Origin of the sequence: Fodinicola feengrottensis, from assembly GCF_039530045.1 — a bacterium.
In the GTDB taxonomy this organism is placed as follows: domain Bacteria; phylum Actinomycetota; class Actinomycetes; order Mycobacteriales; family HKI-0501; genus Fodinicola; species Fodinicola feengrottensis.
Genome location: NZ_BAAANY010000003.1, coordinates 114663 through 172333, shown reverse-complemented (window position 1 = coordinate 172333; position 57671 = coordinate 114663). Strand labels below are relative to the sequence as shown.

43 protein-coding genes and 1 pseudogene (2 of these 44 cut by a window edge) are annotated in these 57671 nt (G+C 66.0%); 25 read left to right on the top strand and 19 right to left on the bottom strand.

Features of this window, described 5'->3' with window-relative positions:
- Positions 1 to 129, top strand: the 3' portion of a protein-coding gene (locus tag ABD301_RS05210) for a hypothetical protein (RefSeq protein WP_163569796.1). 168 nt of this gene lie to the left of the window's left edge; 129 of the gene's 297 nt are visible here — the last part of the coding sequence; its start codon lies off the left edge, out of view; its stop codon occupies positions 127 to 129.
- Here ABD301_RS05210 and ABD301_RS05205 read toward each other — a convergent pair.
- A complete protein-coding gene (locus ABD301_RS05205) occupies positions 122 to 886 on the bottom strand; it encodes a hypothetical protein (protein WP_344307644.1) in 765 nt (254 codons plus the stop codon). The genes ABD301_RS05210 and ABD301_RS05205 overlap by 8 nt on opposite strands.
- 140 nt (positions 887 to 1026) lie before the next feature.
- Between ABD301_RS05205 and ABD301_RS05200 the strand changes: the two genes are divergently transcribed.
- Positions 1027 to 1980, top strand: a complete 954-nt coding sequence (locus tag ABD301_RS05200) for a LysR family transcriptional regulator (protein WP_344307642.1) — start codon at positions 1027 to 1029, stop codon at positions 1978 to 1980.
- Positions 1981 to 2021: 41 nt separating this feature from the next.
- Here the strand turns inward: ABD301_RS05200 and snpA are convergent, their stop codons facing one another.
- The 3 genes from snpA to ABD301_RS05185 all read right to left on the bottom strand — a co-directional run bounded on the left by snpA (position 2022) and on the right by ABD301_RS05185 (position 3796).
- Positions 2022 to 2696, bottom strand: coding sequence for a snapalysin (gene snpA, locus ABD301_RS05195; RefSeq protein ID WP_344307640.1), 675 nt, complete (start codon positions 2694 to 2696; stop codon positions 2022 to 2024).
- A gap of 75 nt (positions 2697 to 2771) precedes the next feature.
- Positions 2772 to 3368 (bottom strand): class I SAM-dependent methyltransferase, encoded by a 597-nt coding sequence (locus tag ABD301_RS05190; RefSeq protein WP_344307638.1) that lies wholly within the window; start codon positions 3366 to 3368, stop codon positions 2772 to 2774.
- Positions 3365 to 3796 (bottom strand): hypothetical protein, encoded by a 432-nt coding sequence (locus ABD301_RS05185; protein WP_163569799.1) that lies wholly within the window; start codon positions 3794 to 3796, stop codon positions 3365 to 3367. Before ABD301_RS05185 ends, ABD301_RS05190 begins: the two co-directional genes overlap by 4 nt.
- Before the next feature lie 144 nt (positions 3797 to 3940).
- On the opposite strand from ABD301_RS05185, the gene ABD301_RS05180 reads away from it, so the two are divergent.
- Positions 3941 to 4219, top strand: a complete 279-nt coding sequence (locus tag ABD301_RS05180; RefSeq protein WP_163569800.1) for a DUF2277 domain-containing protein — start codon at positions 3941 to 3943, stop codon at positions 4217 to 4219.
- A 67-nt stretch (positions 4220 to 4286) separates the two neighbouring features.
- Here the strand turns inward: ABD301_RS05180 and ABD301_RS05175 are convergent, their stop codons facing one another.
- Entirely contained in the window at positions 4287 to 5744 is a 1458-nt protein-coding gene (locus ABD301_RS05175; protein ID WP_344307635.1) for an MFS transporter, read from the bottom strand.
- Between the two features lie 96 nt (positions 5745 to 5840).
- Between ABD301_RS05175 and ABD301_RS05170 the strand changes: the two genes are divergently transcribed.
- Positions 5841 to 8771 (top strand): ATP-binding protein, encoded by a 2931-nt coding sequence (locus tag ABD301_RS05170; protein WP_344307633.1) that lies wholly within the window; start codon positions 5841 to 5843, stop codon positions 8769 to 8771.
- Here ABD301_RS05170 and ABD301_RS05165 read toward each other — a convergent pair.
- Both ABD301_RS05165 and ABD301_RS05160 read right to left on the bottom strand, forming a co-directional pair.
- Positions 8758 to 9495: an enoyl-CoA hydratase/isomerase family protein gene (locus ABD301_RS05165; RefSeq protein ID WP_163569803.1), complete on the bottom strand. Its 738-nt coding sequence runs from the start codon at positions 9493 to 9495 to the stop codon at positions 8758 to 8760. The two genes, ABD301_RS05170 and ABD301_RS05165, sit on opposite strands and share 14 nt — an antisense overlap.
- 22 nt (positions 9496 to 9517) lie before the next feature.
- The gene (locus tag ABD301_RS05160) at positions 9518 to 10438 is read right to left on the bottom strand and encodes an oxidoreductase (protein WP_279581307.1); all 921 of its coding nucleotides are present in this window, start codon (positions 10436 to 10438) and stop codon (positions 9518 to 9520) included.
- Positions 10439 to 10549: 111 nt separating this feature from the next.
- On the opposite strand from ABD301_RS05160, the gene ABD301_RS05155 reads away from it, so the two are divergent.
- On the top strand, positions 10550 to 11143 hold the full coding sequence (locus tag ABD301_RS05155) for an acyl-CoA-like ligand-binding transcription factor (RefSeq protein ID WP_344307772.1): 594 nt from the start codon (positions 10550 to 10552) through the stop codon (positions 11141 to 11143).
- A gap of 55 nt (positions 11144 to 11198) precedes the next feature.
- A complete protein-coding gene (locus tag ABD301_RS05150) occupies positions 11199 to 12398 on the top strand; it encodes a GNAT family N-acetyltransferase (protein ID WP_344307631.1) in 1200 nt (399 codons plus the stop codon).
- On the opposite strand, the gene ABD301_RS05145 is transcribed toward ABD301_RS05150, so the two are convergent.
- Entirely contained in the window at positions 12395 to 13189 is a 795-nt protein-coding gene (locus ABD301_RS05145; protein ID WP_344307629.1) for an alpha/beta fold hydrolase, read from the bottom strand. The two genes, ABD301_RS05150 and ABD301_RS05145, sit on opposite strands and share 4 nt — an antisense overlap.
- A 243-nt stretch (positions 13190 to 13432) precedes the next feature.
- Between ABD301_RS05145 and ABD301_RS05140 the strand changes: the two genes are divergently transcribed.
- A complete protein-coding gene (locus ABD301_RS05140; protein WP_344307627.1) occupies positions 13433 to 14710 on the top strand; it encodes a ThuA domain-containing protein in 1278 nt (425 codons plus the stop codon).
- A 51-nt stretch (positions 14711 to 14761) separates the two neighbouring features.
- On the opposite strand, the gene ABD301_RS05135 is transcribed toward ABD301_RS05140, so the two are convergent.
- Complete coding sequence (locus ABD301_RS05135; protein ID WP_163569807.1) at positions 14762 to 15154, bottom strand: nuclear transport factor 2 family protein; 393 nt, start codon at positions 15152 to 15154, stop codon at positions 14762 to 14764.
- A gap of 97 nt (positions 15155 to 15251) precedes the next feature.
- On the opposite strand from ABD301_RS05135, the gene ABD301_RS05130 reads away from it, so the two are divergent.
- Together ABD301_RS05130 and ABD301_RS05125 are read left to right on the top strand one after the other, a co-directional pair.
- Complete coding sequence (locus ABD301_RS05130; protein ID WP_344307624.1) at positions 15252 to 17906, top strand: AAA family ATPase; 2655 nt, start codon at positions 15252 to 15254, stop codon at positions 17904 to 17906.
- A gap of 83 nt (positions 17907 to 17989) precedes the next feature.
- Entirely contained in the window at positions 17990 to 19069 is a 1080-nt protein-coding gene (locus tag ABD301_RS05125; protein WP_344307622.1) for a glycoside hydrolase family protein, read from the top strand.
- On the opposite strand, the gene ABD301_RS05120 is transcribed toward ABD301_RS05125, so the two are convergent.
- Complete coding sequence (locus ABD301_RS05120; RefSeq protein WP_344307620.1) at positions 19066 to 20055, bottom strand: LacI family DNA-binding transcriptional regulator; 990 nt, start codon at positions 20053 to 20055, stop codon at positions 19066 to 19068. The genes ABD301_RS05125 and ABD301_RS05120 overlap by 4 nt on opposite strands.
- 132 nt (positions 20056 to 20187) lie before the next feature.
- On the opposite strand from ABD301_RS05120, the gene ABD301_RS05115 reads away from it, so the two are divergent.
- The 5 genes from ABD301_RS05115 (at position 20188) to hemF (ending at position 25135) form a co-directional block, all read left to right on the top strand.
- Positions 20188 to 21087: a nucleoside hydrolase gene (locus ABD301_RS05115; protein WP_163569816.1), complete on the top strand. Its 900-nt coding sequence runs from the start codon at positions 20188 to 20190 to the stop codon at positions 21085 to 21087.
- A 161-nt stretch (positions 21088 to 21248) separates the two neighbouring features.
- Positions 21249 to 22088 (top strand): helix-turn-helix domain-containing protein, encoded by an 840-nt coding sequence (locus tag ABD301_RS05110; protein ID WP_344307617.1) that lies wholly within the window; start codon positions 21249 to 21251, stop codon positions 22086 to 22088.
- Positions 22089 to 22127: 39 nt separating this feature from the next.
- Complete coding sequence (locus ABD301_RS05105; protein WP_163569817.1) at positions 22128 to 23018, top strand: DMT family transporter; 891 nt, start codon at positions 22128 to 22130, stop codon at positions 23016 to 23018.
- A 116-nt stretch (positions 23019 to 23134) separates the two neighbouring features.
- On the top strand, positions 23135 to 24067 hold the full coding sequence (locus ABD301_RS05100; RefSeq protein ID WP_163569818.1) for an endonuclease/exonuclease/phosphatase family protein: 933 nt from the start codon (positions 23135 to 23137) through the stop codon (positions 24065 to 24067).
- 150 nt (positions 24068 to 24217) lie between these two features.
- Positions 24218 to 25135 carry an oxygen-dependent coproporphyrinogen oxidase gene (gene hemF, locus ABD301_RS05095; RefSeq protein ID WP_344307614.1) on the top strand — a complete coding sequence of 306 codons (918 nt, stop codon included), beginning with the start codon at positions 24218 to 24220 and terminating at the stop codon, positions 25133 to 25135.
- Here the strand turns inward: hemF and ABD301_RS05090 are convergent.
- Together ABD301_RS05090 and ABD301_RS05085 are read right to left on the bottom strand one after the other, a co-directional pair.
- Positions 25132 to 26442 carry a PucR family transcriptional regulator gene (locus tag ABD301_RS05090; RefSeq protein ID WP_344307612.1) on the bottom strand — a complete coding sequence of 437 codons (1311 nt, stop codon included), beginning with the start codon at positions 26440 to 26442 and terminating at the stop codon, positions 25132 to 25134. The genes hemF and ABD301_RS05090 overlap by 4 nt on opposite strands.
- Positions 26443 to 26513: 71 nt before the next feature.
- Positions 26514 to 27704, bottom strand: coding sequence for a PucR-like N-terminal domain-containing protein (locus tag ABD301_RS05085; protein WP_344307610.1), 1191 nt, complete (start codon positions 27702 to 27704; stop codon positions 26514 to 26516).
- A 261-nt stretch (positions 27705 to 27965) separates the two neighbouring features.
- Here ABD301_RS05085 and ABD301_RS05080 point away from each other — a divergent pair, with 261 nt between their 5' ends.
- Positions 27966 to 29651, top strand: a complete 1686-nt coding sequence (locus ABD301_RS05080) for a cation:proton antiporter (protein WP_344307608.1) — start codon at positions 27966 to 27968, stop codon at positions 29649 to 29651.
- Here ABD301_RS05080 and ABD301_RS05075 read toward each other — a convergent pair whose 3' ends face one another.
- Entirely contained in the window at positions 29652 to 30797 is a 1146-nt protein-coding gene (locus ABD301_RS05075) for a GNAT family N-acetyltransferase (RefSeq protein WP_163569821.1), read from the bottom strand.
- A gap of 212 nt (positions 30798 to 31009) precedes the next feature.
- On the opposite strand from ABD301_RS05075, the gene ABD301_RS05070 reads away from it, so the two are divergent.
- The 6 genes and pseudogenes from ABD301_RS05070 (at position 31010) to ABD301_RS05050 (ending at position 36920) form a co-directional block, all read left to right on the top strand.
- Positions 31010 to 31891: an ABC transporter ATP-binding protein gene (locus tag ABD301_RS05070; protein ID WP_279581311.1), complete on the top strand. Its 882-nt coding sequence runs from the start codon at positions 31010 to 31012 to the stop codon at positions 31889 to 31891.
- Positions 31888 to 32736 carry an ABC transporter permease gene (locus ABD301_RS05065; protein WP_344307604.1) on the top strand — a complete coding sequence of 283 codons (849 nt, stop codon included), beginning with the start codon at positions 31888 to 31890 and terminating at the stop codon, positions 32734 to 32736. The genes ABD301_RS05070 and ABD301_RS05065 overlap by 4 nt, the downstream gene beginning before the upstream one ends.
- Positions 32737 to 33516: 780 nt before the next feature.
- Positions 33517 to 34050, top strand: a pseudogene (locus tag ABD301_RS42295) (polymorphic toxin-type HINT domain-containing protein); the annotation flags it as partial.
- Positions 34007 to 34600, top strand: coding sequence for a suppressor of fused domain protein (locus ABD301_RS05060; RefSeq protein ID WP_344307602.1), 594 nt, complete (start codon positions 34007 to 34009; stop codon positions 34598 to 34600). The pseudogene ABD301_RS42295 and the gene ABD301_RS05060, both read left to right, overlap by 44 nt.
- Positions 34601 to 35871: 1271 nt before the next feature.
- On the top strand, positions 35872 to 36291 hold the full coding sequence (locus tag ABD301_RS05055; protein ID WP_163569824.1) for a hypothetical protein: 420 nt from the start codon (positions 35872 to 35874) through the stop codon (positions 36289 to 36291).
- Positions 36292 to 36530: 239 nt separating this feature from the next.
- Positions 36531 to 36920, top strand: coding sequence for a hypothetical protein (locus ABD301_RS05050; protein WP_163569825.1), 390 nt, complete (start codon positions 36531 to 36533; stop codon positions 36918 to 36920).
- A gap of 23 nt (positions 36921 to 36943) precedes the next feature.
- Here the strand turns inward: ABD301_RS05050 and ABD301_RS05045 are convergent, their stop codons facing one another.
- Positions 36944 to 38194, bottom strand: a complete 1251-nt coding sequence (locus ABD301_RS05045) for a DUF222 domain-containing protein (protein ID WP_344307599.1) — start codon at positions 38192 to 38194, stop codon at positions 36944 to 36946.
- A 288-nt stretch (positions 38195 to 38482) separates the two neighbouring features.
- On the opposite strand from ABD301_RS05045, the gene ABD301_RS05040 reads away from it, so the two are divergent.
- Positions 38483 to 38947, top strand: a complete 465-nt coding sequence (locus ABD301_RS05040; RefSeq protein WP_279581315.1) for a hypothetical protein — start codon at positions 38483 to 38485, stop codon at positions 38945 to 38947.
- Between the two features lie 80 nt (positions 38948 to 39027).
- Here the strand turns inward: ABD301_RS05040 and ABD301_RS05035 are convergent, their stop codons facing one another.
- On the bottom strand, positions 39028 to 39453 hold the full coding sequence (locus ABD301_RS05035) for a hypothetical protein (protein ID WP_344307597.1): 426 nt from the start codon (positions 39451 to 39453) through the stop codon (positions 39028 to 39030).
- Between the two features lie 101 nt (positions 39454 to 39554).
- Here ABD301_RS05035 and ABD301_RS05030 point away from each other — a divergent pair, with 101 nt between their 5' ends.
- Entirely contained in the window at positions 39555 to 40877 is a 1323-nt protein-coding gene (locus ABD301_RS05030) for an alpha/beta hydrolase (protein ID WP_344307595.1), read from the top strand.
- Positions 40878 to 40879: 2 nt separating this feature from the next.
- Here the strand turns inward: ABD301_RS05030 and valS are convergent, their stop codons facing one another.
- Together valS and ABD301_RS05020 are read right to left on the bottom strand one after the other, a co-directional pair.
- Positions 40880 to 43399, bottom strand: coding sequence for a valine--tRNA ligase (gene valS / locus ABD301_RS05025; RefSeq protein ID WP_344307593.1), 2520 nt, complete (start codon positions 43397 to 43399; stop codon positions 40880 to 40882).
- 59 nt (positions 43400 to 43458) lie between these two features.
- Positions 43459 to 47616, bottom strand: a complete 4158-nt coding sequence (locus tag ABD301_RS05020; protein WP_344307591.1) for an RICIN domain-containing protein — start codon at positions 47614 to 47616, stop codon at positions 43459 to 43461.
- A 268-nt stretch (positions 47617 to 47884) separates the two neighbouring features.
- On the opposite strand from ABD301_RS05020, the gene ABD301_RS05015 reads away from it, so the two are divergent.
- Positions 47885 to 54379, top strand: coding sequence for an RHS repeat domain-containing protein (locus ABD301_RS05015; RefSeq protein WP_344307589.1), 6495 nt, complete (start codon positions 47885 to 47887; stop codon positions 54377 to 54379).
- 185 nt (positions 54380 to 54564) lie between these two features.
- On the opposite strand, the gene ABD301_RS05010 is transcribed toward ABD301_RS05015, so the two are convergent.
- Positions 54565 to 55569, bottom strand: coding sequence for a hypothetical protein (locus ABD301_RS05010; RefSeq protein ID WP_344307587.1), 1005 nt, complete (start codon positions 55567 to 55569; stop codon positions 54565 to 54567).
- Positions 55570 to 55903: 334 nt separating this feature from the next.
- Positions 55904 to 56875: an asparaginase gene (locus ABD301_RS05005; RefSeq protein ID WP_344307585.1), complete on the bottom strand. Its 972-nt coding sequence runs from the start codon at positions 56873 to 56875 to the stop codon at positions 55904 to 55906.
- 227 nt (positions 56876 to 57102) lie between these two features.
- Between ABD301_RS05005 and ABD301_RS05000 the strand changes: the two genes are divergently transcribed.
- Positions 57103 to 57671: the 5' portion of a DUF732 domain-containing protein gene (locus tag ABD301_RS05000; protein WP_344307583.1), read on the top strand. It continues 46 nt past the right edge of the window; the window shows 569 of its 615 coding nt (coding positions 1-569); its start codon is at positions 57103 to 57105; the stop codon falls past the right edge of the window.

Genomic DNA, 57671 nt, shown 5'->3' with positions numbered 1-57671 from the left:
GGTTTCTTCTCTGGCCTCGTCACTCTCGTCTTGCTGGTGGTGTTCCTGGGCATCGCGGTCGTGGTGTTCCGTCAGGTGGCGCCGGAGACTTTCGGTGAGCTGCTGGGGTTGCTGCGACAGATCAGGTGAGACCGAGCACGACCAGGACCGCGGCCAGGGCGTAGCCGGCGATGCCGAGCCACACGACCTGGCCGCGGCGTCGCTCCGACCATCGGGTAAAGGTCAACAGCCAGGCCAAAACCGGCAGCACCAGCACCGCGTGCATGGTGACCGCGTGTTCGGGCTTGAGCGATCCACCGGTCGCGTACGCGAGTTGTTGTTGCCCCTCAAAGACAAGCAGCATGCCCTTCGCGATCATGGCCACTCCTACGGCCAAAGCCGCGTCGAGACAGAGTAGTCCGGCTCGTACGGCCAATCGCATGCTCGGTGCGGTGTCCGGCGCTGAGCGGAAGGACAGGATTGTCAGCGTCACGATGGTGACGACCAGCACCGCGCCGCCGACTGCGAGCGTACGGGCGACAATGCCGTCGAACGTGGTTTCCAGGTTGTAATGCGAAGGAACCCCGCGCCACGCCTGCATGGTCACCAGCGCGACCTCCAGTACGCAGGCCGCGCCGAAGAAACCCAACAACCAGGTGCGCAGCCGTACGCCCATTTTCACGTACGACGCCACCCAGGTGATGGTGATCAGCGTCAACCCGAAGGACAGTCCGAAAGTTGTCGGTTTGCGGAAGGACAGCGGGCCATCCCAGCTGTCACCGCTGATGACCAGCACCAGGAAATGCACGACGCCGGACGCGATCAGCAATCCGCCCACCGCGTAAGTGAGCCGCTCGGCGGTGCTGAGGCCAGCGGTCAGCGCGGCGATGCTTTTGGGACGAGTCATCACACCAGCATCGCCGCTGGCGGGGCCGCTGTCGTGCCGCCAGCGTGGTATCCGGACGTACGCACCTGGACGTAGGTGGAGTTCTATTCCGTGAAATTTACCTTCTGGTGGTGGGTCGATGGCGCCGTTATGGTGATTTGGTGCGATTGGAGGCGCGTCACCTGCGGGTGCTGTGTGCGATCGCGGACGCCGGAAGCCTGCGTAAGGCGGCTGTTCAGCTCGGCATGACACAGCCGGCGATCACCGCTGGGCTGCAGCGAATCGAGGCGGCGCTGGGCGGACCGGCGTTTCTGCGAAACGCGGACGGTTGCCGGCCGACCCCGCTCGGTCAGTTTCTGGTTGCCCGCGGCCGAAACTTACTGGCGGAAATGGATTCATTGTTGGAGGCCGCTGTCGGGTTGGCCGCCGATGGCGAACATCGCCAACTCCGCGTCGGGTGCACGCCCAGCCACGTGACGGCCGGTTGGTTGGAACGCCTACGATCGCTCGCACCGGAGACCGACGTGGTGCTGCACGTGGACAACTCGGCGCGAACGCTGATGGGATTGCTGGACCAACGCCAGCTCGACGTGGCATATCTGTACGAAAACGAGGGATGGTCGATGCCGCCGTCGACGCGGGTGGCCCGCCGGACGGTGATGGTCCGCGAGCCGCAGTCCGTCGCGATAGCGTCCGGGGATCCGTTGGCCGACGCGGAAAACGTGACGTTGACTGATCTCGCCGACTCCTCCTGGGTGATCAATTCCTCCGGCGACGACGAAGCCGCGCACATCCGCCGGGTGTGCGCGGCCGCCGGATTCACTCCCCGGCTGGTCAATATCGGCGATATTCCGACCAGTCGGGAGCTGATCGTACGAGGACACTGCATCGCCGTCTGTCAGCCAACTTCGGTGCCACGGGAGGATCTCGCCGTCCGGCGAATGGCCGGCGACCCGTTTGGTGTGCACCTTTTCCTGGCCTGGCGCCGGGACAGCGTATGGGAACCGCTGGTCCCGGCCGCGTTTGACTTCCTCGTCCAGGAATATGTCGAAGGTGCCGGCCGCAATCCCGAGTACGGCAAGTGGCTAAGTGACAACCCGGCCGCGACAGCGTAATCACCGGCATCGGGGTTGCCCGATGCCGGTGATTTTCTCCCTTAGCTGACCGGAGCGAGCTTGCTCAGGTTGGCGTTGCTCCAGATCGAGTCGACCTGGTTGCGCTCCTGCTGGTCCGGCTGGGTGTTGCGGCAGGACGGGCCGGGTCCGCCGCCGGACATCAGCTCGCTGCACGGACCGGAGTAGTCGTCCGGCAGGCCGAGCACGTGACCGGTCTCGTGGGCCACCACCCGCTGCGAGTAGTACTCCTGGTTCTGTTGGTAGTCCAGGAAAACATAGCCGTGGCCGGAGCCGTCGGTGTCGGCGTACGAACCGCGGGAGTCGTTGCCCTCGTAATAGGAGAAGTCCGCGTTCGCGCCGCCGGCGCTCAGGCGTACGTTGTGCACCGCGCCGTTCCAGATCTGCGCGCTACCGGCGATTTCCGACGCGAAGGTGGGTGCTTGCGACGCATCATAGACGACCGTCACGGCCGTCAGTTTTGGTGAGGCTGCCCGCTTTTTGGCGACCGAGCGCAGCACTGCCTGGAGAAACGCACGGTTCGCGGCGGCCTCCGCCGCCGATCCCGCGTAGGTGCCGCTGAAACCGGACACCGACGTGCCACCCGGCGCGACGAGTCCGTCGCTGGAGCCGGCCTGCGCGGGAGTCGCGAACATCGCCATCGCCATGGCGGTCGCGAGGCTCAGCAGTCCGAGAGCGATGGATTTCGGACGTCTCATGGGAGGGCTCCTCACCCTGGGCAAAGGGATACATCCGCATTATTAAGCGCTTTGCCGGCGATGGGGCTATCCCGATCAGCGATCATACGGAGTTATCGCTCTCGCGGAGGTAGCCGGCCTGTGATGGCAGGAGAGCGTTTTGGCGCCGGTGAATGCGAAGACGAGCCGGGTGTTTTGCACTCCCCACTTTCCTTTGACCTGTTGGAAGTCGCCCAGGGCTTTGCTCTTCATGATTTTCCGGTAGCCGAGATAGTTCACCCGCCACAGGAACAGCACGAGTTGTCCACCGGGTCGCAGCACCCGAGCGGCCTCGGCGAGCCCGGCGTCCGGGTTGTCGAATTCCTCCAAAGAATAGCTGTAGAACACCGTATCCACGCTGTCGCTGGAAAACGGCAGGCTCTCCCCTCGAGCGCAGACGGCTTCGAACCCGCCCCGCGCCTGCAGTTTCAGCACCGCGCCGGGGTCGGGATCCACCGCCGTCAGCTGTCCTTTGTCGCCCAGGTGCCGGGCCAGGTGATCGGTGTAGAAGCCGGCGCCGGCGCCGACTTCCACCACCGTCCCAAAAGGGGGAATCCAGCGTACGTCCCGAGTGGGCAGGTCACCGCCGAGAATGCGTCGAAGCCATCCCACGCTGATCAGTTGATAAGCCGCCGCCGGCGTGTGCCACCTCATCGCACACCTGCCAGCGAAGCCGGCTGGCCGACTGTACGCAGCGACCGTACGGAGAACCACATCGCGGCTCCCGCCAACGGCAACTCCAGCAGGAATGCCTCGGCGATGGCGATCACCAGATCGGATCCGGTGTTGGACGTACAAATGTCGAACCAGGAATCGGTGCACATCAGGCCAGCGGTCACGCACATCGCCGCGATTGCCCGGGAATCCCGCCGAAAAAGCAGAACAGCCGCGGTGCCGGCGCCGACCGCGATGGCCAGGTCCAGACCCACCCACGCGGTCGACCAGCGCTCGGCCAGCATGGTGGGTGGCAGGGTATTGGCCAGAAAGACAATCCAGGGAAGCAAAATAATCGCGACCGCGGCGGCGACGGTCGCGGCCACCGGAGAACGCCGGTCCTCACCGGTAAAAGGTGTCGTAGTCATGCATTTGAGCTTCCTGCGAAGAAGATCCGCAAACGATCAGGCGGCCCCACCGGCTGATGGTCGGGTTAACCCACCCCCGGACCCTCGGGTCACCCGTCTTTCGTTCGCTCTCGACCGGCGTTGATCAGGCGTTACGATCGAGGCATGTGTCGAAACATCACCACTTTGCGTGGGTTGGAACCGTCCGCGACCGACGACGAAATCGAGGCGGCCGCGCGGCAGTACGTCCGGAAGGTCAGCGGCGTGCAAACCGTCACCGATGCGACCCATGACGCGTTCGAGGCGGCGGTGGCGGAGGTGACCGCGGCGACCACCAAACTGCTGGCAGCGCTGCCGGCTCGCCGCCAGCCCCCGGCCACCGTGCCGCCGCTGCGCCGGCCCGAGGTGCAGGCCCGGATCGCGGCCCGGGCCGCCAAGGGCTGACCCGCGAGGCCCCAGGTAACGAAACGGCCCGGTTTTGTGAACCGTATCGTTACCTTCGGGGACCTGGTTAGGCTGCCGAGTTCGTCGGGCGGAAGGACACCGCGACGGCGACCGCGAGGATGGCGACGACGACGGCGCCGATCCAGCCGGCCGCGTGGAATCCGCTGGTGAAAGCCGCCCGTGCGGTGTCCAACACGTCGGCCGGTACGTTCGCCGCGACCGCCGCCGCCAACGACTCCCGTGCCCCGCCGGGCAGCGCCTGACCTCGGTAAACAGCATTGCTGACGCTGCCCAGAACGGCGATCCCGAGGGAGATACCCAGCTCGCTGGCGGTCTCCGACATCGACGCCACCGATCCGGCGCGCTCGGCAGTGGCGGCGGCAATGGTCTGGTCAGTGCCGAGCACCCAGGTCGGCGCGATGCCGAAGAAGACGATGACGATGCCGGTCAGCGCGACCGGCAGCCCGCCGGTGGCGGGGATGTGGGCGAGGACGACGAAACCGAGCAGCGACACCACCAGGCCGCCAGTGATCACGTACGCGGGCCGAAAACGGCGGGCGATGACCGGCGCCAGCAGCGAGCTGACGATCATCCCGAGGCTGTCCGGGACCAGCCAGAAACCCGCGTGCAGTGCTGACAGGCCGGCCACCAGCTGCAAGAACTGCGCGAACAAGTACGAGACGCCGCCGGCAGCCGCGCCGCCCAGGAGCAGGACGACGAGTCCCACCGCCACCGCCGGAGTGCGGAAGAGGCGTACGTCCATCAGCGGGTTCTTCGACCGCAACTGCCGTACGACGAAAGCCGCCCCGACGCCTAGCCCGAGCACCAGTGCCAACGCGGGCACCAGCCGCAGACCCGTGTTGGCGATCTCCTTAAGGCCGTAGATGACCGGCAGGATGGCTCCGAGCGACAGCAAAACGCTGATCAGGTCGATCCGGCCGGCCGTCGAGTCGCGCTGTTCGGGCAGCAGGATCGGAGCGGTGACCAGCAACAACGCCATGACTGGTACGCCCATCAGGAACACCGAACCCCACCAGAACACGCTCAGCAGCACGCCACCAACCAGCGGGCCGATGACCGTACCGACTAGCAGGCAGGTTGCCCACACGCTGATCGCGGTGCCGCGCTGGCGCTCGTTCCGGAACATCCCGCTGATCAGCGCGAGCGTGGACGGCATCAGGGTGGCGCCGGCGATCCCGAGCAACGCGCGGGCCGCGATCAGCATGTCGGCGCTGGTCGAGTACGCGGCGACCACCGAGAACAAGCCGAAGGCGGCGGCGCCGATCATCAGCAGCCGTCGGCGGCCGATCCGGTCACCGAGAGTGCCCATGGTGACCAGGAATCCGGCGATCGTGAAGCCGTAGACATCCATGATCCACAGCAGTTGCGTACTGCTCGCGTGCAGGTCTTTTTCCAGCAAGGGCAAGGCAAGGAACAGGACGCTGAAGTCCATTGCGGCGAGGATGGTGGGCAACGCGAGGACGGCGAGGCCGATCCATTCGCGGCGGGTCGCGCGCTCGGTCATGGTCGCGCTCCTTTCTGAAGGTGGTCTGTGGTGCGACCCTGCGCGTCGCCGCGCACGGTTCGCTGACGGTCGGCCGTGCGCGCGTACGGTGTGGCCATGCGTTTCGGCGTGCTCGGCCCGCTCGCGGTGTGGACCGTCGACGGCCTGCCGGTCCGGGTGCCGGAAGTGAAGGTCCGCGCGCTGCTCGCTGACCTGCTGGTGCACGCCGGTCATCCGGTGTCGGCGGACCGGCTGGCGGACGATTTGTGGGGCGACCGGCTGCCGGCGAATCCGGCCAACAGCTTGCAGACCAAGGTCTCGCAGTTGCGTCGCGCGCTCGCGCCGCACGGTCGGGAGCTGGTCGGCTATGAGCCGGCTGGGTATGTCCTGCGTACGAGCGCGGTGGATGTCCTGCGATTTCAGGAACTTCTCCGGCAGGCCGCCGAAAATGCCGACGTACGTGGGAAAGTCGCGCTGCTGACGGAAGCACTCGCGCTCTGGCGCGGGCCGGCGCTGGCCGATTTCGCCGATGAGGAGTTCGCGCGGCCGGCGATCGTACGCTGGCAGGAGCAGCGGCTGACCGCGTACGAGGACCGGGCGCAGGCCAGCCTGCTGTTGGCTGAGGCTGGGACGGTGGCGGACGAGCTGGCGCCGTGGGTGGCGGTGCATCCGTTTCGGGAGCTGCTGCGGGCGTTGCACCTGCGTGCGCTGGATGCCGTCGGTCGTCGGCGGGAGGCCCTGGACAGCTACCGTGAGCTGCGCAAACGGATGGTCGACGAGCTGGGGATCGAGCCGGGACCGGAGGTGGTCGCGGCGCATCAGGCGATCCTGGAACAGGCACCCGTACGCGTACGTACCAACCTGCCGGCGTCCGTCAGCGCACTCGTCGGGCGCGACGATGCGCGTGACACGGTGCGCCGGCTGCTGGAGACCAGCCGGCTGGTGACGCTCACCGGTCCCGGCGGAGTCGGGAAAACCGCGCTGGCCCTGGAAACCGCCCGGCAGCTGGAATTTCCGGACGGCTGCTGGTGGGTGGAGTGGGCCGCGGTGGAGCGGGACGCGCCGGAGGCGGTGCTGGTCGACGTGGTGTTGGCCGCGCTCGACATCCGCTCCGGCTCCCTCGACGACGTGCTGCGCTCGCGGCTTTTGGTGCTGGACAACTGCGAACACGTCATCGAGTCGGCCGCTCACCTGATCGCGCGACTACTGGCGGTCGCTCCGGACGTACGCGTGCTGGCGACTTCCCGGGAACCGCTGGGCATCGCCGGCGAGCGGGTCTGGGCGGTGCCGCCGTTGCCAGAGTCCAGCGCGATGGAGCTTTTTGTCGCCCGCGCGACCGCTGCCGCGCCAGAGTTTTCCTTGAATGCGGACGATGAACCGACGCTGGCAGCGATTTGTCAGCGGCTGGAAGGCATTGCGCTGGCGGTGGAGTTGGCCGCCACTCGGGTGCGGGCCCTGGGGGTCGCCGAGCTGGCCGCCCGGCTGGATCCGTTTCTCACCCTGGCCAACGGAAAACGGGACGTGCCGGCGCGGCAGCGGACGCTTCGGGCGGTGATCGACTGGAGTTGGGAGCTGCTCAGCGATCCTGAGCGGGCGGTGCTGCGGCGGTTGGCCGTCCACGCCGATGGGTGTGCGTTGTCGGCCGCTGAGGCGGTTTGTTCCGGTGAGGGGGTCGAAAACGGGGAAGTAGTCGACCTGCTGGCCCGGCTCATCGACCGCTCGCTGGTCGTGGTGGCTGGTGCCCGCTATCGCCTGTTGGAGTCCGTCGCCGCGTACGGACGCGAGCAGTTGGGCGCCGAAGCCGTGCGGACTTGCCAAAAACACCTCGCGTACTACCTGAGCCTCGCCGAGCGGGCGGCCCTTGAGCTGCGCGGGAGTCAGCAGCGGCAGTGGCTGTCGCGGTTGGACGTGGAGGCGGCGAACCTCCGGGCCGCGCTGGATTTCGCTGTCCAGCAAGGGGAAGTCGACACGGCGTTGCGGTTGGTCAACGCGCTGGCCTGGTACTGGTTCCTGCGTGGCCGGCTGGCCGAGGCCGTACGATCGCTGGCCGCCGCGCTCGCGCTGGCCGGGGATTCCCGGTATCGGGCCGAAACGGCGTGTTGGCACGTTGGCATCGCGATGCTGGCTGGACAACCCGTACCGGCCTCGCCGTCGATCGCGGATGACAGGGCGCGGTGGTTCTTCGGCTTCGTACGGTCGGATTTCGGCGATCCGGCTGACAGTGAGGCGCTGGTGGCCGAGGCGCTGGCCGCCTTCCAGGCGAGCGGTGATCGCTGGGGGATGGCCGCGGCTCTGAGTACGAGCGCGAAACTCGCGTCGATCCGGGGCGATTTCGTTGGCATGCGGGAGTATGGCGAGCAGAGTCTGGCGATTTTCGCTGAGTTGGGCGACTGTTGGGGACAGTTGCAAGCCACCGAGTGGCTGGGTGAGGTGGCCGAGATCCACGGCGAGTACGAGCTTGGCCGCAAGCTGGGTCGGGACGCGTTGGCGATGGCCGAGGATCTCGGGCTCTGGCCGCAGGCTGCCGACCGGCTGTCGTGGCTCGGCCGGATCGAGACGATGACCGGCGATTTCGTACGGGCACGGGAGCTGCACGAGCGAGCGCTGCGGCTGGCTCGGGAGCAGGGTTACCTGCCGGGGCAGGCCTTCGCCGAGATGAACCTGGGCTGTGCGGCCCGCCGGGAAGGCAAGTTCGACGAGGCTGAGCGGCTGCTGACCGGCGTGTTGAGCAAGCATCCCGATCCTGGGCCGGCGCGGGTGATTTCGCTTGCTGAGCTGGGTTTTATCGCCGAATCGCGCGGCGATGGCAGGGCCGCGCGTACGTTCCACCAAGACGGCCTGGCGGCCGCGCGGGCACTGCGCGACCGGCGGGCCATCGCGACCGCGCTGGAGGGCCTTGCTGGCGCGGAAGTGGTGGATGGGCGAGTCGAGGAGGCCGCACGGTTGCTCGCGTCAGCGGACGAACTGCGGCAGTCGCTGGGATTGCCGGTCGCGGATCGGTTCGACGCGGATCGGATCTCGACCGCGATCGCGATCAGCGGCGGCTGAGGTTTTCCATGAACGTAAGAAGAAGATCGTGCGTGGCCGGCGAGCTCCACTGAGCCAGCACCACCGGGTCGTCGACCGGCTGGACGGCCGCGATCCGGTCGAGCGCGGGGCGCTGCAGTTGTCGTTTGCTGAGCGCGTAAACCTCCGCTGGCACGGCGGCGAGCCGGCCGGCTCGGGCCAGCGCGGTCGGCAACAGGTCGGCCGGCGCCACCACCTCGTCGATTACGCCCATCGACTGGGCGGTCGCCGGGTCCAGCCGGTCCGCGGTGAGCACCAGCCGGGAGGTCACCGGACCGACGCCGTGCCGCATGATTTCCATCGGCACGGTGGGAAAAGGGACGCCAACGGCCAGCTCGGTGAGGCCGATCGTACCGGCCGACATCAGCCTTACGTCACACGCCACCGCGAGGACACAGCCGCCCGCCAGCGCGTGTCCGTTGACAGCGGCGACCACCGGTTTCGGGTGGCCGAACAACGCGGAGGCGGCGACGGTCAGCGCCGGCAGGAACTCCGCCACGTACGCGGCGCCGCCGTCCACGATCCGTTTGAGGTCGACACCAGCGGAAAAGCAGCGGCCGGCGCCGGTCAGCACGACCGCGCTCGCCTCGGCGACCGAAGCGAGCGCGAGGGGCAGCGCGGACAGCAACTCCAGGTCCAACGCGTTGACTGGGCCGTGGTCGAGCTGCAGAACGGCGATCCCGTCCTGTTCGGTGGTCTCGATCATCGGTCCATTGTGACCGGGTGCCTCAGCCCTGGTGGACCGGGAGGTCGAAGCGTACGCCGCTCAGCTCCTCCGACACGTCCCACAGCCGGCGCGCGGTCTCCAGATCCTTGGCGGACTCGACCGGCTGCACGACCTTCGGGTAGCCGCGGGACTCGCCGATGCCGTTAGGGCCGAAGAACTGGCCACTCTCGGCGTCCGGCGCGGTGGCCGCGTACAGCTGATTGAGCGCGCCCATTTCCATGCTCTGTGCGACCACCGTGCTGGCCAGCCGCATCAACTGCCTCGTCAGCCCGGTGGGGCCGGTGGAGGTGAGGTTGGTGGCGGCGAAGCCCGGGTGCGCGAGCAGGCTGCGGATCGGCAGGTCAGCGGCCCGGAGCCGGCGATCCAGCTCGAGCCCGAACTGCACGTTGGCGAACTTGGACTGCGCGTAGGCGTCGGTCGGCGTGTAGCTCTTTTCGCCTTGCAGATCGTCGAAGTGCAGCGAGCCGCGCCGATGCAGGCTGGAGCTGACGGTCACCACCCGGGCGTCCCGGCCGGCCCGGAGCCGGTCCAGGAGCAGGCCGGTGAGCGCGAAGTGGCCGAGGTGGTTGCCGCCGAACTGCGACTCGAAGCCCTGCTTGGTCAGCTCGCGCGGCGGCATCATCACGCCGGCGTTGTTGATGAGTACGTCGATCGGGCCGTCGAAGCCGGCCGCGAAGGCGCGTACTGAATCGAGGTCCGCGAGGTCCAGGTGGCGTACCTCCAGCTCGGCGGTCGGCTGGCCGGCGCGCAGTTTCTCCAGCGCTGCCTGGCCTTTTGCCTCATTCCGTACGGCCAGAACGACGTGCGCTCCGTGCTGGGCGAGGGCCTGCGTGGTGGCGTAGCCGAGGCCACTGTTGGCGCCGGTCACCACGAAGGTCCGGCCGGTCTGGTCGGGGATGTTGTCCGCGGTCCACTTGCTCATTGCCATCTCCTGCGGTGGGGTTCGTTAGACACAGCCTGACGCGAATGGCACTGAGTGTCAAGTTAGGCATGGTGTGGCGTACGCAGCACTGCGTGTAGAGTGAACCGGGTGATGGGAATTTCGCGCAGCATGGCCGAGCGCAAGCGGCAGCTCGTTCGTGACGAGCTGTCCGAGGCCGCGCTGCAGGCCTTTGCCTTCGGTGGCTTCCAAGAGACCACCATCGACCAGATCGCGGCCGCCGCCGGTGTCTCTCGACGTACGTTCTTCCGTTATTTCAAAACAAAAGAAGACGTGATTATCGAATTTCTCAGCGAGGTCGGGCAGTTGGTGCCGGACGCGCTGCGAGCCCGCCCGGCCAACGAGGCGCCGCCGGTCGCGCTGCGGGAAGCGTTCATGGCGATGGTCGAGGTTTATGCGGAGCATCCGGAAAAGGCCATCCGGCTGGCCAAACTCATCCTGGAAACACCCGCGCTGCGGGCTCGCTACCTCGATCGGCAGTTCGAGTGGCAGCAGGAGCTGACCACGGTCTTCGCCAGCCGCGCCGGTGTGGACGGCGACGCTGACCTGGGCCCGGACGTGACGGTCGCGGTCGGGGTCGCCGCCTTTAACACCGCCCTGCTGCGCTGGGTGCGCAGCGACGGTTCCGAGGAGTTGTCCGACCTGCTCGAACGGGCATTAACCCTTGCCGCGCCGGCGATCCGGTAGGTTGCTGCGCATTTACTCGGATGACGGACCCCTGCCCTCGGGTAACAATGGCGAGATGACCGTCGACGTAAAGTTCTTGTCCGAACCTGCCGAGCTGGAACGCGCCGGGCAGGTTTTCCGCACTTCCCTGGTCGGGGTGCGGTCGATGCCCGAAGGCACCGACACTGTTTCCCTTACCGAGCCCGGCCGGATGATCGGCGCCGTGGTCGACGGCGAAATCGTCGGCACGGTGAACTCGTACTCGGCACGGCTGCGAGTGCCCGGTGGCGAGCTGGTGCCGCACGCCGCCGTCACCCACGTGGGCATGCTGCCGACCCACACTCGGCGCGGGATCATCACCAAGCTGATGCGCCGCCAGCTCGCGGATTTCGCCGCGCGCGGAGAGATTATCGCGACTTTGCGGGCCTCCGAGGCGGTCATCTACGAGCGGTTCGGCTATGGCGTGGCCACCACCGCGGCTTCGTACGAGGTGACCTGCGCGCAGGCTCGGTTCCGCGACGGCGTGCCGGCCGGCGGTCAGATTCGGCTGCTCGACCCGACCACCAGTCGGCCGTTCGAGGAGGCTTTTTGCGCGGCCGCCGGCCTTTCCTGGACCGGCGCGATCGAGCGCTACCCGTACTGGTGGCGGCACCAGCAGGCCTGGCCGCAGCCGCTGAGCTATGTCGCGGTGCACGGCCCGGCCGGCGCTGAAGACGGCTATGTCCGGTATCGCCCGCTGGACGTAGACAATTGGTTCGACGGGCCGAAAATTCTCTTTGTCGGCGATCTGGTCGCCACCACCGACCAAGCTTGGGCGGGCCTGCTCCGCCATGTGCTGAGCGTCGATTTGGTCAAACAGGTGAATTTCAACTACCAGCCGATCGACAGCCCGCTGCCGGCGATGATGGTCGACACCCGCGCGGTGCGAACCGCCGCGATCGACGACGAGACGTGGCTGCGGCTGGTGGACGTGCAGGCCGCGCTGGTCCGCCGTACGTACGCCGGCGACGGCGTGGTCACGGTGGCGGTGACCGACGCGATTTTGCCGGAGAACTCCGGAACGTACGAGATCAGCGCGAAGGGTGCGGTGCGTACGGACGCGGTCGCCGACCTGTCATTGGACGTGGCGACGCTGGGCGCGCTCTATCTCAGCGGTCCGCGGTGGCGGCAATTGCAGGTGGCCGGCCGGGTGGTCGAGCACCGCGAGGGCGCGATCGCCGCGGCTGACGACCTCTTCCGTACCGACCGCCCGCCGTTCTGTGGGACGTATTTCTAAGCTGTCAAAGCGAATCTGGTGATGAGGCCGGCCACTTCCGCGGGCGCGAACGTGTTGGCGAGGTGTCGCTGCCCGGCGATGGTGGCCCGCTTCAGTCCGGCGATGCCATTCTCAATGACTTCCAGGCCCTCGAAATAGAGCTCGGCGGTGGTTTCGCCGCCGAGCACGAGCTGCGTCGGTACGCTGATTTTCGCCAGCACGTCATCGGGCGGCGGCATCGCGGCCGCGAAGGCCCGCCCCTCTCGGGGCAGCAGCCGGACGCCGTCGAGCGTGCGTTCCCACATGTGCGGGACAGTGCGCAGAGCCTGCAGTTCCTCGGCGGACACCTGGACGACCTCGGTCAGGAACTGCAGCAGCAACTGATCGAGGTCGTCAGCCGCCACCAAAACCTCGGCGTCGTCCCAAAAATCGACTCGCACCTTGCGCAGTCCCACTGGCGGCTCGTAAAGAGTGAGTGAGCGTACGGCGTCGGTCTGTGCCGCCGCATAAAGCGAGAGGCCGGCGCCGTACGAATGCCCGACGAGGTGCACCGGGGCGCCGGCCGCATCGATCACCGCGAGCACGTCCTCGATTTCGCGCTGGAAGGAATGGTCCGCGCGGTCGCCGCTCGCGCCGCGGCCGCGGCGTTCCACCGAGAGCACAGTGAAACTGGCCGCCAACTGGCGGGCGACCAGCAGCCAGGACGCGGCGTTGCCGCCGGCGCCGTGCACCAGCACGACCGGGTCGCCGGTGCCGGTGGCGGCGAAGGCGATCGGGGTGCCGTCGGCCGACCGGGCCTGCGCGAAACTCATCTGGTCCTCCTGGAAAGGGCTGCGTGGCGATTATCGTGCACCGTGACCGGTGATTGGTCCCCGCGAGTGAACCTTTGTCCGAATCGCTGCCCCAGTGCACCGTTCGCCTGCCTGAACGGGAAAAGCCCTTCTTGACACGTACGTGCGATCAGTCTTAAATCAAGACCCGAACTAAGGCCTGGGTCACAGCTCTCCTCGCTGCGCAGTCATGGACATTCGTTGCTTCGGTGATGGGAGTCGTTCATGAAAGACCGTACGAGACCAGCGAAACTGCGGATTCTGTTGGCGGTGTGCGTGCTGCTCCTGAGTCCACTGATCGGAGCCCACCCGGCCGCCGCGGCGCCGGCCTTCAAAGTGCTGGCGTTCTACAGCAATGTGGACGACCTGGCCCATGACAGCTACGTGAAAGAGGCCAACCTCTGGTTCCCGCGAGCCGGCAGTCAGTACAATTTCTCGTACGAGTCAACGACAAATTGGGACCGGTTGAACTCCCTCACGGCCGCTCAATATCAGGTCGTGCTCTTCCTCGACGACCTGCCGCACAGCGCCGCCGAACAGTCCGGCTTCCAGCGCTACATGCAGAACGGCGGCGCGTATTTCGGCTTCCATGTCAGCGCCTTCACCACCGACGCGGCCAGTTGGGACTGGTATCACAATCAGTTCCTGGGCAGTGGAAACTTCGTTTCCAACACCTGGTTTCCGACCACCGCGGTGTTGAAGGTGGAAGATCGCACCCAACCGGCAACCCGACGGCTGCCGGCCACCTTCGTGTCCGGGATCAGCGAATGGTACAGCTGGTCGAACGACTTGCGGACCAATCCCAACATCCGCATTCTCGCGTCCGTCGACCCGTCCAGCTTCCCGCTCGGCACTGACCCGAACCAGTCCTGGTATAGCGGCTATTACCCGATCATGTGGACGAACAAGAACTACAAAATGCTCTACGCTAATTTTGGTCACAACGCGATGAACTACTCGGCCAACGTCGGCACCTCGTCGACTTTCGCCGATCCCGTGCAGGACGAGTTCATCATCGACGGCCTGCTCTGGCTTGGCGGCGCCAGCCCGTCCGACGCACCGACCGACCAGATCGACCCGGCCGGCTGGTTCACTCTTGTCAACGGCGCCAACGGAAAATGCGTCGACGCCCGCGGTGCCGGCACCGCTAACGGCACGGTCATCCAGCAATACACCTGCAATCAGACGCAGGCGCAGCAATTCCAGTTCCAGACCGTCGGCGGGCCGTACCTGCGGGTCAACAACCGCGCCAATCCCGCCGAGTCGCTGGACGTGACCAGCCGGTCCACCAGTGACGGCGCCGGGATCCAACTCTGGTCGTACAGCAGCGGCACGAACCAGCAGTGGCAGCCAGTCTGGGAAGGTGGCGACACTTACCATTTTGTCAATGAAAACGCCACAAAATGCCTCACCGGATCATCCTCGGGCGATGGTACGCAGCTGACTCAGAGCACGTGTGTCGGTTCGTCGGCGCAGGCGTTCCACCTGACCCGCCAACCCTGATTACCTTTGTCAGCAACGCCCCGTGGCGCAAGCAACGGGGCGTTGCGGACTTTATCCGCGGCCGGGGATGGGCGGTGCGCCGGGCGTACCGGCGACAAAACTCATGTGTACGGTCGACAAAAGCCAGGAATCGCCTGATCGAACGAGGACGATGCTGGCTCGGAGGTCGCTCGGGACGGGGTGGCCGTTGAAGGTGCCGATGGCGTGTTGGCGGACGATGGCGACGGCGGTGTCCTCGTACGAGCGGACGACGACATCGGCGAAGTCATAACTTTCGTACGACATCTGGCCACTGGCGTGCCGGCCAAGCCAGTCCTCTTTGGACAGTGTGAAGCCCAACGGCCCGACGGCGGTGAAGTCGTCGGTCAGGAGCTGGCCGATGGCAGTGGTGTCGCCAGCGCATTCGGCGGCGGCCCAGGTGGTCAGGAATTCTTCGATCTTCATGGTCGTCCCTTTCTCGACAATCGATGTCCTGACCGTACGAACCAACGGCCGTCGGTCGCATCGGTGAGATCGCCAGTCGGCCGGTTACGCTCGGCGCATGCTGTACGGGCGAGACGCGGAGCGAGCGGCGATCGACGGGTTGCTCGACCAGGTGGCTGGCGGGGCCGGCGGTTGCCTGGTGTTGCGCGGTGAGCCGGGGATCGGCAAAACCGCGCTGCTCGGGTATGCGGCAGAGGCCGCGACGGGGATGTTTGTGCTGCGTACGGCCGGGGTCGAGCCGGAGTCGGACCTGGGCTATGCGACCTTGCACCGGTTGCTGCGACCACTGTTCGATCGGATCGACACGCTGCCTGGCCCACAGTCGCTGGCGCTGGGGGTGGTGTTCGGGCGGGCCAGTGGGCCGGCGCCGGATCGCTTCCTGGTCGCCCTCGCGACCCTGTCGCTGCTGTCCGAGGCGGCCGCCGAGCGGCCGGTGTTGTGCCTGGTCGACGACGCGCACTGGGCTGACGCGCCGACGGTGGCCGCGCTCGCCTTCGTGGCCCGGCGGCTCGCCGACGAGCCGGTCGCGATGCTGGTGGCGGCTCGCGGCGATGAGGGGCGGCCGGTCGACACAGCCGGTCTGATCGACTTGCCGGTGGTTGGTCTGGACCCGGCCGCAGCCGAGGCATTGCTTGCTGACCAGCACAAACAGCTCTCAGCAGGAGAGCGGGCCGAGCTGTTGCGGGCGACCGCGGGCAACCCGCTGGCGATCCGGGAGCTGCCGGCCGGCGGGGTGCGCGCCGGCGATCCGGTGCCGCTGGCGGCCGGGTTGCAGCGCGCTTTCCTTGACCGCGTACGTCGGCTGGACGCCGACGCGCAGCACTTCCTGTTGCTCGCGGCCGCCGACGGCGAGGGCAAGCTCGACACCATCGGGCGGGCCTTTCCCACCGCGGCGGCCGAGCTCGCCGACCTGGCCAGCTCGGACGGCCAGACGCTCACGTTCGAGCATCCGCTGGTCCGATCGGCGGTCTACTACGGCGCGAGTCCAGCTGAGCGGCGGGCCGCGCACCGGTCGCTCGCCGAGGTGCTGGACAGCCCGGCCGATGCCGATCGGCGGGCGTGGCATCTCGGCCGAGCAGCCGATGCCGCTGACGAAACGATCGCTGCTGAGCTGGAGCTTTCGGCCGTACGAGCGGCTGCCCGGGCCGGTTCGGCCGCGGCGGCGGCCGCGTGGGAGCGGGCCGCTGAGCTGAGCGAGACGCCGGCCGACCGGGCCCGCAGGTATGCCGGAGCCGCGGCCCGCCGGTGGGAGGGTGGCGACTCGGCCGGCGCCCGGTGGGCCCTGGATCGGGCCGAGCGGCTGGTGCCCACCGATCGTGACGTACGGCTGGACATCACCGGACTTCGCGCTCTTATGGAGTTGCGTACGGGTGTGCCGTCGGACGCGTTGGCACTGCTCTTGCCGGCGTTGCCGGATGTGCCGCGGACCGACCGGGAGCGGTCGCAATGGCTGCTGATGCTCTTTGGTGAGGCGAGTTTTCACGCCAACGCGGCGAAGGCGTGGTCCGAGATCGCCGAGATCGGCGAACTTCTGGCCGACGACACCGATGACGCCTTGCTGAGCCGGTTGTTCCGCGGTGTCTGCCGGATCCGGGAAGGCGCGGACCCGGGCCTGCTGCCCTCGGATCTGGCTTCACTGCGGGGAATTTCCGACCCGGTCAAGCTCACCTGGGCCGGTGGGATGACCTGGGGCCTGGGCGACCGCGACCTCGGCCGGCAGCTGCGTCGGCAGGCCGTCAGCCAGGCCCGCGCCGCCGGAGCAGCCGGGGTTTTGGCCTGGGCGCTGGGATTTGTCGTCGCCGACGAGCTGTCCCGTGGCCACTTCGGCAGCGCCGAGGCGTACGCGGAGGAGGGTTATCAGCTGGCGGTGGAGACTGGCCAGCCCAACAGCGCCTGCGACCATCAGGGCTCGTTGGCCCTCGTCGCGGCCCTGACCGGCCGGCAGGAGCGGACTCGCCAGCTCACCGACGAACTTTTGGCCCAGGCCGGGGCTCGTGGCCTCGCTGGCACGGCCGCGGCCGCGCGGCGGGCGTTGGCCCTGTTGGAACTCGCGGCCGGACGACCGGCGGCGGCGCTGGAACATGTCGACGTGCATGGTGGCCTCGCGCATCCCGGGATGCTGCTCTACGCCGTGCCGGAATTGGTGGAGGCGGCCGTCCGGTCCGGCCAGCCGGAGCGGGCTTTGGAGCCGTACGAACGATATCGCGGGTGGGCGCAGGCATCGGAGTCAGCCGAGCTGCGCGCCACGGCGGCCCGGTGTGCCGCTTTGTTGCAGACGGGTGAAAACGCTGAGCAGTCGTACCAACTGGCGCTGAAATGGCATGCCCAGCAGGAAAGTCCGCTGGAGTCGGCGCGGACCGAGCTGTTGTTCGGCGAGTTTCTCCGGCGGGAGCGTCGGCGCTCGCAGGCGCGGCCGCATTTGCAGGCCGCGGAGGAGATTTTCCACCAGCTCGGCGCGGTGGTCTGGGCCGGCCGGGCGGCCGAGGAACTCCGCGCCACTGGAGCCACCGTGGCGCGCCGCGGCGCCGGGCCAGTGCTGGAGCTGACACCGCAGGAGCGGCGGATCGTCGAGGCGGTACGCGAAGGAGCCAGCAACCGGGAAATCGCCGCGCAGCTGTTTTTGAGCCCGCGCACAGTCGACTACCATCTGCGCAAGGTTTTCCAGAAGGCCGGCATCACCTCGCGTGCTGAGTTGGTCCACCTGGAGTTCTAACGGCTGGCCAGAACCGGTCCGCTGGTTGCGCTCGTACGGGTGCGGGTTCCATCCTTTTTCTACACGTGTAGAGAGGTGGGGCCATGTTCAGACCCGTGCTGTTGGTTGTCGCGGTGGTGCTGGGGTCCGTGCTGGTCACGCCGGCCGTCGCCGACGCGAGCGTGACTTGGGACGGATCGTCGCTGCGGCAGGTTTACCAACCGACCGGCGCGCCGGACGCGCAAGGTCGCCGGCTCTATTACGGTTATGCCCCCTCGGCGATCGAGGACGGAAATACGCTTAGATTCTGGACGTGCCATAACAGTCAGTCCGGAGTCATTCGGGATCACATCTACTACACCAAAATCACCGCCGGGTCGACGGCCACGGACACCTCGGTGCTGGCCGGCAGCGCCAGCGGCTGGGATTCCTTCCATGTCTGTGATCCGTCGGTTATCCGGGTGAATGCGGTCTACAACGGCGTGAACTATCAGTATGCGATGTTCTATCTGGGCAACGATGTCGACGCCAGCGCACACAACCAGGTCGGCGTCGCGTACGCGAACTCGCTCGATGGTCCATGGGTGCGATATCCGCTGCCGCTCATCACTTTCAGTTCGTCGGACACCGGCCAGTGGGGCGCCGGCCAGCCCAGCGCGACCACCATCGATCCGGCCCAGGGCACCGCTTTGTTGTTCTGGACCGAGGGTTATGGATCCACCAAAACGTACCGCGCGATGGTTGACCTCGACGGTCCAGCCGGCCCGGTCGTCGGCAGCCAGCTGGAAGTCACCACGAGTGGCCTCGTCGGCACCGATGGAAGCCAGGATTGGCTCAACAACGCCGATTTCGCGTACGATCCGAGCCGTGATCGGTTCTATGTCGTACGCGAGCAACACCCGTATCCGACCGATAATCCCGACTACATCGGTAGCACCTTACAAGTGGTCAGCATCGCCGGCGCCAGTATCTGGAACGGCGGTGGCACCTGGCAGGTGGAAAACGCGATCGGGCCGGCTCTGACCGGTTTTGGTCGCAACCACAACGCCGGCATCCTCCGCTCGCCATACGGCACCGTGCCAGACCCGACTCGACTCAGCGTACTTTTCACTACGGCGTGCGGAAACTGCGGTGACTCGCTCTGGCAGTACAAGCTTTCCCGGATCGATGGAGCCCTTACTTAGCAGCCACAGGACGCGCGGGGAATGAGAGTGTACGGGACGACTTTGTGTTGTGCGGTAGGGGCGAGGAGCATGTCAAGCGCGGCAGTGGCGATCAAGTCCACCGGCTGGTGAATGACGGTCAGTGGAGGTGCGGTGAACTCGGCGGCTTGGGTGCCGTCGAAGGAGATCAGCGCCACCTCGTCTGGCACCCGCAAATCCAGCTGGGCGCAGGCGCGCAGCACACCGATCGACTGGATGTCGGAGCTGACGAAAAGGGCGCTGGGGCGATCCGGGCCGGACAGCAACTGTAGGCCTGCTTCCAGCCCGCCGAGGCGGGTGAAAGGTGCGACCGCTTGAACTCCCTGTCCGTCGCCGATCTCGTTCAGCGCATCGCGCCAGCCGGCCTGCCGGGCGCGCGATCCGGGCAACAGCGGCGGTCCGCCGATCAATCCGATCCGGCGATGACCGTGCGAGCGCAGGTGTTCCACCGCGGCTCTCGCGCCGCGATAGTTGTCGATCACCACGGTCGGCAGATCCACGCCTTTTTCCGGCTGGTCGATGACGACCAGTGGGATCTGGGCGTCTCGTACGATCGACAGCTCGGCGTGTCTGCGTACGCTGATCACCAGCAGACCGTCCACTTGGCGGTCGATGAACGAGTCCAGCTGGGCGGCCTCCCGGTCGGGGTCGTTGCTGGAGTTTCCGAGGATCAGCGCGAAACCGCGATCGAAGGCGGCATCCTCAATGGCCTTCGCGAACTCGCCGAAATAAGGGTTGCTGATATCCGGAAGGATCAGCCCAATCGCATTCGTTCGGCGCAGCCGCAGTGCTCGAGCGGCCGCATTGGGACGATAGTTGAGCTCTTGCATCGCGGCCAGCACCCGCTCGCGGGTCTGCGCGGACACCGGTCGCGGCCCGCCATTGACCACATAACTCACCACCGCGCCGCTGACCCCGGACAGCTCGGCGACGTTCTTGCGGGTGGCCGGTTTGGGATCGTCGGTCACCGAGAGCCTCCTGGAGAACTGGTTGCCGGAATTGTAGCGGTGCGATATAACGTCGTGCAACACGTGTAGACAAACGCTGTGGCACCGAAATTGGCCAACTTCCACAAAAGAACTGATTGAGAGGCTCATCCGATGGCACAGAGACTGATCCTGGACACCGACATCGGCTCGGACGTGGATGACGCGCTCGCGCTGGGGGTGATCCTCGGATCGCCCGAGGTGGAATTGCAGGCGGTGACAACCGTGTATGGCGACACCGGCGTGCGGGCCCGCTTGGCCTCACGATTGGTGAAGCTCGCCGGCCGCGCGGATTCCGGTCCGGTGATTATTCCGGGCGAGACGCAGACGTTGAGCGGGAGGCCGGTGTGGTGGGCCGGGCATGAGGGGAAGCTTTTCGACGACCTCGATATCGAAGAGGTCGAGACCGGAATTTCAGCCCCGGACTACCTCGTACAAGCGGTGGCCGAGAAGCCCGGTGAGATCGACATCCTGGCGATAGCGCCGTTGACGAACATCGCGCTGGCGCTGCGTCAGGATCCCGGGTTCGCGAAGAATGTCCGGCGCATTCACATGATGGGCGGCGACTTCGCGGCTTCGGGGCGGCGGGCCGAGCACAACATGAAGTGTGACGTGACCGCCGCTGTTGAGGTCTTTACTTCTGGGATTCCGATAACCGTGGTGGGTCTCGACATCACGACCACGCTTCAACTTGACGCATCAGCGGTGGCGGAGATCGCGGCGAGTGGACCGCTGGGTGGGGCGCTCGAGCGGGAGATTGGGCAGTGGTGGGCATTTCACGGCCACGAGTGGAATAATCCACATGACCCGATCGCCGCGTTGACGGTGATCTCGCCATCTCTCTTCGAGACTCGGCGCGCCGACGTGATGATTGCTCCAGAGGGCGATGAGGCCGGGGGCACTTGGGAGACCCCCAGTGATTCCGGGATCGTGGAAGTGGTGTCGTCGATGGATCGGGATGAGGTGGCTCGGGCTATTGTGCGGAGGATCGCCGTGAATGGTGCGGGTGGGTAGGAGTTCGGCTGGGGGCGCGCAAGCGCAAGGGATTTAAGGTCAAAAGCGGCGGTTGCCTCTGAGGAGAGGGAAAATCTCGGGGCGACGCTCTTGCCGAGTGCGGGACATTGTGCCGCAGTCGATGAGCCGGTGCTTGAGCGAGACCTGGAGTGAGGGAGCAGATGACGAACCTGCCCGGTGGCACGCTGGCCACGGAGCGTGCTGTGTGGACACGGGTCGACGGTGTTGGCGATGAGCCGCTTGACCTCTTTGAGGCGCGCATTGGTCGTGGGCATTTTGCTATGCATATTCACGACGAATACTCCATCGGCGCTTGCACCGAGGGTGTCGAGGTGATTCGTTATAAAGGCAGTCTGCATTACCTGGGGCCTGGGACGGTCGTCGTGGTGGAGCCTGGGGAGCCGCATACCGGCGGGCCGGCTGGGGAGGATGGCTTCGCGTACAACGTGATGTATCCGGCGGTCAGCCTGTTTCCGAGAGATCGCCCGTATTTTCCGAAGTTGGTGTTTGAGGATTCGGAGTTGGCGTTGCAGTTGCGGGCCGCGCATGGGTCGCTTTGTCGTGGTGATGATCCGCTGGAGGCGGAGTCGCGGTTGACGGCGGTGTTGGCCGCGCTCGTACGACGGCATGCTCGGCCGGATCGGCGGCCGGTGGCGGCAGTGGCGGGAAAGGCGACGGCACAGTTGGTGATGGCTCGGTTGGAGGATGAGATCGGGGCGCCGCCCACGCTTGCGGAAATTGCCGCGGATCTGGGGTTGTCGCGTTTTCAGGTGGTAAGGGGATTTCGCGAGTCGATGGGCATGCCGCCGTACGCTTGGCTGGCCCAGCGCCGGGTGGCCCGTGCCCGGGTGTTGCTCGCGGCTGGCCTGCGGCCGTCGGAGGTCGCGGGCATGGTGGGTTTCGCCGATCAGGCTCATATGACGCGATGGTTTCGGCGGGTTATTGGTGTGACGCCGGGCACATATCGCAACAGCGTTCAAGACAACGGTGGGCCGCGCTGACGATGCTGTGCCGGTGACTACTGGACAGGGCAGGGCGCGGTGAGCCGGCGCGGCTGGGTGATGTTCGTGGCGATGGGCCTCATCTGGGGCGTGCCGTATTTGCTGATCAAGCTCGCGGTCGCGGAAGTTTCGGCGCCGATGCTGGTGTTCGTACGTACGGCCGTGGGCGCGGCGGTGCTCGCGCCGCTGGCTCTTCGGGCCGGTGGCTGGGATTTGCTGCGCCGGCACTGGAAACCACTGGTGGCGTTCGCGCTGCTGGAAATCCTTGGACCGTGGTGGCTGCTCGCGGACGCCGAACGGACCCTGCCCAGCTCGACCACCGGACTGCTGATCGCGGCCGTACCGATCGTTGGCGCGGTGGTCTCGCGGCTGACCGGTGACGCTGAGCGACTGAGCAGGTCACGATGGGTGGGCCTGCTGCTCGGCCTCGCCGGGGTAGCCGTACTCGCCGCCCCTGACCTGCGTGCCGGCAGCGTGGTGCCGGTGCTGGAGGTGCTGTTGGTGGTGGTGGGGTATTCGACCGCGCCGCTTATCGCCGCGCGCAAGCTCAAGGACGTGCCGAGCCTGCCGATGACGGTCGCGTGCCTCACCGGGGCCGCGCTCGTGTACGCGCCAGCCGCAGTGGCGACTTGGCCAAAAGAGCTGCCCAGTGGCTACGCGCTCGGCGCGCTGGCCGGCCTCGCGGTGATCTGTACGGCGCTCGCTTTTGTCGTCTTCTTCGCGCTGATCCGCGAGGTCGGCCCGTCCCGCGCGATGGTTTTCACGTACTTCAACCCGGCCGTCGCGGTCCTCGCTGGCCTTCTGGTCCTCGGCGAACCGCTGACGCTCTCGGTCGGCGGCGCCTTCGCCCTGATCCTGGCCGGCTCGCTGCTCGCCACCGCCGGTACCCGCCAACCCCTGCAGCCACAACCGGAACCGAGCATCCCCTAACGCCGGAACTCGTCGCTGGGAAGGGAGGTCGGGGCGACCGGGTAGCCTGGAGTGGGTCAGCGCCGCGTCGCGGCGATCGCTCGCATGGAGGGGAGCAGCCGCACTCCGTGACGACGATGACGCCCGCGCGCAGGCGGCGGACCAGGTCGTATGCCGGTGACGGTGTGCTGCCGGTGCTCGCTGTCGCGGTGGCCGGGGTGCTGGTGGGACATCAGTTGATACCCGACAAGGCCGGCTTGTCGACGATTTTGGAGAGCATGCTGCCGTGGGTCGGCCTGGTCATTCCGCTGCTTGCGGTGATCGGGTTGCTGGCACGGGCACGAGCCGGGTTTGTCGCGTTGCTGGTGCCGGTGGTGGCGTGGGCGGTGCTGTTCGGGCCGGCGGTGCTGCCGAAGAACTCCGCTGGCAGCGCCGAACTCGCGGTGGTCAGCCAGAACATAGACGCGGGCAACCCGAATCCGTGTGCGGCGGTGACTGCTTTGGCGGCACAGCAGGCGGATGTGGTGGCCATCGAAGAGCTCACCGGCGACGCGTCCAGCTGTGCGGCGAACATCCTGAATCCGCGGTATTCGTACCGTACGAGCAGCAGCAGTGTCGCGGTGTGGAGCCGCTTTCCGTTGCGGCAAACCCAACCGTTGCAGCTTGGATTGGACTGGGCCCGAGCGCTGCGGACCGAGATCGTGACGCCTCAAGGAAATGTTGCCGTCTACGTGGTTCACCTGCCGTCGGCGCGGCCGGATGACACTGCCCAGCGCAATCGTGGGCTGACCGAATTGGCTGGCCTGCTGCATGATGACAGCGCGCAACGAGTGCTGGTCGTCGGTGACCTCAACACGGCGACCACGGACCGGGAGTTCGGAGTTTTCAGCGGATTCCAGGATACGCAGCAGGCCGCTGGTACCGGTTTTGGCTTCACCTGGCCGTCAGTTTTCCCGGTGACCCGGCCGGATCACATGCTTTTCCGCGGCATGAGTGCTTTGTCTGCCGGCACCCTGGCCGCGAACGGCAGCGATCACCTCGGTATCACTGCCTCGCTGCACCTGTCCTGAGCAGTTTTGGTTCCGCTAAAAGAAACGCGTGACCTCTGTCAGTGCGAAAATGGTGAGAAGTCCAGGGATAGTTGGCCGTTCGGCTGTGCTGCCACCCCGCGAGTCGACGCTAGCCTTTGCATCGGCCGAAAGACGGGGAGGCATACGGGGATGCAGGGCGATCCAGGTCGGCGCGCGGAGGTGGTCGAGCTGATGCGGGCCGGCCAACGGGCGTTCGTACGCGACCTCACCGAGCTCGACGACAGCGTCGAATTCTCGGTCCGGGACTGGGAAAGGCCGGGCGGCGGAGGTGGGCATGCGCGGGTGCTCGACGGCGGGGAGGTTTTCGAGCGCGCGGGCGTCAATGTCTCGGCGATGAACGGAGATCGGCTGCCGGCATCGCTGGCTACCCGGCGCGGCCTGGATCCCGAGACCGGGTTCTTCGCCACCGGCCTTTCGGTGGTGGTGCACCCGCGCAACCCGTTTGTGCCGTCCTTCCATGGAAATTTCCGATACTTCGAGACCGGCGCGGACACCTGGTGGTTCGGCGGCGGGATGGATCTGAGCCCGTCGTACGGGTTCACGCAGGACGCAATGGAGTTTCACCGTACCCTCCGGACGTACTGCGACGATTTCGACCTGGATCTCTATCCGGCGGCCAAAAAGACGTGTGACGACTACTTCCAGCTGGCCCACCGGGCGGAGATGCGTGGGATTGGCGGCATTTTCTTCGATGAGCTGCGTCCGGACGGACCGGACGGTTGGCGTCGTGGTCTTTCGTTCGTACGCGCCGGCATCGGGACGCTGGCCGCTGCCTATCTGCCCATCGTCAGGCGACGGATGATGCTGCCGTACGGTGACCGGCAGCGCGAATGGCAGCTGCACCGGCGGGGTCGCTATGTCGAGTTCAACCTTTTGTACGACCGGGGCACGAAATTCGGCCTGCAGGCCGGCGGCAACACCGAGGCCATCCTGATGTCGTTACCGCCGACCGCCGGCTGGTCGTTCGACTTCCAACCGGCGGTTGGCAGCGCGGAAGCCGACGCGACGACGTTCTACCAGGTGCGAGACTGGGCCGCAGGACACTAGGTTGGCGTGGATTCCAGTAGTCGCAGGGCCCGCAGTGACAGCTCGATGTCGAACCGGGTGTCCTGGTCGCGGAGCCGTTCGCCGAAGAGTTTTTCCAGCTGGTGTAGGCGATAGCGGACGGTCTGTGGGTGAACACCCAGCCGGGCGGCGATTTCCGGGGCGCCGCCGTGGGTTTGCAGCCAGGCCAACAGGGTTTCGGACAGCCGCGCGCGTTGCTTCTCGGTGAGCGCGGCCAGCGGTGCGAGTGCCCGGTCGGCGAGCGTACGCATCAGCAGCTCGTCGGAAAGCAGCCACAGCGCGGAAAGATGGTCCGCGCAGTCGGTCACCGCCTTGTCCGGCAGCAGGCCGCGTTGCACCGCCTGCTGGGCACGCTGGGCCAGCAGCCACGATTGACGGGCTTCCGCGACCGGTACGACCGGGCCGACGGCGGCCCGCCAGCGGGGCAGTTCGGTGCCCAGAAACGGTACGCACAGCCGCGGATCGGCGGCCACCAGCCGCGGACTGGCGCCTTCCAGATCGACCAGCACGGAGTCGTCGAAGGTGGGTACGGGGTGTTCGCCGGACTGGTCGTGGCATTTCAGCGCCACCACCGCCACCTGCTCCGGGAGGTGCCACGCGGCGGCCACCGCGAGGTCGGCGATCGCCTCCGGGGACGCCGGCGGATCGGCCAACAGCAAGTCGACGAGGCGTTTGCGGCGGCGCTCGATGGCGCCGGCCGTACGCGCCTGGGCGAGCGCGTAGCCCTCCAGCGACAGCGTGGAAAGCTCGTCTATGTAAGCGAAGAGCGACTCGGCGAGCAGGCCGAGAACGGCCGCCGGCACGCCGATCCGCTGGCACAGCTCGGACATCCGTCGCCAGGCCATCCGGGCGCCGATCCGGTAGGCGGCCTGCAGGCTGTCCGGGCTGCGGCCCTCAGCGAACTCCAGGCGGCCGAGGCCGCGGAACATCGCCGCCTCGTCCTCACCGAGCCCGCCAGGATGTCCGAGCCGCTCGATGAACTGCATGATCGCCGACTCGACGCCGGCGGTGATGATCTCGCCGAACGGTCCTTCCAGCGGTCGGGCGTATTCGGGCACCCCGCGCTGGATCTCCTGCAGGATTTCCCGAGCCGCCTCGGCGGCCCGGGGACGGAACACTTTGGCCAGGTCAGGCGGCAGTGCGGCCCATAGCCGGCGGGTCCGGTCGGCGTGCGCCGGATCGGTGGCGCGGCGCGGGCGCGGGCCGGCGGAGACCGCTGCGGCCGTTCTGCTCGTACGCCCCACCGTCATTGGTGACCATTTCTGCTCGCCTCGCACCATATGGTGCATTGCGAGACTATTTTCACCCAATCGGGAAGTCAATGGCCCAGGATTGCCAGCGGATAAATGGCACCCGAGGGTCAGTGCGGGTCTTGTGGGCGCTTTTCCAGGATCCGCAGGGAATAAAGTGGGTGGTGGACATCGAGTTGGGCGGGCTCGCAGACGAGCGGCAACCCGCCGTCGGTGTGATCGGATCCACTGGGGTCATCGGTGCGAATGGCCTTCTCCGCCACCCAGGGCACCACCGTCTCGCAGAGCCTGGCCCGCTGTCGCTCGGAAAGCGCGCCGAGCGGAGTTGGCGTCCGTTGTGCACCGGCCTGTCGCAACATCGGCTGCTGGTCGCACCAGATCACTGGCTGTGCCTGGAAAACTCCGCGGCGTGCGAGCCCGAGTGCTTGTACGGCAGCGGTCCACGACTGCCTGGCCGCGGCCAACGGCAGCAGCGGGCCGACCGCGACCCGCCAACCGCCGAGATCTTCCGGCAGGGCGGCGAGATCCGCGGCGGGTGCGCCGGTGATCAGCCGGGGCGGGAAACTGTCAAAGTCGGCCAGGATCGTACGACTGGGATGCGGCCAGCGCGGCCGGCCTTGTCCGCCATCGAAAACGACGACCGAGGCCTGTTCGGCGAGCGGCCAGTGTGCCGCCGCGGCCAGTCCGGCGAGAACGCGTGGGTCGGTCGGCGATTCGGCCAGGATCTGGTCGATCAGGGTTTTCCGGAACTGCTGGTCCGCATGGCCAATGTCGCCGGCCGCGTGGTAGCCCTGCGCCGTGGCGGCGAACAAATCGTCCGCATAGCGGTAGGCGGCGTCGCCGAGTTCGCACAGTAGGGCACTGGAAACGCAGAGTCGCCGGCATTCCTGCGCGATCCGCCGCCAGCCCACCCAGGCGCCGATCAGGAACGCGTTCTGTACGGTTTCCAGCCGATGGCCTTCCCGCGCTTCCGTGCCGCCGAACCGCTGCAGCCAGCGGATGTCTTCTGGGGTAGGGAAAACCGGGTGCTCCAACTGGTCGATGAAGCCGCCGATCGCCCTTTCGATCAGCCGGAGCCGTTGGACCGCGAAGGGTCGGGTCGGCTCCGCGTACTCGGGCAGCTGATGGTCAATCTGCTGGGCGATTTCAGTGGCGACCACAGGACTGCTTTGGCGCAACACGGCCGGCAGCCGGCCTGGCAGGTGCGGCGCGACGGCCGCGAGCGGGGGCATCCGGCGGTGCTGGCGGCCATCGGTCAGATCGATCGGGCCGACGAACCGCGCGGGGGCTGGTTGCGCCACCTTCCCCCCTTCCCGAACGAGCGAACTCCCGTACGCGCGCAGAGCACGTCACATGGAGTGTTTGCGGATCGTAATTTCGGGCCACAAAGCGTGTCAACCTCGCAAAAGGTGTATCACTCGAGCACTGTGAGCTATTCGCGAAACCAGTGCTCCGAGACGAAGTCCGCGATGATCGTTTCATCACTCCGGTGACAAGAAATTCTGCGTACGCGCTGGACCTGCGCTACTTTGCCTCTCGGTTCGGCGACGGGGGTGGGTGGGATGCAGCTTCTCTTGGTGGTGGTGGGCGCGATCGCGGTGACGGCGGTGGCCAACCGGAAGGGCTTGCAGCCGTCCTTGGTGGTGGTCATGCTGGCCGCGGCGATCTCGTTCGTACCAGGTCTGCCACGGTTTGAGCTGCCGCCGGCGCTGATTTTGGGCGTAGTGCTGCCGCCGCTGCTCTATTCCGCCGCGCTGGACTTCTCTTTCGTCAGTTTTATGCGCAACCTGCGGCCGATCCTGTCGCTCGGGGTCGCGCTGGTGATCGTGTCGACGTTTCTGACCGGGGTGGTCGCCTGGTGGATCGTGCCCGGCCTGACCCTCGCGCCAGCCCTCGTGCTGGGCTCGGTGGTGGCGCCGACCGACGCGGTCGCGGCCCTGTCGGTGGGCCGGCAGTTGGGGCTGCCGAAGAAAGTCATGGCCATCCTCACCGGCGAGAGCCTGGTCAACGACGCGGCGGCGCTGACGTTTTTCAGCCTCGCGGTGGCCGCGGCAACCGGCGAACACACCGTCGTGGAAAGCCCGCAGCTGCTTTTCCTTTACGAGGTCGTCGGCGGCGTGCTCATCGGGATGGTGCTGGGCGGGGTGGTGCACTGGATCCGGCAGCGGTTGCGGGACAGTGGTTTGGAAACGGCGTTCTCGCTGGTTGTCCCCTTCGCGGCGTACTTGCTGGCCGAGCAGCTGCACGCCTCCGGCGTGATCGCCGTGGTGATGGCCGGTTTTTTCTTGGGCCACAACGAAGCCGATGCCGGTTTCGGGACTCGGTTGCAGGGCCGCCAGGTTTGGAAAAGCATGGACGTGTTGTTGGAGTCGTTCGTTTTCGCGTACATGGGCCTGCAGTGCCGGTTCGTCTTCGCCGACCTCGCGGCCACCGGCGTCGAGTGGGGCGCTTTCGTCGCGATAGCGGCCACCCTGTTGTTCGTGGTGCTGGCGGTCCGTCCACTGTGGATTTTCCTGACGTACGGGAACGACCGGCTGTTCCACCGGTGGCGGCTTCGGCTGGCCAACCGGCCGGCGGTGGCTCGGCGGCTGGCCGCGCGGGCCGCGCGGCAGCGGGCCGCCGGAAGGCCGGAGCGTACGCCCGAGGAACCGCTGTCGTGGAAGTACGCCGCTGTACTGTCGTGGTCGGGCATGCGCGGGGTGGTGACGCTCGCGGCCGCCGCCGGTGTGCCGGCGCTGGCCGGTGGGCTGTCTTTCCCGCAGCGGGACCTCATCCAGGCGCTGGCATTCGTGATCGCGCTCGGCACTTTGCTGATCCAGACGCCCACGCTGCCGCTGCTCATTCGCCGGCTGCACATCAGCGCGCCGGAGGAACAGCGGCGGGAGGCCGAGGGCATCCGCCGGGCGCACGAGATCAGTCGCGAAGCGACTCACCAGGCCGCGAGGAAGGTGTTGGAAAGCCCGCCAGAAGGCGCGGATCCGGGGGTGCTCGCGCAGTATGCGGACAAGCTCGCGGCCGCGGCGGCTGAGCGGCGCAAGGCCGACGACGAGGACGACGCGGTGGACAGCGCCGTGATGAGCGACTCCGCGCGAGCCACTATCCGGGTGGTTCGGCAGGAATTACTGGCCGCCCAACGGCGTGCTTTGGTACGGGCCCGGGACAACTGGGAGCTGGACGACGACGTGGTCCGCCGCCAACTGGAGCGGCTCGACCTCGAGGAGGCCGCGGCCGACAGCGGCTCGCGCTGACTATTTCAGCGCCAGCACGATTTCATCGATGTCGCCCTCGTGGAGAATCTCGCCGGTCGGCTGGAAGCCGCATTTTTCCAGCACTCGTACGGATCCGGTGTTACTGGCGGCCACATGCGCGTACAGCGGCCGTTGGCTGAGCTCCTCCACATACTGGGTGAGGGCGGCGGTTGCCACCCCCTTGCCCCAAAAACTGCGACCGATCCAGTAGCCGATCAGCCGCTGGCCGTCCTGTTCCCAGCTGACCACGTTGCCGGCCACCGCGTCGGCCACCACGACCGTTCGCAGTATGTTGCTGTCGTTCGCCCGGATCTTCGCCCAGTGTAGGAAGCAGGCTTCGCGGGGCCGGGCTGGGAAAACGGCCATCGCGGTCGCCTGCGGATCGCGCTGGTCTTCGTAGAAGACCTCGATGTCGGCATCTTCCACGTTTCTGAGCTGGACCATGTTTCTCCGGTCGTCGAGGTAATGGTGCAAGGAACTGGAGCTTTCGAGCATCACTCGGGCCTGCCGCGCCAATCCTTCCCGACGCTGCGCGATGGCCGCGCGCAGGGCGTCGCTGCTGCCGGCCTCGCGCAGGCCGGCGAGGATCGCCCGTACTTGCGGCAACGGATAACGGCCCTGCCGGAGCATCACGACCATCCGGGCGTCCCGCACGTCGTCGGCGCTGTAGCGGCGATATCTGGTGCCCCGCTCCCGCTCTGGGGTCAGCAGTCCGGAGTTTTCCCAGACGCGCAGCGCTGACGTTCGTACGCCCAGGTAGGCCGCGACTTCGCCGATGCGCAGGCCGGAGCGGGGCAAGGCAGAGGTGTCCGGGAACTGCTCGGCGACCGCTTCCAACGCCTCGTCGACCTCCCGCAGCGATCGGCGCTGGTCGTGCAGCGCGGCATGGCTGGCGTCGATGACCGCGAGCGCTCCCGGGAGGTCGCCGGCTTGGACAGCCCGCATGATCGCCTGCGCGGCGGCCGGCCCGTACCCGCGGATCAGCGCGCGATAGGTCAGCATCGCCTGGCTGTGCCGCTCATCGAAGGTGCGGTAGCCAGCGGCCGTCCGCGGCACCGGCGGCAGCACGCCGGCGTCCTGGTAGTTGCGGACCTGCTGGGTCGAGACCCCGACCAGTTCGGCCAAGTCGACGGGTCGAAGTCGCACCGGTGCACCTCCAGATTCATCCCCGATTTGAAGGTTACCCCGGCAGCTGTGTGGGTTGCCCGAGAAAAGTCTCTATACGCAGCTTCAATGAGAGACTTTAAGGCATGGATGTTAGTGACAGGCCCAAAAGACCCGTTCCCCAAGTGTCGCCGTCAGAAGGTCGTTATCCAACTGGGAGAGGAGAGCCGGTTCTGGAGACCCGTGGTTTGCGGATGCGCTACGGCTCGACGGATGTGCTGCATGGCGTCGATCTGCACGCGTACCGAGGCGAGGTGCTGGCCCTGCTGGGGCCGAACGGTGCCGGTAAGACGACCACCATCGAGATCCTGGAGGGCTTTCGGAAACGCTCGGCCGGCGAGGTGCGGGTGCTGGGCGTCGACCCGGATCGCGGCGACGAGGCCTGGCAGGCCCGGTTGGGCGTCGTCCTGCAGTCCTGGCGCGACCACGGTCGTTGGCAGGTCCGCGAACTGCTCGCCCACCTTGGCCGCTTCTACCGTCCTTATGGCACCGCTGAACGGCAGCGGCCGTACGACCCGGACGAGCTCGTCGCGCTGGTCGGCCTGACCGACCGCGCGAATGCCCGGATCGGCACCCTGTCCGGTGGCCAGCGCCGCCGGCTGGACGTGGCCGTCGGCCTGGTCGGCAAGCCGGACCTGCTCTTCCTGGACGAGCCGACCGTGGGTTTCGACCCACAGGCCCGGCAGGACTTCCACGAGTTGGTACGCCGGCTGTCCGACCTGGAGGACACCACGATCCTGCTCACCACACACGACCTCGACGAGGCCGAGAAGCTGTCCGACCGAATCCTCGTCCTGGCCGGCGGCCGGATCGTCGCCAACGGGACCGCGGCCGAGCTGGCGAGCCAGGTCTCCGGCCAGGCCGAGGTCCGGTTCAGCCGCGGCGGCGAGTCGTACGTGCGATCCGTCCAGGACCCGACCGCGTTCTTACGCGAGCTTTTCGCGGATTTCACTGAGGACATCGCAGACCTGGAAGTGCGCCGGGCGAGCCTTGCCGATGTCTACCTGACTTTGGTGCGTGAGTTCGAATCAGGGCTGCGTACCGAGGCTTCGCAACTCTCGGAGGTGACCGTATGAACCCGTCCGTGGCAGCCGTCGGGGCTGGTTTTCAGCGCGGCTGGATTGAATTCCGGCAGACCGTGACCAATGCCGGCCAGGCGGTTGGCTGGCTCTTCCTGCCAGTCGTCGGGCTGGTTGTGATGTATTTGTTGCGTGGCACCCCTGTCCCGGGGACGGACTTTTCCCTTGGTGCGCGGGCGATTCCCGGCATCCTCGGGTTCAGCGTGGTGATGACCGGTCTGATGGGCCTGGCCTTGGCGCTCACCATGGATCGCGAGGATGGCACGCTTTTACGTGCGAAAGCAACGCCAAACGGAATGCTTGGATATGTGACCGGCAAGGTCGTCAGCCAGGCCGGCATGACTATTGGTGTGCTGATTATCGTACTGATTCCGGCTGCCCTGCTTTTCCAGGGCCTGCAACTGGATCGAGCGTCCTCGTGGTTGAACCTGGCCTGGGTGCTCGCCCTCGGCCTGGTCGCCACCCTGCCGATCGGCGCGATGCTCGGGTCCCTTTTTCCGAACACCCAGGGCCTCAGCTTCCTCAGCTTGCTGGTCATGGGACTGGTGATGATCTCCGGCGTCTTCTACCCCATCACTGGATTTCCGGGCTGGCTGCAGTGGGTCGCGCAGGTCTTCCCGCTTTACTGGCTCGGCCTCGGCATGCGCTGGGCTCTGCTCCCGGACGCGTTGTCCGCCGCTGAGCTCGGTGGTTCCTGGCGACAGCTGGAGATGGTTGCCGTTTTGGGGGCGTGGGCTGTTTTCGGCTTCGTGACCGCGCCGATCGTGCTGCGTCGGATGGCCCGCCGCGAGTCCGGCTCGCGAGTGGCCGCCCGCAAGGACAAGGCCATCCAGCAATGGTGATGACGATGCCTGTTCTGGTCCTGCCAGCTCGGTAGGTCCACACGGGGAATCGAGGCGAGATGCCTGCTGGCATACGTGGACGCTTGCTGTCTTCTGGCGGCCGGAGACGGTCCAGGCGGCGAACAGGCCAGCTGATGCGATGCGGCGCGCTGGTGCTCGTCTTTGTTTTCCTGACAACCTTTTCGCTGGACCCGGCGACCGCGTTCGCCGGGCCAGTGATCCACGTTGGCTCTCTTCCTGGTCGGGACTGTGGTTGGCGCTGACGGGTGGCCCGCAGGTCAAGTGGTCGGGGTTGCCGGTGCAGCCGCTGGAAAAGGCCGGTGGCAAGCCACCGAAAGCACCAACTCCGCCGAAGCTGGTAGCCGGTACGGGCGCAGTCGCGGCCGGCCACGCACCTGGTACGGGCCGTGGCGAGCTGCCGGCGTATGACGGCGGCGTGGTTCCGGACGCCCAGGCGCACAAGGCCCGGTCTTTTCCTGCAGTTTCCGAATTCCGGTCTGGAGGGCTCAGGCGTCACGTTTTCGTCGGCGAACCTGCACTTGTTCGACACCTGGGCATCCACTTGCACAGCGCAGAAAGTGGAAGTCGCGGCAGTGTACCAGCCGTTCGACGTGCGAGGGCTACGGACGTTCCCCGGCCCGACGATGGGCGGGTCGATCGGCGGTGGTACGCCGAATGTGCCCAACGCGTGTAAGAACACGGCCGCCGACCGTGCGGTGGGTGACTGGGTTTCGTTGCCAGTGTCCGTTTCGGTGCTAGGCCCCTACCCAGGCCGCGTTCGTCGACGCCGCGCAACTTCGCGAAGGCGACCACCTGCAACAACCAGATGGCCACACCGCCGTTATCCTGGCCGTACGCGTTCACCACGGAACGGCGGCCACGTACGACCTCACCATCCCAGACCTCCACACCTACTACGTGTCGGCTGGGACCACCGCAGTACTCGTACACGACACCGATGCTGGCTTGTGCCCAATCCGCGGCACCAATCAACAAGGTCAATTGACGAGCCGAGGGTCCTTCCGGAAGGCGACCGTACAAGACGCATGGGATGGCGCAGCCGACGGACCGAGCGGGGGTAAGGTCTGTCCCACATGCCGTAGTGAGGTGATGGTACGTCCGGGTACCGGTACCAGAGCCAAGCCCCGAGACTGGGATGGCTCCCATAATCCGTCATGGACGCACAGGGAGTTCCCCTCAGACGCAACGAGGGCCGACGTTCTCAACAGCTACAATACGGACGTAGGGCTGGAATGTGTCCCTTGTAATCGTGGCGGAGGAAATGATAACTCTCGGTTCAGGCGATCTGACTAGCCATTATGAGCGCTTTCTTGGCGCAATCGACGCGGGCTGGCGCGCCGATGCAGATGGGCGTTCAGTGCCGTTCCAGGTTGCACGGTATAGCGGAGTTATCGCAGGTGGCACTGCATTTACCACGCTCGGTCTCAGTGGATGGGAATTGAAGTCAAGATCGTCTGAAAAGACGATCAGGCTAGAGTTGATGATGTTGGTTGGTTCCACGTTGCAGAGCAACACGATTCCGGGGCTGTTGCAGCAGGTCGGGTTGGAGACGATCGAATCAAATTCCGCCCTTCTGAGGGGAGACGTGATCGGCCCCCGCGGGAAGTTGTTTGCCGGTTCAAATATGGATGCTCTTTACGTTGCGGCACCGGTCTATCTCCCAGATGAGTTCGCTATCTGTGAGACGGAGGCCGGTCCAACTGTCACATGCTGGGTGGTTCCCATTTCTCATGATGAAGCACATTTTGTCATTCAAGAAGGGTGGAGTCGCTTTGAAGACAGGCTAGTGGAATTGAATCCGGACTTGGTCGACGTGATGCGGCCATCGTTATTCTCGTCGTGACATACAAAGTGCCGTTTTCCTCACGACAGTCGACGAATTGTGGCAGGGCAGCAGATCACTGGTCACATATTTTGTTCAATGGGCGCCGAATCACGCGATGATCTCCAGAATGCAAGGTGCGATGCGAGTTGCTTATCGTTCAAGAACTATATGTCGGAAGTTTATTGATCAGTTTCCGCAGGAATTCAACAACAACTGGTGGCGTGCGTGGGGTATGGCGCCAAGATGATCGTTGAGAAGAGTGGCACTCGTGTGGCGGTCGCTCAGCCGCTGGAGGTTCCCGCCTCCGGTGGAACCGTGCTCAAGGTCGACCATTATGTCGGTTCTGATCGCATCGCTGTCGTAAGAAATGTCCGTATGGTGGTCGAGGTCGCGAGGCTATTTGGAGGGATGAGGTCGCGTGCTTTGGTGGGAGGCACCTTTCAGTAGGGGGGTGGCAACCCTTCACTACTTGAAGTTTTCTGTAGGGACAGCTCCCTTGGCTTGGGTGCGACGCCGACTATTTCGAGTATGCTGGGGAAGTCGTTGGTTGTCGGGCTGCCTGATGAATTTTGCGCACCGGCAATTCGGGAAGAAATTTCAGCGATCTAGTCGTGCGGATGTTCAAGGCGAGTCGCCCTGGTCTTGTCGGTGTTGGTCAGATGAATATATCTAGCGGTTTCGCCCCGCTATTTTCCATCCGTTGGCTCGATTGCCAGCTGCGACGGGATGCGCAGTTTCACTGGGAAGACTCCCCGTGTTGTTGGCTGATGGGGTCCAGCAAGCTGATCTCGCAGGTCCGGGTCGGTGACAAGATCACTGACTCCGTTCCGACCGGGAAACGCCTGATCCAGTACCGCCGCGGATCACATCGAGTTACTCAAGCTCGTTCTGGAGGCACTGCTCGAGGTTGCCCGGCTGTGGACCCGCACTGCCCGCGACTGTTGCTGCGTACCGATTCAGCTGGTGCCAGCAAAATCTTCGCCGCCGCGCCGCGCTTCCAGTGCCTCCTCGTATACAGATCTCGCGGCGGTAACACGTGAAACGCAGGCCAGCCTGGATGCTAAATGCTTCCGGCATACAGTCGTGGCTTTCTGGAGGTAGTCCGCAGTTGCCGATTCGGAATCCGATCGTCGATCCGGCTGCCGCGCGCGTTTTGAGTCGGGCCGCTGGTGGTGAGGTACCTGGAAGGACTTTGTATCTGTTCTGCGGCGGGACGCTACCATGCCGGATGGTTTTCGGGTGCACACGTCCTACGTTGATCCTTGATATATTGAGATTTGGAGTATGGCATGGCCGATGCGGAGAAGTTGCTGATCGATGGAGTCGACCAGCTTCGGTTCGTCCACCTAGAGAAGTTTCCCAAATCGACGGACTTCGTTATTGAACTTGCTGACGACGGAACAGATTCTGCGGTTCGCTTCCTTGCTCAAGATCTTAGAATCGTGGTGTCATTTCCATGGTGGGAGAATCCGAAAGGGGAAATCGCGGAATGGGCTCCCGCTGATGCCCCTAACGGTTCGACTGAGTCTCCCTACTGGGATATGGACCAGGGGTGGCGCATCTTGATTTGGCAATCCGGCGATCTTGTATATATTGCCGAGGGCGGTGCGGAGGAGGGCGTGTATGCGAATTGGTTTTCGCTGCCAGCCGCACTCTATCAATCTGAATGGGACAAAGTGATTCGACTAGCGTCGTCTGCGGCTCAATAGGTGACTGGTCCGGTGGCCACGGTCGTGTGAAGGGGCCCGCTTCCGTGGACAGTGATCTTCATGTTCGCTGGTAGTGGTCGGGAGGATCGGGATGGGGACTCGGCGGAGGTTCACCGCGGAGGTGGAAGGATCCTTGGGGGTCACCATCGTTGGGACGAAGTCCAACAAGGGTTAACGACGGGCGTCTCCACCCTGACACGCAAATCCGTATAGATGCCTACGGCGGAGAGTATAGTCTGATGACTACAATTCATTCTGCTGATCCTGAGTTTAGGGTATGTCAGATCAGTTTCGATTCGTTGCTTGAGATCCAATTGGAGGCAGAGGCCCGCGGCTGGGCAACCCGATGGAGCTCGGTGGACGCACTTCGCAGTCAGGTCAAGGATGAGGCTGTCGTCCTCCAGTCCTTGATGCGCGAAGAGCGAGGAGGGGTCGTGCGGGCCTATCGATGCCTCCTGTTGTTCTCGACGGCGGATGGCGAGAATGCTGGCGGACTGGCCACGATTGACCTTGATCCGGCCAGGTTCACGTCGCTGGAGCGGCTCGATCGAGACCTGGACGTTCGGCAAACACTTGTTCGGGTGTTCTCCCTTGCGCTGAATGGGATTTCGATGGTCTCGAAGAAGTAGCAGGCTCCAAACAAACTAAAGTATTAGAACGGTGGTGGTGGGTATTCGTCGTTGGGTGTGACGTCGTAGGTGCGTCCGGTGGGGCTGGTCCAGAGGAATCGTCCTGGTGTTGGTTGGGTGACGGTCCAGCCGTGTTCTTTGATGTCGTTGTGGAATTTGCAGGCTGGTCCGGTGCTGTCGTACGCGGTTTTGCCTTCCGGTTCGCGGAAGGGGGTGGTGTGGTCGAATTCGCAGGTCGCGGCGGGCCTGTTGCAGGCGGGTCCGCAGCATCGTTGGTCTCGGGCGTTGACCAAGTCGCGTAGCGCTTTGGTGGGGCGGTAGCGTGTACGGCCGTGGTCGATGACCACTCCGCTGACGGGGTCGGTGAGGATTCGGTACCATTCGCTGTTTTCGTTGCCGGCGAGTTCGCGGGCGCGTTGCGCGGTCATCGGCCCGTAACCACTCAGGACCGCGGGGTTGTCGTCCAGGCTCATCAAGGTGGTGGCGTCGACGCGGAGTTCGATTTTGGTGCATACATTGCTGGGGACGCCGAGGCTGAGGGCGTCGGCTCGGAGTGCGTCCATGGTGCGGGTTTCGTCTTTGGTTTTGAGGCTGCGGGCGATGGTGTCGATGATGCGGTAGATCGCTTCGGCTGATTCGGCGGGCAGGAACGCGCCGAGAAGAGCCATCCCGTCTTCGCAGGGCTGCTTTTCCACCCGTCGTTCGGAGACCAGTTTCTTGCGGCGGGCCTCGGCAGCGGCCGGGTCGATCTTGATGACCTCCCGGCGGGCCCTGTCTCGGATGGATCGAGGGGTCTTGGAGTCGCTGTCGGGCAGGACTTTTTCTTCGACTTTCTGGGCGTCTTCGGGTGAGAGGTGGCCGACTTGGTCGGCGAAGGTGAAGGCTTTGCGCAGGTCGAGATAACCGGCGGACATCCGCGCCATGGTGCCGGGGAGTTCGTGGACGAGTTGGTACGCGAGATTCAGTCGTTTCTGGGCCGCTGACAGGCTCCAGGTTAGTGATGCGGCGATTTCGCCGGCCGCGTATTTGGAGAATGGTGCGCCTACGGCGGGGCGGGCGTTGGTGAAGCGGTCCATGAACCGCATCTGCATCGCCTGCGTATACGAAATCACCTTATCCAGCGTCTCGACCGCGGCCAGTGCCGTGTCAGCGTCGGCTCGGCCATAACGGTCAAGTTCTTCCAGCATGGACAGGGGAACCCCGCTGGGTGGCATAGTGCGCCATGCCTGCTTGTTGGGGTCGGTGAATTCCGGTCGCCGTCGCTTTTTGCTCATAGCCCAATTTTACCGGCCGCCACCGACAGTCGGGTCGCCAGTTTCGTTTCTGTGGATAACAAACAGTGGCCGGTGAACCCTGTGGATAAGGTCGAGAGGCTTGTTCGGTGAGGGCGGTCAAGCGTACGGCGTTGCCGCGGCCGAACGAGATGTGCGGTGCGGGCGAAGGCGGTGCTGGCGGCGGGCATCACTGGGGCGGGCGGCACGCGTAATAGCGGACAGATCTGCCGGGTCCTAAGCAAGCCGCATGGCGAGTAACGGCGAGGGTGAAAGCAAGCAGGCGCGACATTGAGCGCGGCCGTGCGTGTGGTGGGTGGGTTCGTCGTCAAGAATGCCGTCACCATCGTCGATCGCTGCTTCCGCGGTCGTTTCGCTGGTTATGAGGCAGTGCTGGGTGTATACGATGCCAATATGCGTGAAGATGAGCTTGAAGATATTGAGGAGCTGTGTGGTGCGGCCAGTCCGCCACCTTGGTTCGTCAGGCAGTTAGATGATGACTGGGCGATGGGCCTTGTGGCGGTGAGCACGACACCAGACACCGGTCTTGGCGAGAGATGGCCGGAATTTGATCACGGTGAAATAATTGCCGCAACGTTGGTTCAGCAGCCGCGCTATGTTGATTCCGTTGACGGACTCTGGGACCAGAATGCGGCCTTCATCGCCATGGCGCGGGAGGCTGTGCCGCGCCTTGTGAGCGAGGTTAGGCGCCTTCGGGCTCTGCTCGCGGAGACTGATAGTCATCCATCTCGCTGAGGGTATGGGGTGCAATTCAATGTGACTGCGGAATACATTACCGGGCGCGCTGTTACGAGTAGATTGTCGAAGCTGCTGATCTAGTCAGTCTTGGGGCGGCGGAGGGTGATGAGGGCGACCGTGAGGGCGGCCAGGCGTACGGCGTTGAGGCGGTGCCAGCGGCTGACCAGGTGGGCTTGTTCGTTGGCGGAAAGAGTGTCTTCGCGGATGAGGCGGATGTTGACCGTACGGACGAGATAAGCAGTGAGGGCGACAGCGGAGGCGGTGCTGACAGCGGTGGCGACCGCCGCTGGCTTGTTGTCGCGCCATCGGTCGACCACGGTGGCGGTGGTGGCGGCGAGCATCACCGGGGCGAGGGGCGCGTAGTAGCGGACAGGGCTGCCGGGCTTGAGCAAGCCGCGGGGCGGGGCGTCGGCGAGCAGTTGGGGCATGCCGACGACCGCTTCGTAGAGGTTCCCGAAGAACCAGGCCGTCAGGCCGAACTGGGCGACGGTTCGTGACTTCATGGTGACAAGAGTACGAGACTGTCGGGTTGGCCAGGTTTGGGTGGATGCCGTACGGGTGTATGGTCTCGCGGCACATGCGCTGACTGGCTGGGGGAACAACGATGTACCTCGGGAAACACGTGGGTCTCGTACGCAACCGATGGGTGGCGGGCGCTGCCGCGGCGGCTGCGGCGCTGGCGGTGGGGGTTGTTGGCGGGACTGCGCTGGCGGCGACCGCGGCGGCCACTACCTGCAAAAACGTCGCTGTGCCGGTGACTGTGGCGGGGCAGTCCGGGTCCATCGCCGGCACCCTGTGCGTGCCACCGAAGGCGCGTACGTTGCAGCTGCTGATCAGCGGCTGGACCTACAATCGAGGTTATTTCGACGTTTCGCTGGATCCGCAGACCTATTCGTACGCGCGGGCGGCCAATAACGCGGGCTATGCGACGCTGGCGATTGACCGGCTTGGTGCGGGCGCCTCGCTGCATCCGCTCAGCCTCTTCAGTACGACCGAAGCTGACATCCGGACCGTCCACGAAGTTGTGCAGGCAGCCCGAAAAGGCAGCTTCGGCACCTCGTTCGACAAGGTGATCTCGGTCGGCCACAGCCTTGGATCGATTGTGGCGCAGGGCGAAGCCGGCATCTACGGTGACGTGGATGCGCTGGTGACGACTGGATTTTCGAGCGCTATCAACTATGCCAATGCGTACGTGGAGATCGCCGGCCGAGACCATCCGGCCGTCAGCGATCCGAAGTTCGCCAACTCCGGGTTGGACCCGCTGTTCTGGACCAGCCAGCCGGGAACCCGCAGTTTGTTCACCAACACCGCGAACACCGATCCGGCAGTGCACGCGTACGACGAAAAGACGTTGAAGGACACCGACAATCTGATTGAAGGCGTCACGCTTGCCAGTTATACGGCGACCAACGCGATCGCGAAGGTGCACGTGCCGGTGCTGGTGGTGACCGGTACGAAGGACCCGTTCTTCTGCGGCCTCAACAGCGCGGACTGTACGAGCTCGGAAACCCTGCTGCAGCATGAAAAAGAGTTCTACAACACGAGCGTGCAGGCGTACGCGGTGCCGAACACCGGGCACGACATCGAGCTGGAGCGGACCGCACCGCTCGCGAACCAACGGATGCTGCAATTCGCGGACTCGGTGGTCGGTGCGGGCTCGGGTGTACGCGGCTCGGCTCCGGGTACTCGGCCGGCGCCGGTCGCGCCGCCGTCCGGCCACCCATCAGTGCAGAACCAGGTGCTGGACGTGGCTTTCACGCAGGCCGTCAAGCCGGTGGCGGACGCGTACGCGCAGCTCAAGCAGCCAGTCCCGGGCCTGGGCGACACCACGAACCCGAACCCAGCGTCGGCGATCCTGCTGGGCAGGATCCCCGCGCTGGTGGCTCAGTTCGCACCGGCCGCGGCCCAGGCGGGCCTCGGAAACTGAGGCTATAGAGCCACTTCAAAGGAAGGCGTGTCGCCGACGGTCAGTTTCACTTCGGAAATGACCCCGGCGGACCGAAGATCGGCCACGGCCGGTGAAAGCGCCGTCAGGAAATCCTGCGGTGCGGTCACGGCCAGCACTGAAATGGGCTCCCGCATCGAGACTTGGCGGTCCGACTTTGCCTTGCGGACAGCGCCAATCGCGGTGGAGGCGGCGGCTAGCACCGCCGGCTCGGCGGCGCCGGCGAGAGCGCGAAGCTCGTCGGGGTCCGGCCAAGATGCCACATGCACCGAGCCTTCCTGACCCCACGACCACACTTCCTCAGTGACAAAAGGCAGGAAGGGCGCGAAAAGTCGGAGCAGCGTCGACAAGGTGACAGTCAGCGTGGCCTGTGCCGAACCGCTGGCGGCATCTGACCCGTACGCACGGGTTTTCACCAGCTCCAGGTAGTCGTCGCAGAAGAACCAGAAAAACTCCTCAGTGCTTTCCAGCGCCTGGGTGTAGTCGTACGCCGTCAGGGCCTGCGTGACCCGCTCGACAACGCCAGCCAGCCGGTGCAGGAGGGCGCGGTCCAGCGGCTCGGTCACCTCGCCGGCCGTGCCCAGGCTGAGCGCGAACTTGCTGGCGTTGAGGATCTTGATCGCCAGCCGGCGGCCGATTTTCATCTGCGCGGGGTCGAAAGCGGTGTCGGTGCCGAGCCGCCCCTTGGCCGCCCAGTAACGGATCGCGTCCGTGCCGTATTGCTCCAGCACGCCGATGGGAGTGGTCGCGTTGCCGACCGACTTGCTCATTTTCTTGCGGTCCGGATCCAGGATCCAGCCGGACAGCGCGACATGCCGCCAGGGCAGCGAACCCTGTTCCACGTGCGCGCGCAGCACCGACGAGAACAGCCACGTACGGATGATTTCGTGTGCCTGCGGGCGAAGATCCATCGGGAAGACCCGGCCGAACAGGTCCTCATCGACGACCCACCCGGACACCATTTGCGGGGACAGTGACGAGGTCGCCCACGTGTCCATCACGTCTGAGTCACCAATGAAACCGTCTGGTTTTCCGCGCTGCTCCTCGACAAAACCCGGCGGCACATCGCTGCTCGGGTCGACGGGCAGGCTGTCGTACGGCGGGAGCACCAGTTCGTCGCGCAGCGGCGAGCCGTCCTCGTCCAGCCGATACCACACTGGGATCGGCACGCCGAAAAACCGCTGCCGGCTGATCAGCCAGTCGCCGGCCAGGCCCTGCACCCAGTTTTCGTAGCGGGCCCGCATGTACGGCGGGTGCCACTGCAGTTCCCGCCCGCGGGCCAACAAAGCCGCGCGCAACTGCGGATCGCGGCCGCCATTGCGGATATACCACTGCCGGCTGGTGATGATTTCCAGCGGCTTATCGCCTTTTTCATAAAACTTGACGGCATGCGTGACGGTCCGCGGCTCGCCGACCAGGTCGCCGGACGCGCGCAGCATCGCCACCACCCGCTCCCGGGCGGTGTAGGCGGTCGCGCCGGCAAGTTGTTCGTACGCACCGGAATCCACGCCGGCAGGTGCCTGGGCGGCGAACCGGCCGTCCGGCCGAAACACTGTTCGCATCGGCAGGTCCAGCTCACGCCACCAGACCACGTCGGTGGTGTCGCCGAACGTACACACCATCGCGATGCCCGAGCCCTTGGCTGGATCGGCGAGGTGGTGCGCCTTCACCGGCACATCCACCCCGAACAGCGGAGTCCGCACGGTCTTCCCGAAAAGCGGCTGATAGCGCTCGTCGCTGGGATGCGCGACCAGCGCCACGCAGGCCGGCAGCAACTCCGGGCGAGTGGTCTCGATGAAGACCTTTTGCCCGTTGTCGGCGGTGAAACCGATCCGGTGGAAGGCGCCGGGACGTTCCCGGTCCTCCAACTCAGCCTGCGCGACAGCGGTCCGGAAGGTCACGTCCCACAGCGTTGGCGCCTCGGCCTGATAGGCCTCACCGCGCTGCAGGCCGAGCAGGAAAGCCCGCTGGGACAACGCTCGGGCCCGCGGCCCGATGGTCTGGTCCGTCGTCGACCAGTCGACCGACAGACCGGTCCGGCGCCATAGTTCCTCGAAGGCTTTCTCGTCGATTTCGGTCTGCCGCAGGCACAGCTCGATGAAGTTGCGCCGGGAAATCGGCAGCTGTTGTTTGCCCGGCGCGGCCGGCGGCTGGAAATCCGGATCGTACGGAATCCAGGGATCGCAGCGGACGCCGAAATGGTTCTGCACGCGCCGCTCGGTGGGCAGCCCGTTGTCGTCCCACCACATCGGATAGAACACCGCTTTGCCGCGCATCCGCCAGAATCGGGCGAAGATGTCCGGGTGAGTGTACGAGAAAACGTGCCCGACATGCAGCGAGCCACTGACCGTCGGCGGCGGGGTGTCGATGGAATAGACCTGATCCCGCGTCGCGGACCTGTCGAAGGCATATACAGCAGACTCTGCCCACCGGTGCGACCATTTCTCCTCCAGGCCGTCCAGGGACGGCTTGGCTGGCACACTGACAGGACGTAGAGGAGTCATGTCAGAACGATACTGACCCCGCCAACCGAATTTCGGCCGGCGGGGTCAGCGACGCCCTCTTACAGCTTGCGGAAGGTCCACCGCTGGCAAGGGCCGCCGTGGTAGAGCCAGGTGATCACGTCGGTGCCGCGATCGGGCAGGCAACCGGCCACATCCATCGAATAGCCGGTGCTCACCTGCGTCACGCTGTACGTCCCACCCGGACTCGGCTCGATGCGCCACAGCTGGCATTCGGAGTCACTTCGAGGCCAGGTGGCGACTTCTCCGTGGGTGAGTTTCGAGCAGCCGTCGATATCCAACGGTCGGTTGGCTCGCGGATCCGGGTCGATGATCCGGTAAACGTCGTCACCGAGGCTTTCCAACTGCCAGCCCTGACACGGGCTGCCGGCCACCCAGTCCCACATTCGTACGTCCCCGCCGCGGTCCGCCGGCGTCTCGCAGTTGGTCACGTCGAGCACCATGTCGTGGTTGGTGTCGGCCTCCACCCGATAGCGGGCGGTGCCGTTCTCGCCGAGCTGTGTCGGGTTGTACGCGGCCCGCAGGATCCACTGCTGGTTCGAGCCCTGCCCGCAGGTCATCTGCTTGACCGGCGCGGTGTCGTCCGTACGCGCGCCGTCAACGCCGATGCATTTGCCGCTGTGCGCGAATTTCAGCTGGACGACGGTGTCGTAGCTGGCACCTTCCACGTACTGGATGGTGGCCTGCTGGTTCGCGTACGGCTCACCATTGCCGCCACCACAGGGATGTTGGACGAGCTGTGCCCCGTCATCGGTGCTGGCGAAGGCAACGTCCGCGCACAGCATGTCGTGCATCGGGCGAATGCTGTACTGGTCGGTGCCGCCAATCGCGTCCAGTCGGAACCGGGCGTTCAGGTCCAGCGGCAGACACTGGTACTGAATGAAGTTAGCCATGTCCGCGGTGCTCGCGCCCAGCACGTTGAGGCATTTGCCGCTGTTGCGGTTGACCAGCTCGTAGTTCCGGTGGTCCAGGTCGAATTTCGGACCGGTGTTCGCGTCCACTTCGCCATCCCAGCCCTGCACCGAGTCCGCGAACGCTGTTCCGGTGTTGTGGAAGGTGAAAACCTGCTGATGGCCGGCCGCGCCGCCGACATAGAGCAGGGCCACATCGCCCTTGCCGTCGCCGTCGAAGTCGCCGGCCTCCACGGTCGCCTTGGACAGGTCCAGGGTGCCGCTGCGGCGCAACCAGGACGACTCGGTGAGGCTGCTTCCGTTGGAGAGGAACACATTCAGGCCGGCATCGTTGGCGCCGTACTCGTACACGGCGACGATGTCGTCCTTGCCGTCCCCGTTCACGTCGGTCACCACCGGCTTGCTCTTGTCCCAGCAGTAGTTGCCGGCGCCGGAATCATAAACCGTAGTAGCCGCACCGAAAGCGGAACCATTGGACAGGTACGCGTCCACCGCCGTACGACAACCGTCCACGTTGCGCATGCTGAGCAGGTCGGCCTTGCCGTCGCCGTTCAGGTCGGCGAGCAACGGGGTGCTTTGCGCCCAGTTGGTACCGGCCGCCGACTGTCCCCAGGTGACCGGGTTGGTGAATCCGCGCGAGGCCAGGAAAACCAGCGTTTGCCAGTTGTTGTTGGTGCCGGCGTTCTGCACGACGATGTCGGCTTTGCCGTCACCGTCCACGTCCCCGGCCACCACCCGCGCGGTGCTGAGCGGGAATCCGTTGGCCCCGCTGGTCCACACCGCCGGTGGTGCGTCGTACCGGTTGCCGTCGGACATCAGCTTGTAAAGCGAAATCTGCCGGCCAGCGCCTTCCCGGAACAACGCGATGTCGGACTTGCCGTCACCGTCGAAGTCGCCCTGCACCGGACGGGTGCGATAGAGCGCGAAACCGCCGCCCTCGCCGCTGTCCCAACCGATGTAGCCGTTCACGAAACCGGAGGTCTGGCCGGACGTGACGTTCCAGACGGTGGTACGACCGAAGCCCTGGTCCACCACCGCGGTGATGTCGGCTTTCCCGTCACCACTGGCATCCGCGCGTACGTGCCGGACCGGATGCGGGTCGCTCGGATCGTCATCGTCCAAAGCCTGCAGACTCCAGGACGGCCGGATCGCGCTCGCGTTGCCGGCCCGATCCACTGCCCGTACATAGAGCTTCTTGCTGGGAACTTCGCCTGCCGCGGGGGAAATCGTGATGGGTACGGTCGCCTTGCCGCTCGCGTCCGCCTTCACCCGCATGGTGACTTTGTCCTGCTGGAAGCCGTAAACGTATTCGGCCACATCGCTGTCGGCAGCGCTACCTGGGCTGAAGGTGACGGATCCGGTGGTACGGACGAAAAGTGTCGGCTCGCCGTCCGGGTAGTCGGCGGACTGGATCTTGGGCACGCTGGGTTTCACCGTGTCGGAGATGAAATAGCAGTCCGGCGTGGTCGGCCCATTCGCGAAACCGTCGTTGCTGAATGCGTGGTAGTGGTAAACGACGCCGTCGGAAAGGACGCCATCGGGCACCTGTGGCCAGGAGAAGGACGACTGCGACACCGTCGGCCCGACATTGCTCGTGTACGCGACCGCGCCGGCCGGATTGACGATCTGCAGGGTGGTCGTGACGTTGTCGCCGGAGTCCGGATCGTCAGCAGTGGCACCAAACTGCGGTACGTGGGTCGCGATCGCGGTGGGCGCGGTGGCCGAACCACACGGCACCGGCCGGGTCATGTTGAGGCCGCGCGGCACTCGCGGTGCGGTGTCGTAGTCGATCGCGAGCACCGCGGTGCTCGGGTTGAACTTCTTCCACTCCAGGTTCGCCGGGTCGTTTTGCGGCGCCTGGCTGGGATTCTGCGACTCGGTCGGCGCTCGCAGACCGAGCGAGATCGTGGTCGTACGGTTGTTCGCGACCGTCTGGAGGGCGTTGGTGAGCCCCTGGCTGGCGAACTCCATCGTGGTCGCCCCGTTGCGGGCCTGGCCGTTGCGGGTGTCCAGCTTGCTCAGCCAGTGCCCGGCGGTGTTGTTCCAGGTCAGCGCCACATTCGGGTCGAGGTCCTTGAGCAGGTAGAGGTCGGTCGGCCACTGCCCGCCGGACGGGCTGTAGTTCAGCGTGATCCGGAAGGTCGCCCCGCTGATCTGGCTGCCGGCGATGGTCTGGGCGCCGTTGGTGGTGGCCAGCTGGAACATCGACCGGTAGAGGTTGCCGCTGTCGTCGTACGCCCAACCGACCTTCGCGCCGCCGTCGTTGGTGTCGTAGCCCCAGTCGTTGTCGTTCGGGAACTTCGCGTTGGTGTGCAGCCAGCGGATCATGCCGCCGCTCAGCGACGGGTCGATGTAGAGCGGGAACCGGGCGGCCGGGTCCTGCAGCATCTTGGCGTCCGGACTGAGGACGAATTCAGCGGGACTCGCCACTGCCGGACCGGTGATACCGGCCTTGGTGATCTTGCCGGCGGCCAGCAGGGAGAGCCCCACCGGGGCTCGGCGCGGAGTCGCTTTGCCGCCAAGGCCAGCGGGTGCGGCCGGCGGGGTGTCCCACATCGTCGGGCTGCCGGCGGTGAAGACGGTCTTGCCGGCCGAGTCGACGGCGACCGTGGTGCCGTCCGCCTTGGCCTTGATCGTCACGCCGGTAGCGCTGATCGGGTAATGCAGCGTCTGGAGAGCGGGGTTCTGCGCGGCCGTACGATCCTTCACCACCAACAGGTGGGAGAAGCCGTCCACGTTGACCTTGATCTGCAGGTCAACGCCGGGGAACACGTTCGGGTACGTGGCGGTGTCGCCGGCCAGGGTCGGCGCCGGCAGCTTGCCCGGCCAGCCCATCCGGACCTGGGCCGACGGCGTGCCGATGGTCAGCAGCGCCGAGCTGCCGCCGCCGGAAAGCACCATCGGGGTAGTGGTCGCGGCCGGCCGGATCGTGCCGTCGGGCTGCTTGTGCAGCGTCGGGTCCGGCGCCACCCAGCCGGTGCCACGGCGTACGCGTACCGGCATGGCGTGTTGTTCCAGCGTCCTGGTGCCGTTGGGGTTCGCGAACGTCTGCGAGGTTTCGGTGCGCTGGCTGGGAATTTCCACCCGCTTGCCGCTCTGCCGGGCGGACTGGACAGCCAGCGCGTCGGGTGAGACGGACGCCGGATCCAGCGCCTTCGCGGGCGCTGGTACGGGCGCCGGCCGCTGCGGACCGGCCTGGGCGGCCGTCGCGGCGCCGAACGGAAGCGCGAGCACCATCGCCATGGCGGACAGAACTATTCGGTGACCGCGTGGGCTGGGTCGGGGCATTCTCCACCTCAAAATTCTCAGCCTGCACTCCCCGGCCGTCGGCCAGGCGAGATCACCCTCGCACTTACCGAATCGGGCCGGAATTACTGCGATCGTTGTCGAAGCTTTACCGCTGCCTGGGATACCGCGACGATCGTCGAACTAATAGCGTCGCGCTCCGCTGGCATGTGACACTCCGCCCGGATTGTCGCCGGCTTGTGGGAGATCCGTCATGCCCGCTCCACATTCGTCCTTACGTCGTCGTTTACGCCGTTTTTCGCATGCGGCTTTGACCATCTTTGTGGCGTTTTCGTTGGTCGTGTCCAGCCACGATCCAGCGGCAGCGGCCAACACGAAACCGGTTGATCCGGTCTTTCAGCCCAAGAAAGAGAAGTCGGTTCCGGTCGCGAAGGTCAAACCGAAACCGTTACCGACCGACCCCGGAGCTCAATTAGCGGTAAAGAAAACACCCACGGTGGCTTGGCCAGCAGCGGCCACCGCACAGGCTCAGGTGGCCACCTCGGTGGTGCCGGCCGCGAAGGGTTCCGCCGCCGCTCGCAAAACGTTGGCGGCGCAGGTTCCGGCCACCGGCCGGGCCGGCGACCTGCCGGTCTGGGTGACCGCGCCGGCCGCCGGCGGCAAGTTGCCAGCGGTGGCTGGGAAGGCGGCCGCTGTCGACCCGCAGGTAGTGCCTTCCTCGGTACGGGTGGAGAACCTCGGCCGCAAGGGCAACGCCCTCTGGCTGCGGGTGGCGCGTACGGACGGGGTGGAGAAGGCCGGCAAGGTCCAGCTGCAGGTCAGCTACCAGCAGTTCCGCAACGCGTTCGGCGGCGACTGGGCCAGCCGGCTGCAGCTGGTCGGGCTGCCGGCCTGCGCGGTCGCCAACCAGGCGCAGTACGAGGCCGGCAAGGCGGCGGCGGTGCCGTCGGGCTGCACGCCGACCATGTTGCCCAGCCACAACGACGGCTCCGGCGTGGTGACCGCGGACGTACCGGTGGCCGCTGACGGCGCCGCGCCGACCGCGTTCGCGTTGGCCGCCGGCCCGTCCGGTGGGGCCGGCAACTTCGGCGCGACCAGCCTGTCGCCGAGCGCGACCTGGTCGGTCGGCGGCTCGTCCGGCGACTTCAACTGGCAGTACCCGATGGAGATGCCGCCAGCGATTGGCGGCCCGTCCGCGAAGGTCTCGCTGGAGTACTCGTCCGGCGGGGTGGACGGGCGTACGAGCACCACCAACAACCAGCCGTCCTGGGTCGGTGAGGGCTTCGAGCTCACGCCTGGCGGTTCGGTCGAGCGCCGGTACGCCTCCTGCGCGCAGGACACCACCGGCAACAACGGCACCAAGGCCGTCGGCGACCAGTGCTGGAAGACCGACAACGCCACCTTCACCCTGAACGGCAAGGGCGGCGAGCTGGTCAAGGACGACAAGACCGGCGTCTGGCACATGAAGGGCGACGACGGCACCACCGTCACCCGGCTCACCGGCGCGCCCAACGGCGACGACGGTGCCGCGGCCAACGGCTCCAACCCCGGCGACAAGGGCGAGTACTGGGTCTTCACCACCAAGGACGGCACGAAGTACTACTTCGGCCTCAACCACCTGCCCGGGTACGACAGCGCGCCGAGCGACACCAAGCGGGAGACCAAGTCCACCTTCACGCTGCCGGTTTTCGGCAACAACGCGGGCGAGCCCTGCAACAAGCCCGCCTTCGCCGACTCCTCGTGCATGCAGGCGTACCGGTGGAACCTGGACTACGTCGTGGACAGGCACAACAACACGATGAGCCTGTTCTACGACACCGAGACCAACAACTACGGCCGCAACGGAACCGCGACCACCGTCAGCTCGTACACCCGGGCCGGCAACATCTCCCGGATCGACTACGGCCAGCAGGACGGCTCGGTGTTCACCAGCCCGCCGATCGGTCGGATCAACTTCACCACCGGCGAGCGCTGCATCGCCGGCAGCGCCTGCAGCTTCAGCCAGCCGACGACCTACCCGGACTCGCCGCTGGACCAGCTGTGCACCAGCACCACGAACTGCGACAACAAGTTCAACCCGACGTTCTTCACCACCAAGATGCTCACCGGGGTCACGTCTCAGGTGTGGCGCGGTACGGCGTTCGGGGACGTCGACTCGTGGACTCTGACGCACTCCTTCCGGGATCCCGGCGACGGCACCCGTGCCGGTCTCTGGCTGGACGCGATCACCAACGCTGGCCTGGTCGGCGGTGCGGTGCAGATCCCGCAGATCTCGTTCGACTCGATCCAGCTGGCCAACCGGGTGGACGCGGCCGGCGACGGACAGCCGGCAATGAAGTGGCTGCGGGTCAGCGCGGTCAAATACGGCACCGGCGGCATGCTCGCGGTCACGTACTATCCGCCGGACTGCAAGCCGGGTGACGTGCCGTCCGCGCCGGACAGCAACGCCCGCCGCTGCATGCCGATGAAGTGGACCCCGCCAGGGGAGACCGCCGAGCGCACCGACTGGTTCCACAAGTACGTGGTGCAGCAGGTCGCCGAGTCCGATCTGGTGTCCGGCACCGAGCCGGTGATCACCCAGGTCCAGTATCCGAACCCGCCGTCCTGGCGGCACGATGACGAGGACGGCCTGGTCCCGATCGGTCAGAAGACCTGGGCGCAGTGGCGCGGCTATGACCTCGTACGGACCCTCAAGGGCAACGCCGGCGGTCCGCAGACGGTCAGCGAGTCGCGGTACTTCCGTGGCATGGATGGTGACCTGAAGGCCGACGGCAGCCATAAGAGCGTGTCGATCACCGACTCGACCGGTGGCACTGCCCCCGACCAGGTCGCGCTCGCCGGCACCACCCGGGAGCAGGACACTCTCAACGGTGCACAGCTGGTCTCTCGTACGATCACCGATCCGTGGGTGTCGGCGCCGACCGCGACCAGCGTGAAGGCATGGGGTACGACCAGCGCGTACCAGACCCAGCAGGCCGGCAACCACCAGGCGGAAGGCCTGGACGGCGGGGCCGTGCGACAGAGCGCGGCCACCAACGCGTACGACGCCAACGGCGTACTGACCGCCGCGAACGACCTCAACGACGTGTCCAACCCGAACGACGACACCTGTACGCGTTTCGAATACGCCAACAACGCCAGCGCGGGCCTTGGCGAGCTGCCGACCCGTACCCAGAAGGTGTCGGTGAGCTGCGACAAGTCGTTCACCTCGGCGCAGGTGCTGTCCGACACCCGCACCTTCTACGACGGGGCGACCTCGGCCAGCACGCCACCGACCAAGGGTGACGTGACCCGTACGGACCGGCTGTCCGGCTTCAACTCGGACGGGACGCCGACCTACCAGACGGTGTCCACCGCGAAGTACGACCCGCAGGGCCGGGCCACCCAGGTCACCGACGCACTGAACAACACCACGGTGACCGCTTTCACCCCGAACGGCACCGCGCCGGTGACCAAGACGACGGTCACCCAGGCCAACGGCCAGCAGGCGGTGACCGAACTGGAACCGGCCTGGGGCAAGGAACTGGCCATCACCGACCAGGGCGGCCGGCGTACCGAGGCCACTTATGACCCGCTCGGCCGGACCACCGACGTGTGGCTGCCCGGACGCAGCGGCGCCTCCACCCCGGCCGGCGACCCGGCCGCCAAACCCGGCAAGGACATCGCCGGCAAGGCGGCCGCGGCGGACAACGCCGCCGTGCCGAACATGCATTACTCGTACCAGATCAACGCCGACGCGCCGAGCGTCGTCACCAGCTCCACGCTGCAGACCGACAACAGCATCCGTACGACGTACGAGATGTCCGACGGCCTGCTGCGTAAGCGGCAGACCCAGGAGCCGGCGCCGGGCGGCGGTCGCACGCTGACCGATGTCCGCTACGACAGCCGCGGCCTGGAAGTGAAGGACGACGGTCCGTACTACAACGACGCGCCGCCGAACACCGACGTGCTGAACCCGGACGAGTCGGTGCTACCGACCCAGAAGGTGCTCACGTACGATCTTGCCGCCCGGCCCACCGCGGAGGCCTTCCGGTCCGACGGCGAGACGAAGTGGCAGACCAACCACACCTACTCCGGGGACCACCAGACCGACGAGCCGCCGCAGGGCGACGCGCCGAGCACCAAGTTCACCAACGTCCAGGGCCAGCTCACCGAGCTGCGGGAATTCGCCGGCAGCAAGGCGACCGGCAACTACGACAAGACCAACTACACCTACACGGCGGCTGGGCAGCTCGCCAGCGTGGTCGACCCGAGCGGCAACCGGTGGGGCTTCGAATACGACATCCGCGGCCGCAAGGTCAAGGACGTTGACCCGGACCGCGGCCAGACCACGTATACGTACAACGACCTGGACCAGATGACCTCGAGTACGGACGCGCGCGGTGTCACCCTCGCGTACACGTACGACTCGATCGGCCGCAAGACCGGTGAGTTCAACGGATCGCCGACCGGCACCAAGATCGCCGAGTGGAAATACGACACGCTCGCCGACGGCACCGCCGCGCCGGGTTCGCCGACCTCGTCGACCAGGTTCGTCGACGGGAAGGCGTACACGACCCAGATCACCGGCTTCAACCCGCAGGGCAAGCCGCTCGGCGCGACCGTCACGATCCCCGACTCGGAAGGGAAACTGGCCGGCACCTACAGCACCACGGACACGTACAACGCCGATGGTGAGATCGCCTCGGCGAGTATGCCGGCAGTGGCTGGACTCGCGGCCGAAACGCTTCAATACGGCTACGACTCCGCCGACCAGCCGACCACTTTGAAGTCGGACCTGACGACGTACGTCACCGGCACGCAATACACCCCGTACGGCGAGGTTTCCCTGGTGACGCTGGGAAGCACCGGCGGCAAGTGGGTGCAGCTGGGGTACGAGTACGAGGAAGGCACTAGAAGGCTCAGCAAGGTGACGACGGACAAGCAGACGTTGCCGCGGCGGGTCAACAGCGTCGACTACGCGTACGACGCGGGTGGCAACATCACCCAGATCACCGACACGCCGTCGTCCACCAGCACCCAGCCGGTCGACACGCAGTGCTTCAACTACGACAACCTGCGTCGGCTGACCGCGGCCTGGACACCGTCCAGCAACGACTGTTCGACCGCCGCAAGCCAAAACGCGCTCGGTGGACCGGCGCCTTACTCCAACTCGTACACCTACGACCAGAGCGGAAACCGCAAGACCGCGACGCAGTCGACACCGACGGCGTCCACCACGTCGACGTACACGTATCCGGCGCCTGGCGCGCCCCGGCCGCACGGCGTCACGCAGGTCAATACCACCGGCACCGGCATGCCGTCCGGCGGCAAGACCGACACCTATTCGTACGACGCCAGTGGAAACCAGCTCACCCGCGCGCTCGCGGGCAGCGGAAACGAGGGTTACACCTGGGACGGTGACGGGAACCTGACCAAGGTCACCGGTGCCGACGGCAAGTCCACCGACTTCGTCTACGACGCCGACGGCAACCGGCTGCTGCGGCGCGACAGCACCGGCACGACGCTTTACCTAGGTGACACCGAGGCATTGCTGAAACCGGACGGCACGCTCGCCGGCACCAGGTATTACAAGCACGGCAGCCAAACCGTCGCCGTTCGTACCGGTGGGCAGCTCTACTGGCTCGGCGCGGACCAGAACGGTACGTCGAACACCGCGATCGCGGACACCGCCACCCAGGCGGTCAGCCGCCGGTTCTTCGATCCCTTCGGCAACAACCGGGGGACCGTGGCCCCGCCGGCCTGGCCCGGTCAGCGCTCGTTCGTGGGCGGTACGGCCGATCCGACCACTGGTCTGATCCATCTCGGGGCGCGCGAATACGACCCGACAATAGGTCGGTTCATCTCGGTGGACCCGGAAGCGGACTTCAAGGATCCGCAGACCCTGAACGGTTATTCGTACGCGAACAACAACCCGGTGACCTTCACCGACCCGCAGGGCACCTCCTGGTTCAGTGACATCGTCTCCACCGTCAAGAGCGTGGCCGAGACCGTCGTCACCCGGGTCGTGGACACCGTGAAGACCGCGGTCCAGGTGGTCACCCCGGTGATCAACTGGGTGAAAGACCAGGTGACCGCGGCCGTCGAAGCGGTCAAGACCTTCGTCCAGAAAACCGTCGAAGTCGTCAAACAGGTCGTCAAGACGGTGACCAAGGTCGTCAAAAAGATAGTCAAGGAAGTAAAAAAGGTCGTCCGTGAGGTCGCGAAAGTCGCCAAGAAGGTGGCCTCCGCGATCAAACAGACAGTCAAGAAAGTCGGCGCGGCAATAGGCACGGCCGCGGTCGCCGCCGGTAAGGCGGTTGCGAAAGCGGCCACGGCGGCGGCGAAATGGGCCTGGGAAAACCGAGAACAGATCCTCTACACCGCGCTGGATATCGGCCTCACCATCGCCGCCTGCGCCGGCACCGCGGGCGCCGGCTGTCTGGTAAGAGGCCTGCTCGAAGTCGCGGTCTGGACAGCCGCCGCCAGCATCCCGCTGCCGGAACTGCCCGAATCCGGCTCATCCAGCTCCGCCTCGTCCGGCGGCTACAATTTCGACGGAGTGTCCCAACAAATCGACCCCGACCGCCCCGACCCCAGTCAGTGGCAAACCGGCACAGTACAAGAACACGGTGGCAATTCCAGAGGAATGAGCGGCGCCGACCAACGAGCGGTCGACAAACACCAGGATTACAAATACAAGAACCACACTCCAGCCGGCTATGACGGGAAGATGAAACGCTTCCCCGGCGGTGGGAGCAAGGTGGCCAAGCTGGTCGGTTGGGGGCTCAACGCCCTCGACGTGATCTTCAAGATCGGCCACTAGGCCTGGATCTGTGAAGCTGGGCGGGCCGATTCCGGTCCGCCCAGCTTTGTTTGTTGGGTTCTCTCGTCACACCAGTCTCGCTGGCAGCGGTGCTCGGCGTTGAGTGCGGGACAAAACCCCACACTCGACGCCGAGAGCGGGATAAAGTCCCGCACTCGGCGAGAATCCGGGCCGCGACCCAACAGTTAGCCGGCGAAAATGTCGACCAGGCCGTCGCCGCGGGGGGAGCGGTGGATCATGATGGAGCGCTGTCGCCGACGCCTTTCGATCAGGCCGGCGCGCTCCAGATAGTGACAGTGGTGCGTCATCGTGGTGGCGCTGCAGGAGGCGAGAGTGGCGGCGTCGCTCATGCTCATGGGGCGGGAGAGGCCGCGCAGCAGGGTGGCGCGGACGGTGCCGACCAGGACGCTGAGAGGGTCGTCGGCGCCGGTGGTGGGGGTTTCGCGTTCCCAGATGCTGCCGATGCCGGGCACCGGGTAGCCGACCCACACCAGCTCGGCCATGTCGAGGTTGAAGGCGCTGGCCCCGATGCCGGAGAAGAGCGGCGCGAGGACAAGCGGGCGGTCGCCGAGGGTGGCGGTCATCGGGTAGCGGTCGGGCAGGGTAAGCATGCCGTCCGCGTACGAGTAGCGGCTGCTGAGGCTGCCGAGCAGCACGTCGACGGAGGCGGTGACCACGGCCATGCCGACCCGTTCGGCTTCCAGGGCGAGCAGGTTCTGGGCGCGGGACCAGAGCTGCTCGGTGGCCGTCCAGATCTCTTCCAGCGCGTCCGCGTAGCCGACCAGCCAGCGGGCCGGGTGGGCGAGTACGGGGGCCCAGCACAGCGGCGGGTTGCCGCTGAACATCGTCTCGATTTCCTCGACGAGGACCTCCGGGCGCAGCGAGCGAAGCTCGGCCAGTTGGTCGGCGAGGGCTACCCGGCCGGGCCGGCCGAATGGCAGCAGGCAGTCCGGTACGGCGACGGTTTCGCTGGCGAACAGCGGTTGCAGCAGGCTGGGCCGGGACACCGCGGCGCGGACAGCGGTGCGTACGGCCGGGGGCGTGCCCTGGGTCGGCCCGCCGATGCTGTCCGCCAGCGTGGAGAAAAGGCTGACCAATGGATTGATCGACAGCTGTACCGCGGTGGTGCCGCCCACTTCCAGGGAGGTGCCGGTGGTACGCCGATCCCTGCTCGCAATCGCGCCAGTCATCCCGTCTCGGCCTCTCGTCCACCCACATCCGGCCGGTTGGCCGTGTGGCGGCTTTCCGGTGACTCACCGTTTACTGAAATCGTGAGACAGCGTCAAGGCGTCCTTGGGGAGAACCTGAATATCCGCTAAGAACTGGCTAAAGAGAATGTGGGTATTTGTCCGTCAGGCTGCCGGCAAATGTCTTACCTACCTATTTTCTGACCCCATGTCGGGCGAAACTGCACAGATTTCGAACGAAAGAGCTGGGCCGTCGTTCCCGACATCCTCATGTAGCGATAAAGGACCTCTGACGAGGCGCTGTCCGATGGATGCGACGCCCGCCGACGTACCTCCGTCAGCTGTGGTCGAAGAGGTGTTGGATCGCGCCGAGGTCGGTGGTCCGGGTGAGGGCGAGCGCCAGCAGCACTTTGGCCTTCCATGGCGAAAGGCTGTCCGCGGTGACAGCGGTGATCACCCGGCCCGGGACGGGGTGGGGCACTCGGCCGGAGCCAGTCCGGCTGGCGAAACACACCACCACATTGTTTGCCGCCGCGCGCTCCAGTGCGGTCTGCTGGAGCGGGGTCGGCCAGCCGGCGCCGGTGGCCGCGCAGACGATGCCCTTCGCGCCGGCGGCGACCGCTGCCTCCACGAAAACACCGTCAGCGTCCACATAGGACAGCACGATGTCGACTCGTGGCAGGACATCCGGGAGGGTGAAGATCGGTGAGTCCGGGTGCGTACGCTCGCGGGAAAAGACGACCAGGCCGTCGGTATCAGTGCTGCCCAGCGGGCCGGAATCGGGCGCCACAAAGGCATCCACCCGCATCGTGGATGCTTTGGTGACATCCCTGGCATCGTGGATCCGGTCATTCATCACGACCAGCACTCCGCGGCCGCGGGCCTGCGGTGCGGCGGCCACCTGGACGGCGCGTACGAGATTCAGGTAGCCGTCCGCACCCAGCGCCGAGGCCGGCCGCATCGCTCCGGTCAGCACCACGGGTTTGTCGGAATTCACGGTGAGCCGCAGGAAATAGGCGGTTTCCTCGAGCGTGTTGGTGCCGTGCGTGATGACCACGCCATCGCAGTCCGCGCGGTCCAGGAGGGTTTGGACCGTACGAGCGAGATCGAGCCAGTCGGCGGAGGTCAGCGCGTGACTCGACAACCGTCGGAACGGGATCTCCCGCACGGTGCCGAATTCGGCCAGCTCCGGCACCGCCGCCACCAGCGCGCCGGCCGCCAGTCGCCGGCCGTGGTCCGGATACCAGGCCAGATCCAGGCGGGACGCGCCGAGTGAGTCGATCGTTCCGCCGGTCAGGATGAGCGCCACGTGCGAAATGGTGTGTTCCTCTCGATCGGTAAAACGTCTTGCCCCTACGGGCAAAACCGACTCGGCCGAACGTGTGTAAACCTTGAACCGATCAGGTGGTCGGTTCTCGCCGGATCTGGTCGCAGTATGGAGGTCTTGGGTGCCGGGTTGGGCGCGCATTCGCCAACCGGGGGAATGCCGGCGTGCCGTTCTGGTGGGCGACCTGGCGCCATCTGGAGGCGACTGGCATGAGCTATGACCCATATCAGCAGAACGATCCGACGCGGCCGTACCAGCCCCCGCAGCCATATAGCCAGCCCTATCAGCAGCCGTATCAACAGCCCCACCAGCAGACACCGTACGGACAACCGGGGTATCAGCCAGGTGGGCAACCGCCGTACCCGCCGCCGCCTCAGAAGTCCCGTACCGGGCTGATCATCGGCATCGTCATCGGCGTGGCGGTTCTGTTGCTGGTGCTTTGCGGCGGTGGGGTCTTCGCGGTGGTGGCCCTCAACCAGCCCAAGCCGACCCCGTCGCCGACCTCGCACCCGGCGCCGGGCCCGACCGAGGGGATGCCGACCCCGTCGGCGTCGCCGTCCACCTCGGCGTCTGACAGCGCGGCGACCGACAGCGCTTTCGTGGCGAAGCTGAAAAGTCAGGGCATCACCGCCTCCACCGGCGACTCGACGCTGGTCGCGGCTGGCCATCTGGTGTGCCTGGAGTTCGCCGGCGGCAAGAGCTATTCCGACGTGGTGTCCGATTTCAGCAAGACCGACCTGACCTCCGACCAGAAGCATTTCCTCGTCAGCACCGCCGT

What these genes read in the sequence shown, in the direction of transcription:
- ABD301_RS05205 (WP_344307644.1), bottom strand. Translation starts at nt 886, where the DNA reads ATGACTCGTCCCAAAAGCATCGCCGCGCTGACCGCTGGCCTCAGCACC.
- snpA (WP_344307640.1), bottom strand. Translation starts at nt 2,696, where the DNA reads ATGAGACGTCCGAAATCCATCGCTCTCGGACTGCTGAGCCTCGCGACC.
- ABD301_RS05190 (WP_344307638.1), bottom strand. Translation starts at nt 3,368, where the DNA reads ATGAGGTGGCACACGCCGGCGGCGGCTTATCAACTGATCAGCGTGGGA.
- ABD301_RS05185 (WP_163569799.1), bottom strand. Translation starts at nt 3,796, where the DNA reads ATGACTACGACACCTTTTACCGGTGAGGACCGGCGTTCTCCGGTGGCC.
- ABD301_RS05180 (WP_163569800.1), top strand. Translation starts at nt 3,941, where the DNA reads ATGTGTCGAAACATCACCACTTTGCGTGGGTTGGAACCGTCCGCGACC.
- ABD301_RS05175 (WP_344307635.1), bottom strand. Translation starts at nt 5,744, where the DNA reads ATGACCGAGCGCGCGACCCGCCGCGAATGGATCGGCCTCGCCGTCCTC.
- ABD301_RS05170 (WP_344307633.1), top strand. Translation starts at nt 5,841, where the DNA reads ATGCGTTTCGGCGTGCTCGGCCCGCTCGCGGTGTGGACCGTCGACGGC.
- ABD301_RS05165 (WP_163569803.1), bottom strand. Translation starts at nt 9,495, where the DNA reads ATGATCGAGACCACCGAACAGGACGGGATCGCCGTTCTGCAGCTCGAC.
- ABD301_RS05160 (WP_279581307.1), bottom strand. Translation starts at nt 10,438, where the DNA reads ATGAGCAAGTGGACCGCGGACAACATCCCCGACCAGACCGGCCGGACC.
- ABD301_RS05155 (WP_344307772.1), top strand. Translation starts at nt 10,550, where the DNA reads ATGGGAATTTCGCGCAGCATGGCCGAGCGCAAGCGGCAGCTCGTTCGT.
- ABD301_RS05150 (WP_344307631.1), top strand. Translation starts at nt 11,199, where the DNA reads ATGACCGTCGACGTAAAGTTCTTGTCCGAACCTGCCGAGCTGGAACGC.
- ABD301_RS05145 (WP_344307629.1), bottom strand. Translation starts at nt 13,189, where the DNA reads ATGAGTTTCGCGCAGGCCCGGTCGGCCGACGGCACCCCGATCGCCTTC.
- ABD301_RS05140 (WP_344307627.1), top strand. Translation starts at nt 13,433, where the DNA reads ATGAAAGACCGTACGAGACCAGCGAAACTGCGGATTCTGTTGGCGGTG.
- ABD301_RS05135 (WP_163569807.1), bottom strand. Translation starts at nt 15,154, where the DNA reads ATGAAGATCGAAGAATTCCTGACCACCTGGGCCGCCGCCGAATGCGCT.
- ABD301_RS05130 (WP_344307624.1), top strand. Translation starts at nt 15,252, where the DNA reads ATGCTGTACGGGCGAGACGCGGAGCGAGCGGCGATCGACGGGTTGCTC.
- ABD301_RS05125 (WP_344307622.1), top strand. Translation starts at nt 17,990, where the DNA reads ATGTTCAGACCCGTGCTGTTGGTTGTCGCGGTGGTGCTGGGGTCCGTG.
- ABD301_RS05115 (WP_163569816.1), top strand. Translation starts at nt 20,188, where the DNA reads ATGGCACAGAGACTGATCCTGGACACCGACATCGGCTCGGACGTGGAT.
- ABD301_RS05110 (WP_344307617.1), top strand. Translation starts at nt 21,249, where the DNA reads ATGACGAACCTGCCCGGTGGCACGCTGGCCACGGAGCGTGCTGTGTGG.
- ABD301_RS05100 (WP_163569818.1), top strand. Translation starts at nt 23,135, where the DNA reads ATGACGCCCGCGCGCAGGCGGCGGACCAGGTCGTATGCCGGTGACGGT.
- hemF (WP_344307614.1), top strand. Translation starts at nt 24,218, where the DNA reads ATGCAGGGCGATCCAGGTCGGCGCGCGGAGGTGGTCGAGCTGATGCGG.
- ABD301_RS05090 (WP_344307612.1), bottom strand. Translation starts at nt 26,442, where the DNA reads ATGCACCATATGGTGCGAGGCGAGCAGAAATGGTCACCAATGACGGTG.
- ABD301_RS05080 (WP_344307608.1), top strand. Translation starts at nt 27,966, where the DNA reads ATGCAGCTTCTCTTGGTGGTGGTGGGCGCGATCGCGGTGACGGCGGTG.
- ABD301_RS05070 (WP_279581311.1), top strand. Translation starts at nt 31,010, where the DNA reads ATGCGCTACGGCTCGACGGATGTGCTGCATGGCGTCGATCTGCACGCG.
- ABD301_RS05065 (WP_344307604.1), top strand. Translation starts at nt 31,888, where the DNA reads ATGAACCCGTCCGTGGCAGCCGTCGGGGCTGGTTTTCAGCGCGGCTGG.
- ABD301_RS05055 (WP_163569824.1), top strand. Translation starts at nt 35,872, where the DNA reads ATGGCCGATGCGGAGAAGTTGCTGATCGATGGAGTCGACCAGCTTCGG.
- ABD301_RS05050 (WP_163569825.1), top strand. Translation starts at nt 36,531, where the DNA reads ATGACTACAATTCATTCTGCTGATCCTGAGTTTAGGGTATGTCAGATC.
- ABD301_RS05045 (WP_344307599.1), bottom strand. Translation starts at nt 38,194, where the DNA reads ATGAGCAAAAAGCGACGGCGACCGGAATTCACCGACCCCAACAAGCAG.
- ABD301_RS05035 (WP_344307597.1), bottom strand. Translation starts at nt 39,453, where the DNA reads ATGAAGTCACGAACCGTCGCCCAGTTCGGCCTGACGGCCTGGTTCTTC.
- ABD301_RS05030 (WP_344307595.1), top strand. Translation starts at nt 39,555, where the DNA reads ATGTACCTCGGGAAACACGTGGGTCTCGTACGCAACCGATGGGTGGCG.
- valS (WP_344307593.1), bottom strand. Translation starts at nt 43,399, where the DNA reads ATGACTCCTCTACGTCCTGTCAGTGTGCCAGCCAAGCCGTCCCTGGAC.
- ABD301_RS05020 (WP_344307591.1), bottom strand. Translation starts at nt 47,616, where the DNA reads ATGCCCCGACCCAGCCCACGCGGTCACCGAATAGTTCTGTCCGCCATG.
- ABD301_RS05010 (WP_344307587.1), bottom strand. Translation starts at nt 55,569, where the DNA reads ATGACTGGCGCGATTGCGAGCAGGGATCGGCGTACCACCGGCACCTCC.